46 protein-coding genes, 4 tRNA genes and 3 rRNA genes (2 of these 53 cut by a window edge) are annotated in these 57,671 nt (G+C 54.3%); 33 read left to right on the forward strand and 20 right to left on the reverse strand.

The features are described 5' to 3' along the window. From lpxB to tilS, 7 genes are all read left to right on the forward strand, one after another. A protein-coding gene (gene lpxB / locus HBM95_04220) for a lipid-A-disaccharide synthase (protein NIH42148.1) crosses the window boundary here: on the forward strand, positions 1 to 1,125 show its 3' portion. Its footprint begins 24 nt before the window's first position; the window shows 1,125 of its 1,149 coding nt (coding positions 25–1,149); the start codon falls outside the window, past its left edge; its stop codon occupies positions 1,123 to 1,125. After that, entirely contained in the window at positions 1,122 to 1,718 is a 597-nt protein-coding gene (rnhB, locus tag HBM95_04225) for a ribonuclease HII (protein NIH42149.1), read from the forward strand. Before lpxB ends, rnhB begins: the two co-directional genes overlap by 4 nt. A 38-nt stretch (positions 1,719 to 1,756) precedes the next feature. After that, positions 1,757 to 5,239: a DNA polymerase III subunit alpha gene (gene dnaE / locus HBM95_04230; GenBank protein NIH42150.1), complete on the forward strand. Its 3,483-nt coding sequence runs from the start codon at positions 1,757 to 1,759 to the stop codon at positions 5,237 to 5,239. Positions 5,240 to 5,251: 12 nt separating this feature from the next. Then, positions 5,252 to 6,211, forward strand: coding sequence for an acetyl-CoA carboxylase carboxyl transferase subunit alpha (gene accA / locus HBM95_04235; GenBank protein NIH42151.1), 960 nt, complete (start codon positions 5,252 to 5,254; stop codon positions 6,209 to 6,211). A gap of 100 nt (positions 6,212 to 6,311) precedes the next feature. Continuing rightward, positions 6,312 to 8,444 carry a lysine decarboxylase LdcC gene (locus HBM95_04240; protein ID NIH42152.1) on the forward strand — a complete coding sequence of 711 codons (2,133 nt, stop codon included), beginning with the start codon at positions 6,312 to 6,314 and terminating at the stop codon, positions 8,442 to 8,444. Between the two features lie 65 nt (positions 8,445 to 8,509). Next, entirely contained in the window at positions 8,510 to 8,899 is a 390-nt protein-coding gene (locus HBM95_04245; GenBank protein NIH42153.1) for a VOC family protein, read from the forward strand. Between the two features lie 58 nt (positions 8,900 to 8,957). Beyond that, a complete protein-coding gene (gene tilS, locus HBM95_04250) occupies positions 8,958 to 10,247 on the forward strand; it encodes a tRNA lysidine(34) synthetase TilS (GenBank protein ID NIH42154.1) in 1,290 nt (429 codons plus the stop codon). Between the two features lie 28 nt (positions 10,248 to 10,275). On the opposite strand, the gene rof is transcribed toward tilS, so the two are convergent. Together rof and HBM95_04260 are read right to left on the reverse strand one after the other, a co-directional pair. Next, complete coding sequence (gene rof / locus HBM95_04255; GenBank protein NIH42155.1) at positions 10,276 to 10,536, reverse strand: Rho-binding antiterminator; 261 nt, start codon at positions 10,534 to 10,536, stop codon at positions 10,276 to 10,278. Next, on the reverse strand, positions 10,523 to 10,723 hold the full coding sequence (locus HBM95_04260) for a YaeP family protein (GenBank protein ID NIH42156.1): 201 nt from the start codon (positions 10,721 to 10,723) through the stop codon (positions 10,523 to 10,525). Before HBM95_04260 ends, rof begins: the two co-directional genes overlap by 14 nt. A 196-nt stretch (positions 10,724 to 10,919) precedes the next feature. Here HBM95_04260 and HBM95_04265 point away from each other — a divergent pair, with 196 nt between their 5' ends. Genes HBM95_04265 through nlpE form a run of 3 tightly spaced genes read left to right on the forward strand, consistent with a single transcriptional unit; the run spans position 10,920 to position 12,617 of the window. Next, a complete protein-coding gene (locus tag HBM95_04265; GenBank protein NIH42157.1) occupies positions 10,920 to 11,465 on the forward strand; it encodes a YaeQ family protein in 546 nt (181 codons plus the stop codon). After that, positions 11,462 to 11,884 (forward strand): aminoacyl-tRNA hydrolase, encoded by a 423-nt coding sequence (arfB, locus tag HBM95_04270; GenBank protein NIH42158.1) that lies wholly within the window; start codon positions 11,462 to 11,464, stop codon positions 11,882 to 11,884. Before HBM95_04265 ends, arfB begins: the two co-directional genes overlap by 4 nt. Positions 11,885 to 11,918: 34 nt before the next feature. Beyond that, positions 11,919 to 12,617: an envelope stress response activation lipoprotein NlpE gene (gene nlpE, locus HBM95_04275; GenBank protein ID NIH42159.1), complete on the forward strand. Its 699-nt coding sequence runs from the start codon at positions 11,919 to 11,921 to the stop codon at positions 12,615 to 12,617. Between the two features lie 47 nt (positions 12,618 to 12,664). Here nlpE and proS read toward each other — a convergent pair whose 3' ends face one another. The 6 genes from proS to metN all read right to left on the reverse strand — a co-directional run bounded on the left by proS (position 12,665) and on the right by metN (position 18,244). After that, positions 12,665 to 14,383 (reverse strand): proline--tRNA ligase, encoded by a 1,719-nt coding sequence (gene proS / locus HBM95_04280; protein ID NIH42160.1) that lies wholly within the window; start codon positions 14,381 to 14,383, stop codon positions 12,665 to 12,667. A 112-nt stretch (positions 14,384 to 14,495) separates the two neighbouring features. Further along, entirely contained in the window at positions 14,496 to 15,203 is a 708-nt protein-coding gene (tsaA, locus tag HBM95_04285; GenBank protein NIH42161.1) for a tRNA (N6-threonylcarbamoyladenosine(37)-N6)-methyltransferase TrmO, read from the reverse strand. Next, positions 15,200 to 15,604 (reverse strand): Rcs stress response system protein RcsF, encoded by a 405-nt coding sequence (gene rcsF / locus HBM95_04290; protein ID NIH42162.1) that lies wholly within the window; start codon positions 15,602 to 15,604, stop codon positions 15,200 to 15,202. The genes tsaA and rcsF overlap by 4 nt, the downstream gene beginning before the upstream one ends. A gap of 106 nt (positions 15,605 to 15,710) precedes the next feature. After that, positions 15,711 to 16,526: a methionine ABC transporter substrate-binding lipoprotein MetQ gene (metQ, locus tag HBM95_04295; protein ID NIH42163.1), complete on the reverse strand. Its 816-nt coding sequence runs from the start codon at positions 16,524 to 16,526 to the stop codon at positions 15,711 to 15,713. 40 nt (positions 16,527 to 16,566) lie between these two features. Beyond that, on the reverse strand, positions 16,567 to 17,220 hold the full coding sequence (gene metI / locus HBM95_04300) for a methionine ABC transporter permease MetI (protein NIH42164.1): 654 nt from the start codon (positions 17,218 to 17,220) through the stop codon (positions 16,567 to 16,569). Further along, entirely contained in the window at positions 17,213 to 18,244 is a 1,032-nt protein-coding gene (gene metN / locus HBM95_04305; GenBank protein ID NIH42165.1) for a methionine ABC transporter ATP-binding protein MetN, read from the reverse strand. The genes metI and metN overlap by 8 nt, the downstream gene beginning before the upstream one ends. A gap of 188 nt (positions 18,245 to 18,432) precedes the next feature. Here metN and gmhB point away from each other — a divergent pair, with 188 nt between their 5' ends. From gmhB to dkgB, 8 genes are all read left to right on the forward strand, one after another. Then, positions 18,433 to 18,999 (forward strand): D-glycero-beta-D-manno-heptose 1,7-bisphosphate 7-phosphatase, encoded by a 567-nt coding sequence (gene gmhB, locus HBM95_04310; protein ID NIH42166.1) that lies wholly within the window; start codon positions 18,433 to 18,435, stop codon positions 18,997 to 18,999. Positions 19,000 to 19,368: 369 nt separating this feature from the next. Then, a 16S ribosomal RNA gene (locus tag HBM95_04315) occupies positions 19,369 to 20,918 on the forward strand. A gap of 59 nt (positions 20,919 to 20,977) precedes the next feature. After that, positions 20,978 to 21,054 (forward strand) — tRNA-Ile (locus tag HBM95_04320). 41 nt (positions 21,055 to 21,095) lie between these two features. Further along, positions 21,096 to 21,171, forward strand: a tRNA-Ala gene (locus HBM95_04325). A 161-nt stretch (positions 21,172 to 21,332) separates the two neighbouring features. Then, positions 21,333 to 24,263: ribosomal RNA gene (locus HBM95_04330) — 23S ribosomal RNA — on the forward strand. A gap of 51 nt (positions 24,264 to 24,314) precedes the next feature. After that, positions 24,315 to 24,430: ribosomal RNA gene (gene rrf / locus HBM95_04335) — 5S ribosomal RNA — on the forward strand. The 16S, 23S and 5S rRNA genes sit together here with 3 tRNA genes alongside, the layout of an rRNA operon. 56 nt (positions 24,431 to 24,486) lie before the next feature. After that, positions 24,487 to 24,563 (forward strand) — tRNA-Asp (locus HBM95_04340). 160 nt (positions 24,564 to 24,723) lie between these two features. After that, entirely contained in the window at positions 24,724 to 25,527 is an 804-nt protein-coding gene (gene dkgB / locus HBM95_04345) for a 2,5-didehydrogluconate reductase DkgB (protein ID NIH42167.1), read from the forward strand. Between the two features lie 29 nt (positions 25,528 to 25,556). On the opposite strand, the gene HBM95_04350 is transcribed toward dkgB, so the two are convergent. Further along, positions 25,557 to 26,462 carry a LysR family transcriptional regulator gene (locus HBM95_04350; GenBank protein ID NIH42168.1) on the reverse strand — a complete coding sequence of 302 codons (906 nt, stop codon included), beginning with the start codon at positions 26,460 to 26,462 and terminating at the stop codon, positions 25,557 to 25,559. A gap of 104 nt (positions 26,463 to 26,566) precedes the next feature. On the opposite strand from HBM95_04350, the gene HBM95_04355 reads away from it, so the two are divergent. The 3 genes from HBM95_04355 to HBM95_04365 all read left to right on the forward strand — a co-directional run bounded on the left by HBM95_04355 (position 26,567) and on the right by HBM95_04365 (position 29,529). Next, a complete protein-coding gene (locus HBM95_04355) occupies positions 26,567 to 27,742 on the forward strand; it encodes an MFS transporter (protein NIH42169.1) in 1,176 nt (391 codons plus the stop codon). Positions 27,743 to 27,878: 136 nt separating this feature from the next. Then, on the forward strand, positions 27,879 to 28,679 hold the full coding sequence (locus tag HBM95_04360; GenBank protein NIH42170.1) for an endonuclease/exonuclease/phosphatase family protein: 801 nt from the start codon (positions 27,879 to 27,881) through the stop codon (positions 28,677 to 28,679). Positions 28,680 to 28,755: 76 nt separating this feature from the next. Continuing rightward, positions 28,756 to 29,529: a methyltransferase domain-containing protein gene (locus HBM95_04365; GenBank protein ID NIH42171.1), complete on the forward strand. Its 774-nt coding sequence runs from the start codon at positions 28,756 to 28,758 to the stop codon at positions 29,527 to 29,529. A gap of 51 nt (positions 29,530 to 29,580) precedes the next feature. On the opposite strand, the gene mltD is transcribed toward HBM95_04365, so the two are convergent. Both mltD and gloB read right to left on the reverse strand, forming a co-directional pair. Next, positions 29,581 to 30,945 (reverse strand): murein transglycosylase D, encoded by a 1,365-nt coding sequence (gene mltD, locus HBM95_04370; GenBank protein NIH42172.1) that lies wholly within the window; start codon positions 30,943 to 30,945, stop codon positions 29,581 to 29,583. Positions 30,946 to 31,013: 68 nt separating this feature from the next. Beyond that, positions 31,014 to 31,772, reverse strand: coding sequence for a hydroxyacylglutathione hydrolase (gene gloB, locus HBM95_04375; GenBank protein NIH42173.1), 759 nt, complete (start codon positions 31,770 to 31,772; stop codon positions 31,014 to 31,016). 32 nt (positions 31,773 to 31,804) lie between these two features. Between gloB and HBM95_04380 the strand changes: the two genes are divergently transcribed. Further along, positions 31,805 to 32,521, forward strand: coding sequence for a class I SAM-dependent methyltransferase (locus tag HBM95_04380; GenBank protein NIH42174.1), 717 nt, complete (start codon positions 31,805 to 31,807; stop codon positions 32,519 to 32,521). Here the strand turns inward: HBM95_04380 and rnhA are convergent, their stop codons facing one another. After that, positions 32,522 to 32,989, reverse strand: coding sequence for a ribonuclease HI (gene rnhA / locus HBM95_04385; GenBank protein ID NIH42175.1), 468 nt, complete (start codon positions 32,987 to 32,989; stop codon positions 32,522 to 32,524). Positions 32,990 to 33,044: 55 nt separating this feature from the next. On the opposite strand from rnhA, the gene dnaQ reads away from it, so the two are divergent. Both dnaQ and HBM95_04395 read left to right on the forward strand, forming a co-directional pair. Beyond that, positions 33,045 to 33,785, forward strand: coding sequence for a DNA polymerase III subunit epsilon (gene dnaQ, locus HBM95_04390; GenBank protein NIH42176.1), 741 nt, complete (start codon positions 33,045 to 33,047; stop codon positions 33,783 to 33,785). 132 nt (positions 33,786 to 33,917) lie between these two features. Beyond that, a tRNA-Asp gene (locus HBM95_04395) sits at positions 33,918 to 33,994 on the forward strand. 37 nt (positions 33,995 to 34,031) lie between these two features. Here HBM95_04395 and HBM95_04400 read toward each other — a convergent pair. Further along, the gene (locus HBM95_04400; protein NIH42177.1) at positions 34,032 to 34,964 is read right to left on the reverse strand and encodes a DMT family transporter; all 933 of its coding nucleotides are present in this window, start codon (positions 34,962 to 34,964) and stop codon (positions 34,032 to 34,034) included. 102 nt (positions 34,965 to 35,066) lie between these two features. Between HBM95_04400 and HBM95_04405 the strand changes: the two genes are divergently transcribed. Beyond that, positions 35,067 to 35,981: a LysR family transcriptional regulator gene (locus HBM95_04405; GenBank protein ID NIH42178.1), complete on the forward strand. Its 915-nt coding sequence runs from the start codon at positions 35,067 to 35,069 to the stop codon at positions 35,979 to 35,981. A 144-nt stretch (positions 35,982 to 36,125) separates the two neighbouring features. Continuing rightward, positions 36,126 to 38,072: a TonB-dependent copper receptor gene (locus HBM95_04410; GenBank protein NIH42179.1), complete on the forward strand. Its 1,947-nt coding sequence runs from the start codon at positions 36,126 to 36,128 to the stop codon at positions 38,070 to 38,072. A 78-nt stretch (positions 38,073 to 38,150) separates the two neighbouring features. Here HBM95_04410 and HBM95_04415 read toward each other — a convergent pair whose 3' ends face one another. The 3 genes from HBM95_04415 to HBM95_04425 all read right to left on the reverse strand — a co-directional run bounded on the left by HBM95_04415 (position 38,151) and on the right by HBM95_04425 (position 42,853). Continuing rightward, a complete protein-coding gene (locus HBM95_04415; protein NIH42180.1) occupies positions 38,151 to 38,837 on the reverse strand; it encodes a response regulator transcription factor in 687 nt (228 codons plus the stop codon). A gap of 84 nt (positions 38,838 to 38,921) precedes the next feature. Further along, on the reverse strand, positions 38,922 to 42,254 hold the full coding sequence (locus HBM95_04420) for a response regulator (protein NIH42181.1): 3,333 nt from the start codon (positions 42,252 to 42,254) through the stop codon (positions 38,922 to 38,924). A 2-nt stretch (positions 42,255 to 42,256) separates the two neighbouring features. Then, entirely contained in the window at positions 42,257 to 42,853 is a 597-nt protein-coding gene (locus HBM95_04425; protein ID NIH42182.1) for a response regulator transcription factor, read from the reverse strand. Positions 42,854 to 43,389: 536 nt separating this feature from the next. Between HBM95_04425 and HBM95_04430 the strand changes: the two genes are divergently transcribed. The 4 genes from HBM95_04430 (at position 43,390) to HBM95_04445 (ending at position 46,916) form a co-directional block, all read left to right on the forward strand. Beyond that, a complete protein-coding gene (locus HBM95_04430) occupies positions 43,390 to 44,127 on the forward strand; it encodes a helix-turn-helix domain-containing protein (GenBank protein ID NIH42183.1) in 738 nt (245 codons plus the stop codon). After that, positions 44,097 to 44,576 (forward strand): hypothetical protein, encoded by a 480-nt coding sequence (locus tag HBM95_04435; protein ID NIH42184.1) that lies wholly within the window; start codon positions 44,097 to 44,099, stop codon positions 44,574 to 44,576. Before HBM95_04430 ends, HBM95_04435 begins: the two co-directional genes overlap by 31 nt. A gap of 208 nt (positions 44,577 to 44,784) precedes the next feature. Beyond that, a complete protein-coding gene (locus tag HBM95_04440; GenBank protein NIH42185.1) occupies positions 44,785 to 46,326 on the forward strand; it encodes a chitinase in 1,542 nt (513 codons plus the stop codon). A gap of 62 nt (positions 46,327 to 46,388) precedes the next feature. Then, positions 46,389 to 46,916 (forward strand): cytochrome B, encoded by a 528-nt coding sequence (locus HBM95_04445; protein NIH42186.1) that lies wholly within the window; start codon positions 46,389 to 46,391, stop codon positions 46,914 to 46,916. Here the strand turns inward: HBM95_04445 and HBM95_04450 are convergent. Beyond that, positions 46,879 to 48,012 (reverse strand): hypothetical protein, encoded by a 1,134-nt coding sequence (locus HBM95_04450; protein ID NIH42187.1) that lies wholly within the window; start codon positions 48,010 to 48,012, stop codon positions 46,879 to 46,881. The two genes, HBM95_04445 and HBM95_04450, sit on opposite strands and share 38 nt — an antisense overlap. Positions 48,013 to 48,242: 230 nt before the next feature. On the opposite strand from HBM95_04450, the gene HBM95_04455 reads away from it, so the two are divergent. After that, a complete protein-coding gene (locus HBM95_04455; protein ID NIH42188.1) occupies positions 48,243 to 48,461 on the forward strand; it encodes an ANR family transcriptional regulator in 219 nt (72 codons plus the stop codon). Positions 48,462 to 48,506: 45 nt separating this feature from the next. Then, the gene (locus HBM95_04460; protein NIH42189.1) at positions 48,507 to 49,256 is read left to right on the forward strand and encodes a prepilin peptidase; all 750 of its coding nucleotides are present in this window, start codon (positions 48,507 to 48,509) and stop codon (positions 49,254 to 49,256) included. 116 nt (positions 49,257 to 49,372) lie between these two features. Here the strand turns inward: HBM95_04460 and HBM95_04465 are convergent, their stop codons facing one another. The 3 genes from HBM95_04465 to HBM95_04475 all read right to left on the reverse strand — a co-directional run bounded on the left by HBM95_04465 (position 49,373) and on the right by HBM95_04475 (position 53,935). Further along, complete coding sequence (locus HBM95_04465; GenBank protein NIH42190.1) at positions 49,373 to 51,148, reverse strand: hypothetical protein; 1,776 nt, start codon at positions 51,146 to 51,148, stop codon at positions 49,373 to 49,375. Between the two features lie 16 nt (positions 51,149 to 51,164). Further along, complete coding sequence (locus HBM95_04470; protein NIH42191.1) at positions 51,165 to 51,602, reverse strand: hypothetical protein; 438 nt, start codon at positions 51,600 to 51,602, stop codon at positions 51,165 to 51,167. A 374-nt stretch (positions 51,603 to 51,976) separates the two neighbouring features. After that, positions 51,977 to 53,935: a S8 family serine peptidase gene (locus HBM95_04475; protein ID NIH42192.1), complete on the reverse strand. Its 1,959-nt coding sequence runs from the start codon at positions 53,933 to 53,935 to the stop codon at positions 51,977 to 51,979. Positions 53,936 to 54,437: 502 nt separating this feature from the next. Here HBM95_04475 and HBM95_04480 point away from each other — a divergent pair. Beyond that, positions 54,438 to 57,671, forward strand: the beginning of a protein-coding gene (locus HBM95_04480; protein NIH42193.1) for a hypothetical protein. 3,471 nt of this gene lie beyond the right edge of the window; the window shows 3,234 of its 6,705 coding nt (coding positions 1–3,234); the start codon lies at positions 54,438 to 54,440; the stop codon falls past the right edge of the window.

Below are 57,671 nucleotides of genomic sequence, written 5' to 3' on the forward strand. Positions count from 1 at the left end.
ATAGCCCTGGTCGCCGGAGAAACCTCCGGCGATATTCTTGGTGCAGGTCTCATCCGTGCGCTTAAGGCGCGTGTACCCAATGCTCGCTTTGTGGGCGTAGCGGGCCCGCTGATGCAGGCCGAAGGCTGTGAAGCCTGGTATGAAATGGAAGAGCTGGCCGTTATGGGCATCGTTGAGGTGCTGGGGCGCCTGCGACGCTTGCTGCATATTCGTGCCGATCTCACCCGCCGCTTTACCGAACTCAAACCCGATGTGTTCGTCGGTATCGATGCACCCGATTTCAACATTACCCTCGAAGGTAATCTGAAAAAGCAGGGCATCAAAACCATTCACTACGTCAGTCCGTCCGTGTGGGCGTGGCGACAGAAACGCGTTTTCAAAATCGGACGGTCCACCAACCTGGTGCTGGCTTTCCTGCCTTTCGAAAAAGCGTTTTACGACAGATTTAATGTTCCGTGCCGTTTTATCGGTCATACCATGGCGGATGCGATGCCGTTGGATCCGGATAAAAACGCGGCGCGCGACGCGCTGGGCATCCCGCACGATGTGCACTGTCTGGCGCTGCTGCCGGGCAGCCGTGGCGCAGAGGTAGAGATGCTGAGCGCTGATTTCCTGAAGACCGCGCAGATTCTTCGCCAGACCTATCCCGATCTTGAAGTGGTTGTGCCGCTGGTGAATGCCAAACGCCGCGAGCAGTTTGAGCGCATCAAAGCCGAAGTCGCCCCGGATCTTCACGTCCGTCTTCTCGACGGAAAAGGGCGGGAAGCCATGTACGCGAGCGATGCCGCTCTGCTGGCCTCTGGTACGGCGGCGCTGGAGTGTATGCTGGCGAAATGCCCGATGGTGGTCGGTTATCGTATGAAGCCGTTTACCTTCTGGCTGGCAAAACGTCTGGTGAAAACGGATTATGTCTCCCTGCCAAACCTGCTTGCCGGGCGCGAGCTGGTAAAAGAGCTGTTGCAGGATGAGTGCCAGCCGCAGGCGCTGGCGGATGCCCTGCTGCCGCTGCTGGCCAACGGCAAGACCAGCCACCAGATGCACGATACCTTCCGTGAACTGCACCAGCTGATCCGCTGTAATGCTGATGAGCAAGCGGCTGATGCAGTGCTGGAGTTAGCAAAATGATGGAATTTATTTATCCCCACACGCACCTCGTTGCCGGAGTGGATGAGGTCGGACGCGGCCCGCTGGTGGGGGCCGTGGTGACCGCGGCGGTGATCCTCGATCCAACGCGCCCGATTATTGGTCTGAATGACTCAAAAAAACTGAGTGAGAAGCGCCGACTGGCACTGTTCGATGAAATTAAAGAGAAGGCGCTGGCCTGGAGCGTTGGGCGCGCAGAGCCGAATGAGATTGACGATCTGAATATTCTCCACGCCACGATGCTGGCAATGCAGCGAGCTGTTGCTGGCCTGAAGGTTGTGCCTGAATATGTGCTGATCGACGGTAACCGTTGCCCGGCGCTGCCTATGCCTTCTATGGCCGTCGTTAAAGGCGACAGTCGCGTCGCAGAGATCAGTGCAGCTTCTATTATTGCCAAAGTGACGCGCGATGCCGAAATGGCCGCGCTGGACCTTACTTATCCTCAGTATGGTTTCGGCCAGCATAAGGGGTATCCAACGGCTTTCCACCTGGAAAAGCTGGCTGAACATGGCGCAACCGAACATCATCGGCGCAGTTTTGGCCCGGTGAAGCGCGCGCTGGGACTGGTGTCCTGAATCAATACGCAAGCAATTAAGTAACGCGGAATCTGAAGATGGCTGAACCACGTTTCGTACACCTGCGGGTGCATAGCGACTACTCCATGATCGATGGGCTGGCGAAGACCGGGCCGCTGGTAAAAAAGGCGGCCTCTCTGGGCATGCCCGCGCTGGCGATCACCGATTTTACCAACCTGTGTGGCCTGGTGAAGTTCTACGGAACGGCGCATGGCGCGGGAATGAAGCCTATCGTCGGTGCGGATTTTCATGTGCAGAGCGATCTCATCGGCGATGAGCTGACGCAAATCTCCGTGTTAGCCATGAACAATACGGGCTACCAAAACCTTACCCTGCTTATCTCAAAAGCCTATCAGCGCGGTTACGGCGCACTGGGCCCGTGGATTGACAGGGACTGGCTGGCTGAACTGAACGAAGGGCTGCTGTTGATCTCCGGTGGCCGCATGGGCGATGTCGGTAAATCACTGCTGCGCGGTAACAGCGCGCTGGTGGATCAATGCGTCTCGTTCTATGAAGAGTACTTCCCGAATCGTTACTATCTGGAACTGATTCGAACCGGTCGGCAGGATGAAGAGAACTATCTGCACGCTGCTGTCGCGCTGGCAGAAGAACGCGGCTTGCCCGTTGTGGCGACGAATGACGTGCGTTTCCTGGAGTCCGGTGATTTTGACGCGCACGAAATTCGCGTTGCTATCCACGATGGCTTCACCCTCGACGATCCGAAACGTCCGCGCAACTACTCATCGCAGCAGTACATGCGCAGCGAAGAGGAGATGTGCGAGCTCTTCTCCGACATTCCGGAAGCGCTGGAAAACAGCGTGGAGATTGCCAAGCGCTGTAACGTGACCGTGCGCCTGGGCGAATATTTCCTGCCGCAGTTCCCGACGGGGGACATGACCACGGAAGATTTCCTGGTCATGAAATCGAAAGAAGGTCTGGAAGAGCGTCTCGAATTCCTGTTCCCGGATGAAGAAGAGCGTAAAAAACGTCGTCCGGAGTATGACGAACGCCTGGATATTGAACTTCAGGTGATTAACCAGATGGGCTTCCCTGGCTACTTCCTGATCGTAATGGAGTTTATCCAGTGGTCGAAGGATAACGGCGTTCCGGTTGGTCCGGGCCGTGGCTCGGGGGCGGGCTCGCTGGTGGCGTATGCGCTGAAAATCACCGACCTCGATCCGCTGGAATTTGACCTGCTGTTCGAACGCTTCCTCAACCCGGAACGTGTTTCCATGCCCGACTTTGACGTCGACTTCTGCATGGAAAAACGCGACCAGGTTATCGAGCACGTAGCCGATATGTACGGCCGTGACGCGGTTTCGCAGATCATTACCTTCGGCACCATGGCGGCGAAAGCGGTTATCCGCGACGTGGGCCGCGTGCTGGGTCACCCGTACGGTTTTGTTGATCGTATTTCTAAGCTGGTACCGCCCGATCCGGGCATGACGCTGGCAAAAGCGTTTGAAGCCGAGCCGCAGCTGCCGGAAATCTACGAAGCTGACGAAGAAGTCAAAGCGCTGATCGACATGGCGCGTAAGCTTGAAGGCGTGACGCGTAACGCCGGTAAGCACGCGGGGGGCGTGGTTATCGCCCCGACCAAAATCACCGACTTTGCGCCGCTCTACTGCGACGAAGCGGGCCAGCACCCGGTCACCCAGTTCGATAAGAACGACGTGGAATACGCCGGGCTGGTGAAGTTCGACTTCCTCGGCCTGCGCACGCTGACCATCATTAACTGGGCGCTGGAGATGATCAACGCCCGCCGCGAGAAGAACGGCGAGCCGCCGCTGGATATCGCGGCCATCCCGCTGGATGACAAGAAAAGCTTCGACATGCTGCAGCGCTCGGAGACGACAGCCGTCTTCCAGCTTGAATCCCGCGGCATGAAAGACCTGATTAAACGCCTGCAGCCCGACTGCTTCGAAGATATGATCGCACTGGTGGCCCTGTTCCGTCCGGGCCCGCTGCAGTCAGGGATGGTAGATAACTTCATCGACCGTAAGCACGGACGCGAAGAGATTTCCTACCCGGACGTGCAGTGGCAGCACGAAAGCCTGAAGCCGGTACTGGAGCCAACCTACGGCATCATCCTGTATCAGGAACAGGTCATGCAGATTGCCCAGGTGCTTTCCGGCTATACCCTCGGCGGCGCGGACATGCTGCGTCGTGCTATGGGTAAGAAAAAACCGGAAGAGATGGCCAAGCAGCGCTCTATTTTTGAAGACGGTGCGAAGAAAAACGGCGTTGACGGCGAACTGGCGATGAAAATCTTCGACCTGGTGGAGAAATTCGCCGGGTACGGGTTTAACAAATCCCACTCCGCTGCCTATGCTTTGGTTTCGTACCAGACGTTGTGGCTGAAAGCGCATTATCCCGCTGAGTTTATGGCGGCGGTGATGACCGCCGATATGGACAACACCGAGAAGGTGGTAGGCCTCGTGGATGAGTGCTGGCGCATGGGTCTGAAGATCCTGCCGCCGGATATTAACTCCGGGCTTTACCATTTCCACGTCAACGATGACGGAGAGATCGTCTACGGGATCGGCGCGATCAAAGGCGTGGGTGAGGGGCCGATCGAGGCGATCATCGAAGCGCGTAACAACGGCGGCTACTTCCGCGAGCTGTTCGATCTCTGTGCCCGTACCGATACCAAAAAACTGAACCGCCGCGTGCTGGAAAAGCTGATCATGTCCGGCGCGTTCGACAGGCTGGGGCCGCACCGCGCCGCGCTGATGAACTCTCTCGGCGATGCGCTGAAAGCAGCCGATCAGCACGCGAAAGCGGAAGCCATTGGCCAGGCGGATATGTTTGGCGTACTGGCGGAAGAGCCAGAGCAGATTGAGCAGTCTTACTCCAACTGTCAGCCCTGGCCAGAACAGGTGGTGCTGGATGGTGAACGTGAAACGTTAGGTTTGTACCTGACGGGACACCCGATCAACCAGTACATCAAAGAAATTGAGCGCTATGTCGGAGGCAACAGGCTAAAAGACATGCATCCGACAGATCGTGGTAAAATCACCACGGCTGCGGGGCTCGTGATTGCTGCAAGGGTTATGGTCACCAAGCGCGGCAATCGTATCGGCATCTGTACGTTAGATGACCGTTCCGGGCGTCTGGAGGTGATGCTGTTCACCGACGCGCTGGATAAATACCAGCAATTGCTGGAAAAAGACCGCATACTTATCGTCAGCGGACAGGTCAGCTTTGATGACTTCAGTGGGGGGCTTAAAATGACCGCCCGCGAAGTGATGGACATTGACGAAGCCCGGGAAAAATATGCTCGCGGGCTTGCTATCTCGCTGACGGACAGGCAAATTGATGACCAGCTTTTAAACCGACTCCGTCAGTCTCTGGAACCCCACCGCTCGGGGACCATTCCAGTACATCTCTACTATCAGAGGGCGGATGCACGTGCGCGGTTGCGCTTTGGCGCAACGTGGCGTGTCTCTCCGAGCGATCGTTTACTGAACGATTTGCGTGGCCTCATTGGTTCGGAGCAGGTGGAACTGGAGTTTGACTAATACAGGAATACTATGAGTCTGAATTTCCTTGATTTCGAACAGCCGATTGCTGAGCTGGAAGCGAAAATCGATTCTCTGACAGCGGTAAGCCGTCAGGATGAAAAACTGGATATTAACATCGACGAAGAAGTGCATCGTCTGCGCGAAAAAAGCGTAGAACTGACGCGCAAAATCTTTGCCGATCTCGGCGCATGGCAGATCGCCCAGCTGGCGCGTCACCCACAGCGTCCGTACACCCTGGATTATGTCCGCCTGGCGTTTGACGAATTTGACGAACTGGCAGGCGATCGCGCATACGCTGACGACAAAGCTATTGTCGGCGGTATCGCGCGTCTGGACGGACGCCCGGTGATGATCATTGGTCATCAGAAAGGCCGTGAAACCAAAGAGAAAATCCGTCGTAACTTCGGTATGCCAGCACCAGAAGGCTACCGTAAAGCCCTGCGTCTGATGGAGATGGCCGAGCGTTTCAATATGCCTATCATCACCTTCATCGACACTCCGGGTGCATACCCTGGCGTGGGCGCGGAAGAGCGTGGCCAGTCTGAAGCCATCGCACGTAACCTGCGGGAGATGTCTCGCCTGAAGGTGCCGGTCATCTGTACCGTTATCGGCGAGGGTGGTTCCGGTGGTGCGCTGGCGATTGGCGTGGGCGATAAAGTGAATATGCTGCAGTACAGCACCTATTCCGTTATCTCTCCGGAAGGCTGCGCGTCCATTCTGTGGAAAAGCGCCGACAAAGCACCGCTGGCCGCTGAAGCGATGGGAATCATTGCGCCACGTCTGAAAGAGCTGAAGCTGATCGACACCGTTATCCCGGAACCTCTGGGCGGCGCGCATCGTAAGCCGGAAGTGATGGCTGCTTCCCTGAAAGCACAGCTGCTGGCCGACCTGGCCGATCTGGACGTCCTGAGCAAAGAAGATCTGCTCAACCGTCGTTACCAGCGTCTGATGACCTACGGTTACGCATAAGCTTCACAATTATCTGAAAAGCCGCACGATGTTGCGGCTTTTTTTATACCTGCCGTTTACCTTAACTATGCTTATCTGATGTTTTTCAAGGAGGTAAACCATGAACATCATTGCCATCATGGGGCCACACGGCGTCTTTTATAAAGACGAGCCCATCAAGGAGCTGGAGCAAGCCCTGAAAGCACGCGGATATCAGCTAATCTGGCCGCAGAACAGCGCCGATCTGTTAAAATTCATCGAACATAATCCGCGCATCTGTGGCGTGATATTCGACTGGGACGAATACGACATGGAGCTGTGCAGCGAGATCAACAGGCTGAATGAATATCTTCCGCTCTACGCCTTTATCAACACTCACTCCACCATGGATGTCAGCGCTCACGATATGCGCATGGCGCTGTGGTTCTTTGAATACTCACTCGGCGTGGCGGAAGATATTGCGACCCGCATTCAGCAATACACTGGCGAATATCTTGATAACATCACACCGCCGTTTACACGCGCGCTGTTCACCTATGTGAAAGAGGGGAAATACACCTTCTGTACGCCGGGACACATGGCCGGAACGGCCTATCAAAAAAGCCCGGTGGGGTGCCTGTTCTACGATTTCTTCGGCGGCAATACCCTGAAAGCAGACGTGTCGATTTCAGTGACCGAGTTAGGCTCTCTTCTGGATCACACCGGCCCGCATCTTGAAGCTGAAGAGTATATCGCCCGCACCTTTGGCGCCGAGCAGAGCTATATGGTGACCAACGGCACCTCGACCTCGAACAAAATCGTCGGAATGTACGCCGCGCCAACCGGAAGCACGTTGCTGATTGACCGTAACTGCCATAAATCGCTGGCGCACCTGCTGATGATGAGCGACGTCGTCCCGATCTGGCTGTCACCCACGCGTAACGCGCTCGGTATCCTCGGCGGCATTCCGCGCCGGGAGTTCACGCATCAAGCCATCGAAAGTAAGGTTGCGGCGATACCCGACGCAAGCTGGCCTGTCCATGCGGTGATTACCAACTCCACCTATGATGGTCTGCTCTACAATACGAACTGGATCAAGCAGACGCTGGACGTACCGTCGATCCACTTCGATTCCGCGTGGGTGCCGTACACCAATTTCCACCCGATTTATTCGGGTAAAAGTGGGATGAGCGGCGAGCGCGTGCCGGGCAAAGTGTTTTTCGAAACGCAGTCGACGCACAAAATGCTGGCCGCATTTTCGCAGGCGTCTCTTATTCACATCAAAGGCGAGTACGACGAGGATACGTTTAACGAAGCCTTTATGATGCACACCACCACCTCACCGAGCTATCCGCTGGTAGCCTCTATTGAAACGGCCGCGGCGATGCTGCGCGGTAATCCGGGTAAACGCCTGATTAACCGCTCGGTGGAACGGGCGCTGCATTTCCGTAAAGAGGTCCAGCGGCTGAAGGATGAGGCCGACGGCTGGTTCTTCGATATCTGGCAGCCGGAAGCGATCGACGAGGCGGAGTGCTGGCCCGTCGCGCCGGGAGAGAGCTGGCACGGCTTCCGCGATGCCGATGCGGACCACATGTTCCTCGATCCGGTTAAGGTGACGATCCTGACGCCGGGGATGGACGAGCAGGGCGTGATGGGCGATGAAGGGATCCCCGCCGCGCTGGTGGCGAAGTTCCTTGACGAGCGCGGCGTGGTGGTGGAGAAGACCGGCCCCTACAACTTGCTGTTCCTGTTCAGTATCGGGATCGATAAAACCCGGGCAATGGGGCTGCTGCGCGGGCTGATGGAGTTTAAGCGCGCCTACGATCTCAACCTGCGGGTGAAGAACATGCTGCCGGATCTCTACGCGGAAGATCCTGACTTCTACCGCACGATGCGCATTCAGGATCTGGCCCAGGGGATCCACAGGCTGATCCGCCAGCACGATCTGCCGCGCCTGATGCTCCAGGCGTTTGATGTCCTGCCTGATATGAAACTGACGCCTCACAAGGCCTGGCAACGGCAGGTGAAAGGTGAAGTCGAAACCGTTGAGCTGGAAAACCTGGTCGGGCGGATATCGGCCAACATGATCCTGCCGTATCCACCAGGTGTGCCGCTGCTGATGCCGGGTGAGATGATCACCGAGGAGAGCCGGGCGGTGCTCGATTTCCTGCTAATGCTCTGTTCGGTAGGACGCCACTATCCTGGCTTTGAAACGGATATCCACGGCGCGAAACGTGATGAAAACGGCGTGTACTGGGTGCGAGTCCTAAAATAGATGTGACCGCTTGCCAGGTGTGGGTTTTCGGTTGTAACGTTCAGGCATCATAAAAAGGAGAAGCTATGCTGGGTTTAAAAGCGGTTCACCATATTGCGATCATTGCCACCGATTATGCGAAAAGTAAGGCCTTCTACTGCGACATTCTTGGCTTTACGCTCATGAGCGAAGCTTACCGCGAGGAGCGTGACTCCTGGAAGGGCGATCTCGCGTTAAACGGGCAGTATGTGATTGAGCTGTTCTCTTTTCCTTTCCCGCCTTCGCGTCCGTCCCGCCCGGAAGCCTGCGGTCTGCGTCATCTGGCCTTCAGCGTTGATGACCTTGATAGCGCAGTAAAACATCTGGAAGCGCACGGCGTGACGTGCGAGGCGATTCGTGTCGATCCGTTTACCGACAAGCGCTTTACCTTTTTTAACGACCCGGACGGCCTGCCGCTGGAGCTTTACCAGCAGTAATGTTTGTCCTGTGTGATAATGCCCGCTCAGTTCGGGCATTTTTTATGTGTAATTTCCTATGACCTTACCCGCTATCGCACAAGCCGTTTCACCGTACCGCCAGCTGCTGGTGGGGTTTAGCGGTGGCCTGGATTCCACCGTGTTGCTGCATCGCCTTAAGCTCTGGCGCGACCGGGACCCTGACGTCCAGCTTCGGGCTATACACATCCATCACGGATTAAGCCCTCACGCGGAGGAGTGGGTGGCGCACTGTGAAGCCTTGTGTGAGGCGTGGGCTATCCCGCTCGTCGTTGAGCGCGTCACGCTTGCGGATGAAGGACTGGGTATTGAGGCGCAGGCGCGTAAAGTTCGCTACGCCGCGTTTGCCGGGGCATTACGTACTGGAGAAGTGCTGGTCACGGCGCAGCATCTGGACGATCAGTGCGAAACTTTTTTGCTGGCGCTTAAGCGGGGCAGCGGACCCGCGGGGCTTTCCGCCATGCCGGCGCGTTCTGAGTTTGCCGGGACGCAACTATTGCGTCCGCTGCTTGGCGAGACCCGCGCATCGCTGGAATCCTGGGCGCGGGAACATCAGCTGAGCTGGATCGAAGATGAGAGCAACCAGGACGACAGCTACGATCGTAACTTCCTGCGTCTGCGCGTCCTCCCGCTTTTAAGCGAGCGCTGGCCGCATTTTGCCGACGCGACAGCAAGAAGCGCCATGCTGTGCGCCGAACAGGAAAGGCTGCTGGATGAGTTACTCAGCGAAGAGCTGGCTGATCTGATCTCTGAAGACGGTGCGCTGGCGATCGCGCCGCTGGAGGCGGTAAGCCCGGTGCGCCGGGCCGCGCTGTTACGCCGCTGGCTCGCCTCTCATCATGCTGTGATGCCGTCGCGGGCAATGCTGAGCCGTATCTGGGACGAAGTCGCACAGGCGCGGGAAGATGCGTCCCCCTGCGTACACCTGAATGGCTTCGAGGTCAGACGCTATAAAGGAAAACTCTGGTGGGTAAAATCCTTCCCCCCGCTGACCAATGTGGTGCTCCACTGGCCGTCACCGGAGGCTCCGTTAATATTGCCCCAGGATGCGGGGAGTGTCTCTCTGATGCCGACGGGTCATGTACGTCTGCCAAACCCCGGTGAACCGGTCAGCGTGCGCTTTAAGGCTGGCGGCTTGCTGCATATCGTCGGACGCAACGGGGGACGGAAACTGAAAAAGATATGGCAGGAATGCAACGTGCCGCCGTGGCTGCGCGACACCACGCCGCTGCTGTTCTACGGTGAAACGCTGATTGCTGCTGCAGGGGTGTTCATCACGGAAGCGGGGTGGACAGAAGAAGGGGCATGCTTCGAGTGGCGGAAAGCGTAACGGGCAGCCCGGCTGCCCGTTAGTGTCATCAGGATTCGCTCACCACGACGGTGCCGATTTGCGGGTGGCTGAAGCTGGCTATTTTGTCCAGACGCAGCTCACGCGTCGCACCGGCGTCTTCCACGACCAGGTATTCCACATTCTTGCGTGAAACCAGATCGCTGGCCTTCGCCTTCAACACTTCGCCATCTTTTAGCTCCAGCGTCAGTAATAAATGATGCTGGCAGGCGAGTTCGAGGTTGTCATAGTCATCACAATTGATGGGTTGATAAGTATCATTCATCGACATAATCGCTCACCAGTAAATTCGCCGCAGCATACGCTGCTTTTTCCCTGACCGACTCTGAAAGGCTCTCATCAGAGGCCACTTCATTAAGCACTTTCAATACACAGCCCAACGCGTCCGGGACATACCCCAGATCTCCGCTGGCGATTTCCGCATACCGTTTGCGAATTAACTCACAATAATTATTCACATCCCCTCCCGCCAGCGCACTGACTTACTGTGAGATATCATTAAGCCTACGAAGATAAACTCGGTTTAGCAAGGTGACTATACCATACTCATTTAAGCAATATCAGCGCCTTGATAGTGGTGTATTTATTACTCCGTAACAGCCTTTTGCCTCTGTTTTCGCTACAATGTGCGGCTGATTCGAATGGAGTTCTCTCATGGCGCTGAAAGCGACAATTTATAAAGCAGTGGTCAACGTGGCCGATCTTGATCGCAACCAGTTTCTGGACGCGTCGCTTACTCTGGCACGCCACCCCTCCGAAACTCAGGAGCGCATGATGCTGCGCCTGCTGGCGTGGATTAAATACGCCAACGAGCGGCTGCAGTTTACCCGCGGCTTAAGCGCGGAAGACGAGCCTGAAGCCTGGCTGCGCAACGATCATCTTGGGATCGATTTATGGATTGAACTCGGTCTGCCGGACGAGCGCAGGATTAAAAAGGCGTGTACTCAGTCCGCGGAAGTGGCCTTATTCGCCTATAACCAGCGCGCGGCGGAAATCTGGTGGCAACAAAATAAGAATAAATGCGCGCAGTTTAAAAATCTCGCCGTCTGGTATCTGGATGATGAACAGCTGGCGCAGCTGAGCGAGTTCGCCGGCCGGACGATGGCGTTGCAGGCAACGATTCAGGACGGCGCCATCTGGCTTTCTGATTCTCAGAATAATCTGGAAATTCATCTGACGGCCTGGCAGTCTGCGCCATGATCGTTTTGTCCCGAAACGTCAGCATCCCTGATAACGAGCTGGAGATCACCGCCATCCGTGCTCAGGGAGCGGGTGGACAGCACGTCAATAAGGCTTCAACGGCTATCCATTTGCGTTTTGACATTCGGGCATCAAGCCTGCCAGAGTATTATAAGGAAAGTCTGCTTGCTGCCAGCCATCACCTGATCACCAGCGAAGGTGTGATCGTGATTAAAGCCCAGGAGTACCGCAGCCAGGAATTAAACCGGGAAGCGGCGGTAGCCAGGCTGGTGGCGGTCATCAAAGAGTTAACGGCAGTACAAAAAAGCCGCCGGGCAACGCGGCCAACCCGCGCATCGAAAGAGCGTCGGCTGTCCTCGAAAGCCCAAAAATCCACAGTGAAAGCACTACGCGGTAAAGTTCGTCGCCCGATGGAGTGACGAAAGGGAACACAATTTTCATAAGGAATTCATTGTGAAAAAAGCATTATTTTCAGCGCTGGCAGTGAGTACGCTGTTTGCGCTTTTCGGGTGTAACAACCGTTCTGAAACGCAGGTTTTGCAGCCAGCGCAGAATGAAGAGTTAAAGCCAATGCAGCAGAGCTGGCGGGGCGTATTGCCTTGCGCGGATTGCGAAGGCATTGAAACGTCACTGTTCCTGCAAAAAGACGGTACCTGGGTGATGAACCAGCGCTATCAGGGCGCGAAAGAACCCTCTTCATTTGCGACTTACGGGACATGGGCGCGTACGGCTGAGAAGCTGGTGCTGACGGATACCTCCGGTGACAAAACCTGGTTCCGCCCTAAAGGCGAGAACATGGAAATGCTCGACCGGGAAGGCAATCCGATTGAATCCCAGTTCAACTACACGCTGACACCGGTGAAAGCGGCGCTGCCTGCCACGCCGATGGCGATGCGGGGAATGTATTTCTATATGGCGGATGCGGCGATCTTTACCGACTGCGCTACCGGTAAGAAAGTCAGCGTGGCAAACAATGCACAACTTGAACGTGATTACGCCGTGGCGCGCGGCAATGACAGCAAGCCGATATTGTTGACGGTTGACGGCCACTTTACGCTGGAGCCAAACCCGGATAGCGGGGAGATGGTGAAAACGCTGGTGGCAGATAAAGACGTGAAATTTATTGCGGGCAAAGACTGTAGCAGCAAATAAGCTGACGTTGAGCCATTAAAAAACCCCGCCTGAGCGGGGTTTTTTGTTTAGCCTTTGATGGCTTTCACCAGGTAATCAAGAATATCGCCGGTCTTGATCATCTGTTTTTCGCCGCTGCGACGATATTTGTATTCAATCTCATCGCTGTCGAGGTTACGGTCGCCAATGACGACGGTGTGCGGGATACCGATCAGTTCCATATCGGCAAACATCACGCCCGGACGCTCTTTGCGGTCATCCATCAGCACTTCAATACCCTGAGCGCGCAGCTCGGCGTACAGCTTCTCGGCCAGCTCCTGCACGCGGTAAGATTTGTGCATGTTCATTGGCAGAATAGCCACCTGGAACGGCGCAATGTTGTCCGGCCAGACGATGCCGCGCTCGTCGTAGTTCTGCTCGATGGCCGCAGCCACCACGCGCGTCACCCCGATACCGTAGCAACCCATGGTCAGGATCTGGTTACGGCCATCTTCACCCTGAACGGCGGCGTTCAGCGCGCGAGAGTATTTATCGCCCAGTTGGAAGATGTGGCCAACTTCGATGCCGCGCTTAATCATCAGGGTACCCTGACCGTCCGGGCTTGGATCGCCTGCAACCACGTTACGGATGTCAGCCACTTCTGGCGTCGCCACGTCGCGATCCCAATTGATGCCGAAGTAATGTTTACCGTCGATGTTAGCGCCCGCGGAGAAGTCGCTCATTGCTGCAACCGTGCGGTCAATAACGACAGGAACCGGCATATTCACCGGACCGAGAGAGCCTGGGCCGGCATTCACTACGGCACGGATTTCCGCTTCCGTTGCGAACGTCAGCGGGCTGGCTACCTGGGGCAGCTTCTCGGCTTTTACTTCGTTCAGTTCATGATCGCCACGCACCAGCAGGGCAACCAGCGGGTAAGCGCTGCCTTCGGTGGATTTCACCAGCAGCGTTTTCACTGTTTTTTCGATCGGCAGACTGAACTGCTCAACCAGCTCGGCGATGGTTTTCGCGTTTGGCGTATCAACCAGCGTCATCTCTTGCGTGGCCGCGCCGCGTGGTTCTTTTGGTGCCAGCGCTTCTGCAAATTCGATGTTCGCCGCGTAGTCTGAAGAGTCAGAGAAGATCACATCGTCTTCACCGCTCTGTGCCAGTACCTGGAACTCATGGGACGCGCTGCCGCCGATGGAGCCGGTATCAGCCTGCACAGCACGGAAATCCAGACCCATGCGAGAGAAAATTTTGCTGTAAGCCTCGTACATTTTGTCGTAGGTCTCTTGCAGCGATTCCTGTGACGTATGGAAAGAGTAGGCATCTTTCATCAGGAATTCACGAGAGCGCATCACGCCGAAACGTGGGCGCACTTCGTCACGGAACTTGGTCTGGATCTGGAAGAAGTTCAGCGGCAGCTGTTTGTAAGAGCTCAGCTCATTACGAATCAGGTCGGTGATCACTTCTTCGTGTGTTGGGCCGAGAACGAACGGACGCTCGCCGCGATCGACGAAGCGCAGCAGTTCTGGGCCATATTGCTCCCAACGGCCGCTCTCCTGCCACAGGTCAGCGGGCTGAACCACAGGCATGGACACCTCGATAGCACCGGCGTTGTTCATCTCTTCACGCACGATGTTTTCGACTTTTTTCAGGACGCGCACGCCGGTCGGCAGCCAGGTGTATAACCCGGAGGCCAGCTTGCGGATCATCCCGGCGCGCAGCATCAGCTGATGGCTGATCACTTCGGCGTCGGCAGGCGTCTCCTTCAGAGTGGAGAGCAGATATTGGCTAGTACGCATGTTGTTACGGTTCCATTTCGACGATTGGAACAGGCTGAAACACCAGCCTGACACAAAAAAAGTGGTTTAGTTTACCAGTGTGGCAAAGATGCCAAAAGAGAGGAGAACAAAATTACCTGGGTTCAAGGGCAAACACTTCGAAACCTGCCCCGGTGACGCGCCAGCGCACGTTAAAATCCAGCAGCCAGACGGCGTACGTTTTTCCTGCTTCCTCTTCTTTACGGTAGGCCGGACGGGGGTCCTGTGCCAGAACTTCAGTGATGAAATCCCGTAAGCGAGGATAGCGTTTCTCCAGTTGACCAAGCTGCGCGGTTATCTCAGGCGTAAAATAAACAGGCATATCCGCCTGCGGTGCGTCCTGAGCATAGCTTGCACGCGCGTCCGGGAGGGCTTCGGCGAAGGGCAAATAGGGTTTGATGTCGATAACCGGCGTGCCGTCGACCAGGTCCAGACTGCCCAGCTCAAGTATGACCTGTTCCTTCTGGCAACGTATGCCCTTCAGTTCAACCAGCGACATCCCGATCGGATTTGGACGGAAGGTCGAGCGAGTCGCAAACACGCCCATTCTCGCATTTCCGCCCAGGCGCGGGGGACGCACGGTGGGACGCCAGCCGCCTTCCATTGTCTGGTGAAAGACAAATACCACCCATAAGTGGCTGAACGCCTCAAGCCCGCGTACTGCATCGGCCTGGTTATAAGGCGCCTGAAGATGAAGCTCGCCGCTGCCGCTGGTGACCAGACCTGGCTGGCGGGGTACGGCAAACTTCTCTTTATACGGAGAGTGGATAACGCCTATCTGCTCAAAATGAAATGCACTCATTTCGCCGTGATGTTCAGCGCAGAACCGATGCAAACCGCCTGACGGTAGCAGCCCGGCGTGCCGCTGGTGACTTCGCAGCTGTGCAGCAGCACCGCGTTAGCTTTCATTTTTGCGGCGTTAATCTGCATACGTTTGCGCGCTGTCGGGATATTCGGTGGAGAGTCCTGATTGGTTGCCTGACAGGATTCACCGCTCACTTCACCCAGTTCACGGAACGGTTTGCCGACCAGTTCGTCAGCTTTGGTGATAATGCGAACCGGCGCAGGGCGAACCACTTTCGGTTTCGCAGGCTCAGTTTTTGGCGGGGTTGCCGTGCTTTGAACAGGTTCAACAGGAGATCTGCTTAGCATAGAACAGCCGCTCAGCATGAGTGCTAAAAGACAGATCGGTAAAGCACGCATAATAATTCCTCAATGGATAATCAAAACGTCAGATATTGAATCAGGTGACTGCACAAATGACAAGACGGGCATAAGCCCGTCCTGATGATATTACACTGAGGTGAGATTACCAGCCTTTAACAGCGCCGCCGTTAAACACTTTGTTGGCTTCCTGGTAAACTTCATCAGACTGATAGGCCTGAACGAACTTCTTCACGTTTTCCGCGTCTTTGTTATCTTCGCGAGTCACGATCAGGTTAACGTACGGGGAGTCTTTATCTTCAACGAAGATACCGTCTTTTGCTGGCGTCAGGCCAATCTGGCTGGCGTAAGTGGTGTTGATAACGGCCAGGGCAATCTGTGCATCGTCCAAAGAACGCGGCAGCTGCGGTGCTTCCAGTTCAACAATTTTCAGATTTTTCGGGTTCTCAGTGACGTCCAGAACGGTTGGCAGCAGGCCAACACCGTCTTTCAGTTTGATCAGGCCCACTTTCTGCAGCAGCAGCAGGGAACGACCGAGGTTGGTTGGATCGTTAGGTACGGCAACCTGAGAGCCCGGCTGCAGTTCGTCCAGCGATTTAATTTTCTTAGAGTAACCGGCAATAGGGTAAACGAAGGTGTTACCCACACCCACCAGTTTATAACCGCGATCTTTGATCTGCTGATCCAGGTATGGCTTATGCTGGAAGGCGTTGGCGTCGATATCGCCCTTGCTCAGCGCTTCGTTCGGCAGAACGTAATCATTGAAGGTCACCAGCTCAACGTCCAGACCATATTTCTCTTTCGCCACTTTCTGAGCAACTTCAGCAACCTGCTGTTCGGCACCCACGATAACGCCCACCTTAATGTGGTTTGGATCTTTTTCGTCCTGACCGCAACCCACCAGTGCCAGAGAGCCAATCAGCGCGCCTACTGCTGCAAGGGTCTTTAATTTAAACGCCATGTTTTATCCTTAACTCGTCGAGTTTGTGTTGTGTGTAACGTTATTTGTGAGTAACGGTCCGGACGATGCGATCGCCGGAGAACTGGATTAAGTAAACCAGAACAACCAGCAATACCAGAACGGTATTCATCACGGTAGCGTTATATCCAATATAGCCGTACTGGTAACCAATCTGTCCTAAACCGCCAGCACCAACTGCACCGCCCATTGCGGAATAACCGACCAGCGTGATGAGCGTGATGGTTGCCGCGTTCACCAGGCCCGGCAGTGCTTCAGGCAGCAGAACCTTGCGGACGATCTGCATCGGCGTGGCACCCATCGCGCGGGAAGCTTCGATTAAACCGGTTGGGATCTCCAGCAGGGCGTTTTCCACCATACGGGCGATAAACGGCGCTGCGCCTACGGTCAGCGGAACGATAGCCGCCTGCAGACCGATAGAGGTTCCGACGATCACGCGGGTAAATGGAATCATCCACACCAGCAGAATAATGAACGGGATAGAACGGAAGATGTTCACCAGCGCAGAGAGCGTACGGTAGAGTTTTGCGTTCTCAATGATTTGACCCGGACGCGTCACGTAAAGCAGTACGCCCACCGGCAGGCCAATTACAAAACCAAAGAAACCCGATACGAAGGTCATTGCCAGCGTTTCCCAAACGCCGCGAACCAGCAGCCACATCATCGGCTCAGACATAACCCAGTACCTCTACTTTTACGTGGTGTTCTTGCAGCCAGGCGATTGCTGCCTGGGTTTCTTCTTGGGTGCCGTGCATTTCCGTCAGCATGATGCCGAACTTCACGCCACCGGCGTAATCCATCTGCGCGCTAATAATGTTGTTGTTCACGTTAAAGCGACGCGCAGTTTCGGAAAGAAGGGGAGCGTCAACGGACTGACCGGTAAACTCCATGCGCAGCATCGGGACGCTGTCTGCTGTGGATTCGGTTTTCAAACGCTCCAGATAATCTTCCGGAATATCCAGATGCAGCGTGGACTGAATGAACTGCTGCGCAAGCGGCGTCTTCGGATGGGAGAACACTTCGCTTACCGTATCCTGCTCGATCAGCTCGCCGTTGCTGATGACCGCCACGCAGTCGCAGATGCGTTTCACCACGTCCATCTCGTGCGTAATAAGAAGGATCGTCAGGCCCAGGCGACGGTTAATGTCTTTCAGCAGTTCCAGAATAGAACGTGTGGTGGCCGGATCCAGCGCGCTGGTGGCTTCGTCGCACAGCAGTACTTTTGGGTTGCTGGCCAGCGCGCGGGCAATGGCGACACGCTGCTTCTGCCCACCGGACAGATTTGCCGGGTAGCTATCATGCTTATCGCCCAGACCCACGAGGTCGAGCAGTTCGGTAACGCGACGCTTCACTTCTTCTTTCGGCGTGTTATCCAGCTCCAGCGGCAAGGCGACGTTGCCGAACACGGTGCGGGACGCCAGCAGGTTAAAGTGCTGGAAGATCATGCCGATCTGACGACGCGCTTTGGTGAGTTCTTTTTCTGAAAGGGCGGTAAGTTCCTGACCGCCAACTTCTACGCTGCCCTGGGTTGGGCGCTCAAGCAGGTTAACACAACGGATCAGCGTGCTTTTACCTGCACCCGATGCGCCAATGACGCCATAAATTTGACCAGCAGGAACATGCAGGCTGACGTTGTTCAGCGCCTGAATGGTTCGGTTCCCCTGCTGGAACACTTTGGTGATATTGGAAAGTTTAATCATTAGATTATTTTTATCGTATGTAAGTTAGCCGTGGCATTTTCTTCTGCCAGATACGGGTGATGACCGTAAACAAAACGGATGTTAAGGCATCCAGACGTCTAAATCAATCCAACTCTGTACGATGAGCACTTTATTGCGCTGCGATTCATGAGATACTAGCTCAACAGGCCTTTTTCAGGAGCAAACCGGTGGCAAAATCAGTACCCGCAATTTTTCTCGATCGTGATGGCACTATTAATGTGGATCACGGTTATGTGCATGAGATCGATGAGTTCGAATTTATCGACGGCGTTATAGAGGCAATGCGCCAGCTGAAAGAGATGGGCTATGCGCTGGTGGTGGTCACCAATCAGTCTGGTATTGCGCGCGGTAAATTCACTGAAGCACAGTTCGAGACGCTGACCGAATGGATGGACTGGTCGCTGGCCGATCGCGGCGTGGATCTCGACGGCATCTACTATTGTCCGCATCACCCGCAGGGTACGGTAGAAGAGTATCGCCAGACCTGTGACTGCCGTAAACCGCATCCGGGGATGTTCATCTCTGCGCAGGAGTTTCTGCACATTGATATGTCTGCTTCTTATATGGTGGGCGATAAACTGGAAGATATGCAGGCAGCAACAGCAGCGGGTGTAGGGACCAAAATATTAGTTCGCACCGGTAAGCCAGTGACGCCAGAAGCGGAAAATGCAGCGGATTGGGTGATTAATAGCCTGGCTGAGCTGCCGAATGAGATAAAAAAGCATCAAAAATAGCCTCTCTGGCGAAAAGGTGAGCGGTCGAAATAAAAATGTATATTTCCCCTTGTCATTCCTCGGCAGCTCCCTATAATGCGCCTCCATCGACACGGCGGATGTGAATCACTTCACAGACAACCCGGTCGGTTGAAGAGAAAAAATCCTGAAATAACGGGTTGACTCTGAAAGAGGAAAGCGTAATATACGCCACCTCGCAACGGTGAGCTGAAAGCCGCGTTGCACTGCTCTTTAACAATTTATCAGACAATCTGTGTGGGCACTCAAAGTGACATGGATTCTTAACGTCGCAAGACGAAAAATGAATACCAAGTCTCTGAGTGAACATGCGTAATTCATTACGAAGTTTAATTCACGAGCATCAAACTTAAATTGAAGAGTTTGATCATGGCTCAGATTGAACGCTGGCGGCAGGCCTAACACATGCAAGTCGAACGGTAGCACAGAGAGCTTGCTCTCGGGTGACGAGTGGCGGACGGGTGAGTAATGTCTGGGAAACTGCCTGATGGAGGGGGATAACTACTGGAAACGGTAGCTAATACCGCATAACGTCGCAAGACCAAAGAGGGGGACCTTCGGGCCTCTTGCCATCAGATGTGCCCAGATGGGATTAGCTAGTAGGTGGGGTAACGGCTCACCTAGGCGACGATCCCTAGCTGGTCTGAGAGGATGACCAGCCACACTGGAACTGAGACACGGTCCAGACTCCTACGGGAGGCAGCAGTGGGGAATATTGCACAATGGGCGCAAGCCTGATGCAGCCATGCCGCGTGTATGAAGAAGGCCTTCGGGTTGTAAAGTACTTTCAGCGGGGAGGAAGGCGATAAGGTTAATAACCTTGTCGATTGACGTTACCCGCAGAAGAAGCACCGGCTAACTCCGTGCCAGCAGCCGCGGTAATACGGAGGGTGCAAGCGTTAATCGGAATTACTGGGCGTAAAGCGCACGCAGGCGGTCTGTCAAGTCGGATGTGAAATCCCCGGGCTCAACCTGGGAACTGCATTCGAAACTGGCAGGCTAGAGTCTTGTAGAGGGGGGTAGAATTCCAGGTGTAGCGGTGAAATGCGTAGAGATCTGGAGGAATACCGGTGGCGAAGGCGGCCCCCTGGACAAAGACTGACGCTCAGGTGCGAAAGCGTGGGGAGCAAACAGGATTAGATACCCTGGTAGTCCACGCCGTAAACGATGTCGACTTGGAGGTTGTGCCCTTGAGGCGTGGCTTCCGGAGCTAACGCGTTAAGTCGACCGCCTGGGGAGTACGGCCGCAAGGTTAAAACTCAAATGAATTGACGGGGGCCCGCACAAGCGGTGGAGCATGTGGTTTAATTCGATGCAACGCGAAGAACCTTACCTACTCTTGACATCCAGAGAACTTAGCAGAGATGCTTTGGTGCCTTCGGGAACTCTGAGACAGGTGCTGCATGGCTGTCGTCAGCTCGTGTTGTGAAATGTTGGGTTAAGTCCCGCAACGAGCGCAACCCTTATCCTTTGTTGCCAGCGGTCCGGCCGGGAACTCAAAGGAGACTGCCAGTGATAAACTGGAGGAAGGTGGGGATGACGTCAAGTCATCATGGCCCTTACGAGTAGGGCTACACACGTGCTACAATGGCGCATACAAAGAGAAGCGACCTCGCGAGAGCAAGCGGACCTCATAAAGTGCGTCGTAGTCCGGATTGGAGTCTGCAACTCGACTCCATGAAGTCGGAATCGCTAGTAATCGTGGATCAGAATGCCACGGTGAATACGTTCCCGGGCCTTGTACACACCGCCCGTCACACCATGGGAGTGGGTTGCAAAAGAAGTAGGTAGCTTAACCTTCGGGAGGGCGCTTACCACTTTGTGATTCATGACTGGGGTGAAGTCGTAACAAGGTAACCGTAGGGGAACCTGCGGTTGGATCACCTCCTTACCTTAAAGAACCTGCCTTTGCAGTGTCCACACAGATTGTCTGATGAAAAACAGCAGTAAAAATCTCTGCAGGCTTGTAGCTCAGGTGGTTAGAGCGCACCCCTGATAAGGGTGAGGTCGGTGGTTCAAGTCCACTCAGGCCTACCAAACTCCTTTTAAAGGATGAGCGGTACAGAGATTAAAACGATGGGGCTATAGCTCAGCTGGGAGAGCGCCTGCTTTGCACGCAGGAGGTCTGCGGTTCGATCCCGCATAGCTCCACCATCTTTTACTGCGAACACAAGAAAACTTCAGAGTGAACCTGAAAAGGTGCACTGCGAAGTTTTGCTCTTTAAAAATCTGGATCAAGCTGAAAATTGAAACGACACACATGTTATGTGTGTTCGAGTCTCTCAAATTTTCGCAATCAGAAGTGAAACATCTTCGGGTTGTGAGGTTAAGCGACTAAGCGTACACGGTGGATGCCCTGGCAGTCAGAGGCGATGAAGGACGTGCTAATCTGCGAAAAGCGCCGGCGAGGTGATATGAACCTTTGACCCGGCGATGTCCGAATGGGGAAACCCAGTGTGATTCGTCACACTATCGTTAACTGAATACATAGGTTAACGAGGCGAACCGGGGGAACTGAAACATCTAAGTACCCCGAGGAAAAGAAATCAACCGAGATTCCCCCAGTAGCGGCGAGCGAACGGGGAGCAGCCCGGAGTCTGAATCAGCTTGTGTGTTAGTGGAAGCGTCTGGAAAGTCGCAGGGTACAGGGTGATACTCCCGTACACGAAAATGCACAGGCTGTGAACTCGAAGAGTAGGGCGGGACACGTGGTATCCTGTCTGAATATGGGGGGACCATCCTCCAAGGCTAAATACTCCTGACTGACCGATAGTGAACCAGTACCGTGAGGGAAAGGCGAAAAGAACCCCGGCGAGGGGAGTGAAAAAGAACCTGAAACCGTGTACGTACAAGCAGTGGGAGCACCTTCGTGGTGTGACTGCGTACCTTTTGTATAATGGGTCAGCGACTTATATTCTGTAGCAAGGTTAACCGTATAGGGGAGCCGAAGGGAAACCGAGTCTTAACTGGGCGTTAAGTTGCAGGGTATAGACCCGAAACCCGGTGATCTAGCCATGGGCAGGTTGAAGGTTGGGTAACACTAACTGGAGGACCGAACCGACTAATGTTGAAAAATTAGCGGATGACCTGTGGCTGGGGGTGAAAGGCCAATCAAACCGGGAGATAGCTGGTTCTCCCCGAAAGCTATTTAGGTAGCGCCTCGTGAACTCATCTTCGGGGGTAGAGCACTGTTTCGGCTAGGGGGCCATCCCGGCTTACCAACCCGATGCAAACTACGAATACCGAAGAATGTTATCACGGGAGACACACGGCGGGTGCTAACGTCCGTCGTGAAGAGGGAAACAACCCAGACCGCCAGCTAAGGTCCCAAAGTCATGGTTAAGTGGGAAACGATGTGGGAAGGCACAGACAGCCAGGATGTTGGCTTAGAAGCAGCCATCATTTAAAGAAAGCGTAATAGCTCACTGGTCGAGTCGGCCTGCGCGGAAGATGTAACGGGGCTAAACCATGCACCGAAGCTGCGGCAGCGACACTATGTGTTGTTGGGTAGGGGAGCGTTCTGTAAGCCGTCGAAGGTGGCCTGTGAGGGCTGCTGGAGGTATCAGAAGTGCGAATGCTGACATAAGTAACGATAAAGCGGGTGAAAAGCCCGCTCGCCGGAAGACCAAGGGTTCCTGTCCAACGTTAATCGGGGCAGGGTGAGTCGACCCCTAAGGCGAGGCCGAAAGGCGTAGTCGATGGGAAACAGGTTAATATTCCTGTACTTGGTGTTACTGCGAAGGGGGGACGGAGAAGGCTATGTCAGCCGGGCGACGGTTGTCCCGGTTTAAGCGTGTAGGTGTGTGTTCCAGGCAAATCCGGTTCACTTTAACACTGAGGCGTGATGACGAGGCACTACGGTGCTGAAGTGATAAATGCCCTGCTTCCAGGAAAAGCCTCTAAGCATCAGGTAACACGAAATCGTACCCCAAACCGACACAGGTGGTCAGGTAGAGAATACCAAGGCGCTTGAGAGAACTCGGGTGAAGGAACTAGGCAAAATGGTGCCGTAACTTCGGGAGAAGGCACGCTGATATGTAGGTGAAGCCCCTGCGGGTGGAGCTGAAATCAGTCGAAGATACCAGCTGGCTGCAACTGTTTATTAAAAACACAGCACTGTGCAAACACGAAAGTGGACGTATACGGTGTGACGCCTGCCCGGTGCCGGAAGGTTAATTGATGGGGTTAGCGGCAACGCGAAGCTCTTGATCGAAGCCCCGGTAAACGGCGGCCGTAACTATAACGGTCCTAAGGTAGCGAAATTCCTTGTCGGGTAAGTTCCGACCTGCACGAATGGCGTAATGATGGCCAGGCTGTCTCCACCCGAGACTCAGTGAAATTGAACTCGCTGTGAAGATGCAGTGTACCCGCGGCAAGACGGAAAGACCCCGTGAACCTTTACTATAGCTTGACACTGAACACTGGTCCTTGATGTGTAGGATAGGTGGGAGGCTTTGAAGCGTGGACGCCAGTCTGCGTGGAGCCGTCCTTGAAATACCACCCTTTAATGGCTGGTGTTCTAACGTGGACCCGTAATCCGGGTTGCGGACAGTGTCTGGTGGGTAGTTTGACTGGGGCGGTCTCCTCCCAAAGAGTAACGGAGGAGCACGAAGGTTAGCTAATCCTGGTCGGACATCAGGAGGTTAGTGCAATGGCATAAGCTAGCTTGACTGCGAGAGTGACGGCTCGAGCAGGTGCGAAAGCAGGTCATAGTGATCCGGTGGTTCTGAATGGAAGGGCCATCGCTCAACGGATAAAAGGTACTCCGGGGATAACAGGCTGATACCGCCCAAGAGTTCATATCGACGGCGGTGTTTGGCACCTCGATGTCGGCTCATCACATCCTGGGGCTGAAGTAGGTCCCAAGGGTATGGCTGTTCGCCATTTAAAGTGGTACGCGAGCTGGGTTTAGAACGTCGTGAGACAGTTCGGTCCCTATCTGCCGTGGGCGCTGGAGAATTGAGGGGGGCTGCTCCTAGTACGAGAGGACCGGAGTGGACGCATCACTGGTGTTCGGGTTGTCATGCCAATGGCACTGCCCGGTAGCTAAATGCGGAAGAGATAAGTGCTGAAAGCATCTAAGCACGAAACTTGCCCCGAGATGAGTTCTCCCTGAGACTTTAAGTCTCCTGAAGGAACGTTGAAGACGACGACGTTGATAGGTCGGGTGTGTAAGCGCAGCGATGCGTTGAGCTAACCGATACTAATGAACCGTGAGGCTTAACCTTACAACGCCGAAGGTGTTTTGGCGGAAGAGACAGAAGATTTTCAGCCTTGATACAGATTAACAGAATTTGCCTGGCGGCTTTAGCGCGGTGGTCCCACCTGACCCCATGCCGAACTCAGAAGTGAAACGCCGTAGCGCCGATGGTAGTGTGGGGTCTCCCCATGTGAGAGTAGGGAACTGCCAGGCATCAAATTTAGTAGTAAGCCGGTGCATTAATCCGGTGGTTACAAGCAGTCTTCGGTGGAGCGGTAGTTCAGTCGGTTAGAATACCTGCCTGTCACGCAGGGGGTCGCGGGTTCGAGTCCCGTCCGTTCCGCCACTTATTAAAAGCCCTGAGCTAACGCTCAGGGCTTTTTTCTTATCTATCGTTTAATTATTGCTAAATTAGCAAAAATCCTCTGCATTTTGCGATCTTTTTCTCCATAACAGCGCCAGCGATAATCTTCCTCACTTTACGAACATAATGATTGAGGAATAGTATGACTCTCCCTGCATTTGGTCTGGGCACCTTCCGCCTGAAAGACGACGTTGTTATCGCATCAGTTAAAACCGCTCTTGAACTTGGCTATCGCGCAATTGATACGGCACAGATCTATGAAAACGAAGCTGCTGTTGGACAGGCTCTCGAAGAGAGCGGTGTACCGCGCAATGAGCTGTTCATCACCACCAAAATCTGGATAGAAAATCTCAGCAAAGACAAGCTCATCCCAAGCCTGATAGAGAGCCTGAAGAAACTGCGCACCGATTATGTCGATCTGACGTTAATTCACTGGCCATCGCCGAACGATGCCGTTTCAGTGGAGGAGTTCATGCAGGCGCTGCTGGAAGCGAAAAAGCAGGGCTTAACCCGCGAAATTGGGTTCTCGAACTTCACCATTCCGCTGATGGAAAAGGCGATTGCCGCTGTTGGCGCTGAGAATATTGCGACCAATCAGATTGAGCTCTCCCCCTATCTGCAAAACCGCAAAGTCGTGGACTGGGCAAAACAGCACGGGATCCACATCACCTCATACATGACGCTGGCCTACGGTAAGGCGCTGAAAGATGAGGTGATTACACGTATCGCAGAGAAACATAACGCCACTGCTGCGCAGGTTATTCTGGCATGGGCAATGGGTGAAGGCTATGCCGTGATCCCATCATCAACTAAGCGTGAAAACCTGGCCAGCAACCTGCTAGCGCTCGATCTTCATCTGGATGACGATGACAAAAAAGCGATCGCAGCCCTGGAGTGCAACGATCGCCTGGTAAGCCCGGAAGGTTTAGCTCCTGACTGGGATTAAGTTTGACCCACCCTCTGTCACCTGAACCCTCACACAGCTCCTCCGGGAGCTGTTTTTATATGCTCGCTCAGAAAATCAATAAAGGCACGAATGCGCGTACTCACCGCTCTGTCGCTGTAATACACTGCGCTAAAAGGCATCTCTACCGGCAGACGTTTATCGGCCATCAGCTCTACCAATTCACCCCGCGCTATCTCCTTATCAATCATATAGTCTGACAGGCAGGCGATCCCATTTCCTTCCAGGCAAAGCTGCTTCAGCGTTTCTCCGCTGTTAGACGATAATCCGCAGGTAATTTCATGAAGCTGACCATCGTGACAGGCAACAGGCCAGGTGTTCAGCGACACCGGCTCCGTAAAGCCCAGGCACAGGTGCTGCTTCAGTTCTTCAACCGTCTCCGGTTTACCATGTTCAGCAATATACTGTGGCGACGCGATAATTTTGCGGTAGCTGGCAAATAGCGGACGGGCCCGCAGGCTGGAATCCGTTAGCGTCCCTGCGCGAATAGCTACATCCACTTTTCGCTCGATGAGGTTAATAAACGTCTCGGACGAGACCAGAGAAAGCGTCATCTCCGGATAGCGTTCACGGAAAGGTTTGATTAGCGGCATCAGGAAATGAAGCACAACCGGCGTGGCCGCATCAATACGCAGCAATCCACGCGGCGTGCTGCGGGTTTCCATAATCTCCGTCTCCGCTGCGGCCATCTCCTGCAGCACCGACTGCACGCGGCGGAAATAACGTTCTCCTTCTTCCGTCAGGCTCAGCTGCCGCGTCGTTCGGTTGAGCAGACTCACGCCAAGCTTCATCTCCAGCTTTTTCACTGAACGGCTAATGGCCGAGTTAGCCTGTCCCAACTGCTCGGCTGCGCGGCTAAAGCTGCCGCTTTCGACGACGGCGACAAAGATTGTCAGCTCTTCCGACGTTGCTTTCATTGTTGCACCATCCGCAAAATTCTATTGATATTTTGACCATTTTTGTTATTTAAACACTGGCGCATACTGCCTGTCATCTTAATCCTGATGATACGGAGTATTTTATGCCACTGGCGCTACTTGCCCTGACGATCAGTGCCTTTGCAATTGGCACGACCGAATTTGTTATCGTGGGACTGGTTCCCACCATCGCTAACCAGCTTGCGATCTCGCTACCCTCAGCCGGGTTACTGGTGTCTATCTACGCCCTTGGTGTTGCCGTCGGCGCGCCGGTGCTGACGGCCCTGACTGGACGTTTTCCGCGTAAGCAGCTGTTAGTTGCGCTGATGGTGCTGTTTACCGCCGGCAACATTCTGGCCTGGCAGGCGCCGGACTACACTACGCTGGTGATTGCCCGTCTGCTGACCGGCCTGGCACACGGTGTGTTCTTCTCGATTGGTTCCACCATTGCAACCAGCCTGGTTCCCAAAGAGAAAGCGGCCTCGGCTATCGCAATCATGTTCGGTGGGTTGACCGTCGCACTGGTCACGGGCGTACCGTTGGGAACGTTTATCGGACAGCATTTCGGCTGGCGTGAAACGTTCCTGGCCGTCTCCTTACTGGGTGTTATTGCCCTCGTGGCTAGCCTGCTGCTGGTACCGTCGAATATCCCGGGCCGGGCAAGCGCAAGCCTGAGCGATCAGCTGAAGGTGCTTACCCATCCGCGTTTGCTGATCATCTACGCGGTCACGGCTCTGGGCTATGGTGGCGTATTCACCGCCTTCACCTTCCTGGCACCGATGATGCAGGACCTGGCGGGGTTCTCCCCCAACGCCGTGAGCTGGATTTTGCTGGGATACGGCATTTCTGTGGCCATTGGCAATATCTGGGGCGGCAAGCTTGCGGATAAGCATGGTGCGGTACCGGCGCTGAAGTTTATCTTCGCCGCCCTGGTCGTTCTGCTGATGATTTTCCAGTTCACGGCTTCAATGCAATACGCCGCGCTGATCACCGTACTGGTCATGGGGATCTTCGCCTTCGGTAATGTGCCCGGGCTTCAGGTTTACGTTGTCCAGAAAGCCGAACTCTATACGCCAAATGCGGTGGATGTTGCATCGGGTCTGAATATTGCCGCTTTCAATATCGGTATCGCGCTGGGCTCCATTATCGGCGGACAAACCGTCGAACACTTCGGATTAACCCAGACCCCATGGATTGGCGCGGTGATTGTCCTGGTGGCCTTCCTGCTGATTGGCCTGAGTGGACGCCTCGATAAGCCAGCCCGCGTCGCGCTGGGATAACATCAGTAAGTGCTTGCTTACAAAACTGGAAAGCGGTTTCTCAGAAATTGCGTTGAAAGTGTGACCTAAAGTCCCTATAACATTAGAACCAGTCCGTTTTCAGGGCTGGTTCATGTTACAGGGGCTGTTTCCAAAAGTGCGAAAAAATACCTATGCCATGCGTTATGTTGCCGGAATGCCCGCGGAGAGGATCTTGCCTCCGGGGTCGTTTGCGAGCATAAGCCAGGCATTACCCGCCGGCACACCGTTAAGCAGCGATGATAAAATCCGGGTGCTGGTCTGGAATATCTTCAAGCAGCAGCGTGCTGAGTGGTTATCGGTACTCAAAAATTTTGGAAAAGATGCCCATCTGGTTTTGCTCCAGGAGGCGCAAACTACCCCTGAACTGGTACGGTTTGCCACCACTAACTACCTTGCCGCCGATCAGGTGCCGGCATTTGTCCTGCCGCAGCATCCCTCTGGCGTAATGACGCTTTCTGCTGCACATCCGGTCTACTGTTGCCCGCTCCGCGAGCGCGAACCTATCCTGCGTCTGGCAAAATCAGCCCTGGTGACGGTCTACCCGCTGCCGGATACCCGTATGCTGATGGTCGTGAATATCCACGCGGTAAACTTTAGCCTGGGCGTGGATGTCTACAGTAAGCAGTTACTTCCGATCGGCGATCAAATTGCCCATCACAGCGGCCCCATCATTATGGCAGGCGATTTTAACGCCTGGAGCCGTCCGCGCATGAATGCGCTGTATCGCTTTGCGCGCGAAATGTCGCTGCGTGAAGTTCGTTTTAGCGACGATCAGCGCAAAAAAGCGTTCGGTCGTCCTCTCGATTTTGTCTTCTATCGCGGTTTGAACGTGCACGACGCCTCTGTTCTGGTGACGCGCGCTTCGGATCATAACCCTCTACTAGTTGAATTCAGTCCCGGCAAACCTGATAAATAACGGTGTGTCAGGTCTGCCGTGGGGCAGGCCTGCGCGGGTGCTGCCCTTTTATTTTTAACCAACAAAGGACAGTACGATGACAACGACACACTCCCATCATGACAACGTAGAAAAACAGTTTGGTTCTCAGGCAAGTGCCTATCTGAGCAGCGCCGTGCATGCCTCAGGACGCGATCTGGTGCGTCTCGGTGAACGCCTGGCTGCGTTCCCTCAGGCCCACGTGCTGGATTTGGGCTGTGGGGCAGGGCACGCCAGCTTCACGGCTGCGCAGCAGGTGGCTCGCGTTACCGCGTATGATTTATCCAGCCAGATGCTGGACGTTGTTGCCGAGGCGGCGAAAGCGAAGGGGCTGGACAATATTGATACGCGCCAGGGCTACGCCGAATCCTTACCTTTTGATGATGCGTCGTTTGAGGTGGTTATCAGCCGTTACTCCGCGCACCACTGGCATGATGTCGGCCAGGCATTACGCGAAGTCAAACGTGTTCTTAAGCCGGGTGGCATCTTCATTATTATGGATGTGATGTCCCCTGGACATCCGGTGCGCAATATCTGGCTGCAGACGGTCGAAGCGCTGCGCGATACCTCCCACGTGCAAAACTACGCCAGCGGTGAGTGGTTATCGTTTATCACTGAAGCCGGGCTGATTGCGCGCTCGTTAATAACAGACCGTTTACCGCTGGAGTTCAGCTCGTGGATCGCGCGTATGCGTACCCCGGAAGCGTTAAGCCAGGCGATCAGGCTGTATCAGGAGAGTGCGTCCGCAGAGGTAAAGGCATACTTTGAACTGCAGGACGATGGCTCGTTTACCAGCGATACCATCATGGCTGAAGCGCAAAAAGCTGGATAAGCAAAAAGGCACCGAGGGGAATCGGTGCCTTTTTATCTTTCGAACGTGCTATCAGGAGTCTGGCGTGGCGCTGTTCTTCACAAACAGCGTCAGCTGGTCGCCCGGTTTCAGATTGTCAGTATCATTATTCCAGCGCATCACATCTTTGATGTTCACGCCGTGTCGTTTTGCGATACTGGACAGTGAATCGCCTTTGCGCACGCGATAGGTAATGCTATCGCTGTTGCTGGCGAGACGCTGTGCGCTGCTACCTGCACCCACGGTCAAAGTCTGACCCACTTTCAGCCCTGAACTACGCAGATTATTCCACTGCTGCAGATCTTTCGCCGTCACGCCAAGACGTGAAGCAATGCCTGAAAGCGTATCACCTGAACGCACCTTATAGCTGCGGCTGCTAACGGATGAGGCATCGGCGATCAGCGTTGACTGAACGGCGGCAATCTCACCCGATGCTAAAGACTCACGTAACTGCGCAGCATGTTTCTGCGGAACCATTACATACTGCGGGCCGCTTGCCCCCAGCGTCGAGCCTTTAACGCCTGCATTAAAGGTTTTCAATTTACTTACCGACATACCCGTCATATCAGCAACCTGTTGGATATCAACCGGATTGCTGAGGCGAACGCGCGCCAGTGCACGACTTTCGTCTGGTGTTGGCAGTTGTACACCGTAACGCTTGCTGTTCTTGAGAATATCGCTCAAGGCCAGCATCTTCGGTACGTAAATCTTCGTTTCCTGTGGCAGTGAGAGCGACCAAAAATCGGTGGATTTACCCCGTGCTTTATTCGCTTTCATTGCCTTCAGTACACGACCTTCGCCACTGTTATACGCTGCGACCGTTAACAGCCAGTCGCCGTCAAACATCTTGTTCAGACGTTGCATCATGTCGAGAGCGGCTGTCGTTGAAGCGACAACATCGCGACGCGCATCATAGTTGCGGGTCTGTTTCAGACCATAGTTTCGCCCGGTGCTCGGAATGATCTGCCAAATACCTGCGGCATTGGCGCCAGACGTCGCGTGTGGGTCAAAAGCGCTCTCCACTATGGGTAGGAGTACCAGCTCCATAGGCATGTTACGTTTTTTAACTTGCCCGGCTATCCAGTACATATACGGCTCTGCCCGTAACGTTACATCGTGGAGATAGCTCTTATTTCTTAAATACTTCTGTTTCTGTTCGCGAATCCGGCTGTTTTCCGGAATTCCCATCTTTAGCTCGTCGCCAATAGAGGTCCACAAGTCTTGCTCCTGCGCGAAAGATGTCCCATCGTCCATCCAGCGCGCCGAACTTGTAAACTTCCCTGCTTCCCCTTGACCAGCTGCAGAAAGGCTCTGTGCGTGCTGTTGTACGTTGCTGCCGTTCTGCGACTGGCAACCTACAAGCAGGACAGAGGCGAGTAATATCGCTTTTGCCTTCATGTGTGTGTCAATAGTTGCTTAAAAGACGAGCGATGATAACGGCGAAATTTTGAAAAGGCAACCCGCATTTATCTGAAGTTATCTTTCTTTGACCTTAACCATGCAAATCGTTGTTCTGGTTGTTGCAAATTTGTTTCTTGGTTAATTTTATTAATTAAATCAATATCATCTGTTCGTAAAAATAAATTAATCTGGCGCTCATTTTTCAGAATTACGGGCAGTGTATTTTGGTTTTTTGCACGTAACTCCTTCACTTTGTGATAATAATCCTGAATCGCTCGATCCTCGGGTAAGAGGCTCACAGCAAACTTCATATTCCCTAATGTATACTCATGGGCGCAACAAATAAGAGTATCGTCGGGTAATGCGCTAATTTTTTGTAAAGACTGGTACATTTGTTCTGGCGTGCCTTCAAACAGTCTTCCGCAGCCGCCAGAGAACAAGGTGTCGCCACAAAAAAGATAAGGTTTGCTGTAGAAACACAGATGTCCCAAAGTGTGACCCGGTGTAGCAAATACGGAAAACTCCCACTCGCGGATGAGGATATTTTCGCCCTCTTCGACTACTTGCGTCGTTCCTTTATTTTGTGTCTCAGCCGGTCCGTAAACCACAAGATGCGGGAAATGGGCGCAGAGTTCCTGCACGCCGCCGGTATGATCGTTATGGTGATGTGTCAACAGAATGGCTTCTGGCAGCCAGTCGTTCTCATTTATAGCGCGCAGTACAGGGGCGGATTCGCCGGGATCGACAATGACGCATCGGCGAGCGTCGTCGACTAAAACCCAGATGTAATTGTCCTCAAAAGCGGGAATACTGATAAGATTCATACATTACCTCTTATAGCGTGGCGGGTGTTTTGATGAAACCGGCAAGGATACCTCAGACTGTCGCAGCACCGGAACGTTGGGCCGAATTGCCCTGGGGTGAATACTATCGCGAGGCACTGGAGCAACAGCTGAAGCCCTGGCTCGCGAAAATGTATGGCTTTCACCTGCTTAAGATTGGCAATCTCAGCGCGGAAATCAATACCGAAAGCTGCGCTATCTCACATCAGGTTAATGTCTCGCTCGGCGGATCGCCGGTTCAGGTGAAGGCAGACCCGTTGCATCTGCCGTTTGCTGAGAAATCCGTGGATGCGTGCCTTCTTGCACATGCGTTGCCCTGGTGCAGCGATCCTCACCGTATGCTGCGTGAAGCCGATCGCGTGCTGATTGACGACGGCTGGCTGATCCTCAGCGGATTCAATCCGCTGAGCCTGATGGGGCTGCGCAAGCTGGTGCCGGTGCTGCGCCGAACGCCACCCTATAACAGCCGGATGTTCACCATGATGCGCCAGCTCGACTGGCTTTCGCTGCTGAACTTTGAAGTGCTCTGCTACGGCGGTTTTCAGGTACTGCCGTGGGCGCGGCAGGGGGGAGTCTTGTTGAGCACGCATTTGCCCGCCTTAGGCTGCATGCAGTTTATCGTCGCGCGTAAGCGAACCATCCCCCTTACGCTTAACCCGATGAAGCAGAGCAAGTCGAAAACGCCTATCCGGCAGACCGTTGGCGCAACGCGACAGTACAGAAAACCCTGATCAGGCTTCAGGCTGGTAGCCTGCATCCTCATGGGCCGGGTTCAAAGCCGCCGCGCGTGCCAGTTCGTCACAGCGTTCGTTTTCCGGGTGGCCTGCATGTCCTTTTACCCATTCCCATTTGATTTGGTGCTGACCTAATGCCGCATCCAGACGCTTCCAGAGGTCGACATTTTTAACCGGTTTTTTATCTGCTGTTTTCCAGCCGCGTTTTTTCCAGTTATGGATCCACTGGGTAATGCCCTGGCGAACGTACTGGCTGTCGGTACTGAGCACCACGTCGCAGTGTTCTTTCAGGGCTTCCAGCGCCACAATGGCCGCCATCAACTCCATACGGTTGTTGGTGGTCAGGAAATAGCCTTCGCTAAAAGTTTTTTCATGCTGGCGATAGCGCATAATCGCGCCGTAGCCGCCGGGCCCTGGGTTGCCGAGACAAGATCCATCGGTGAAAATTTCTACCTGTTTACGCATCTCTGGTAGACTTCCTGTATTTGAAACGTTCAGTTAAACGATAAGTCTGACATAAATGACCGCTATGAGCACTGCAATTACTCGCCAGATTGTCCTCGATACCGAAACCACCGGTATGAACCAGATCGGCGCGCACTACGAAGGGCACAAGATCATTGAGATCGGCGCCGTTGAAGTGGTGAACCGTCGTCTCACGGGGAACAACTTCCACGTGTTCCTCAAACCCGATCGGCTGGTGGATCCAGAAGCGTTCGGCGTTCACGGTATTGCCGATGAGTTCTTGCTGGATAAACCGACCTTCGGTGAGGTGGCAGACGAGTTTCTGGAATACATCAGAGGCGCCGAGCTCATCATCCATAACGCCTCGTTCGATATCGGCTTTATGGACTATGAGTTTAGTAAGCTCCATCGCGATATTCCGAAAACAAACACCTTTTGCAAAGTAACCGATAGCCTGGCGCTGGCGAGGAAGATGTTTCCCGGCAAGCGTAACAGTCTCGATGCACTCTGTTCACGTTACGAAATAGATAACACCAAGCGAACGCTGCACGGGGCATTGCTCGATGCCCAGATCCTGGCCGATGTCTATCTGGCGATGACCGGCGGTCAAACGTCGATGAAGTTCAGCATGGAAAATGAGTCACAGCAGACGCAGGGTGAAGCGGGCATTCAGCGCGTTGTCCGCCAGGCAAGCCGCTTGCGGGTGGTTTTAGCCAGTGATGAAGAACTGCTTAATCATGAATCCCGTCTCGACCTGGTGCAAAAGAAGGGCGGAAGCTGCATGTGGCGCGCCTGAAAAAACGCCACAATGCCTGTAAAATCATCGGTTGGGTGAATTTTGCAGCAAACGATTCAAAACGTGAGAAAAAGCGTTGACGAGATCGGAGGCACACCGTAATATGCGCCTCGTTCCCCAAGCGGGAACAGTGGAGCGGTAGTTCAGTCGGTTAGAATACCTGCCTGTCACGCAGGGGGTCGCGGGTTCGAGTCCCGTCCGTTCCGCCACTATTCAGGCCCACGTTATTTATAACGTGGGCCTTTTTCATATCTGTACGTTTTCGTCTGCGCGTTCAATCTTCACGACTTTCCATTGCGAGGCGCGAGAGCAGAGTGCTATACCACACAGAATCAGTACCGTGCTGACCAGATGATACGAATGCAACGTAACGTGCAGGAACATCACGCTGAACAGACCGCCGCTCAGTGGAATGAGGTGTGAATAAATTTCCCCGCGGGTTGCACCGATAGCCGCAATGCCTTTATTCCACAGCAGGTAAGAGAGCCAGGAAGGAAAGACCACCAGGTACAGCAGTCCGCTTAAAAAGCCCGGCGCGGTATAGGCCGTCCAGTATGGTAAGCCTGTCTTTATCAACGATATCGCCAGTACCGGTAACAACACCAGTGCACCGAAGATTGCGCTCACGGCCACAAAGGCATTCCCACCGACGTTATGTGGCTTCATCCGCAAGAAGGCACAATAAACGGCCCAGCTGGCGGCAGAACCCATGGTCCAGATATCGCCGCGATTAAGATTTTTAAGCGTATCCAGATGCAGCAGATCGCCCTGCATGACCAGCCAGACGACGCCCAATGAACTGAGAACAACGCCCGCAATATTCTGCACTGATATTTTCTCTTTATATACCAGCTTATTTATCAATAAAACCAGGGCTGGCGTTGTGGATAAATAAATAGCTGCATTAAGAGATGAAGTATATTGCAGGCCGATATACAGCGTGAGTGGGAACATAACCTGTCCGCACAGCGCAAGAAATATAATCGTACCTCTCGCCTTTTTCATCATTGGCCACTGGGCGCGAATCTGTCTGATATAAAGCATAGATAAGAGAAGAGCCGTCAGTATCCAGCGTGCGGCGGATAATATAATCGGGTCTGCATGCGCCACCAGTAAATGACCGACGACATAATTCCCCCCCCAAAAACAGGCCGCGAGACTGAGTAAAAAATAGGGCATAGAGGCTCCTGAAAATAAACATTTTTGTCTGCCTTAAGAGTACTGCCGGTGCAGAATTAAATGCTAATATAATATTTTCATCTTCCGGTATTGGCTGAAACTATGAAGTTTACTCTCAGGCAACTTGAGTTCTACATTGCGTTAGCGGAAACACTACAAATTTCCAAAGCGGCCAGCCGTTGTCATATATCGCAATCTTCCATGACGGTCTCCATGCGTAACCTGGAGGAGGCGGTAAATGCCCCCCTTTTTATCCGCCATGCAAAAGGGATCCAGTTGACGCCCGTGGGCGAGCGATTTCTCAACCATGCCCGCAAGATCCTCCACGATAGCCGCGCGGCGGTGGAGGATCTCCATCAGCAGCCTGAGGCGATCAACGGCGTCGTGCGCATTGGTATTGCCGAAACCCTTTCCGCTTATCTGCTGCCCAATCTCTGGGGCGATATCGCGCAGCGTTTTCCGCTGCTGGAGACGGCGTTCCATGAGGCGCCCGCATCACAGCTGCTCCAGGGCTTGCGTCAGGGAGAGCTCGATTTTTGTCTTTTGCTGACCTCTAATATCAGCCACGATAGTACGCTTGAGGTAGAAACGTGGATCCGTTCGCCGCGCCGTCTATGGACCGCCATCGGTCATCCTCTCCTCAGCGTGCCGGAGCTTCGGTTAAAAGAGGTGGAAAAGGTGCCATTCTTGTTGCTGGTGACGGACGACTATCCCGATGTGATATCCGACTACTGGCAAAGCCGGGGCTGCCATCCTGATATTCATTTTCGCACCAACTCCTTTGAGGCGATTCGAAGCCTGGTTGCACAGGGTAAGGGCGTTACGATTTTATCCGATCTGGTCTATCGCCCGTGGGCGCTCAGCGGCCAGCGCGTGATCCGGCGAACCATTGATGACTGTATTACCTATATGGATGTGGGGATCGTCAAAAACGCCGGGCAGCCGCTCTCTCCGGCCTGCTTGCGGTTAATGGATTTTTTACGACAGCAAACGGCCCGCCTGGGCGAAGAGCTCTGAACAGCGCCCCTGAGATTTCCGTTAGACGCCAGATATTTCCTGATTTCCCTGAGGGCCTTCTTGCCCACAGGTCGTGTATTCCGTTACAGGGGATGAAGACAATAAGCGCCTTGCTTATTTTCTTTACCGAAACGGAATTGTGTTATGTCTGGTATCACCGCGAGCGGTATTCGCTCCCTGATCGCCTCCCGTCCACTATTATTGGCCCTCAGCTGTGCGGCCGCTTTGCCGGTATATGCTGAAGAGTCGATGACCGTTGAGGGGCACTATCGCGATCCCGCGTCATTTATCGCTCCGGCTCATACTCCAGCACAACAATTGCCAGCCAGCGACGGTGCGGGCGCGCTAAAAAACATACCAGGTTTTTCCGTGCTGCGCAGCGGCGGCAGTAATGGCGATCCGGTGCTGCGCGGGATGTTCGGCTCCCGTCTGACGTTGCTTGCGGATGGCGTCAGCACTCAGGGGGGCTGCGGTTCGCGCATGGATACCCCAACCGCCTATATCACCCCGCAAAGCTACGACACGATAACCGTCATTAAAGGCCCCCAGAGCGTACTGTGGGGGCCAATGGGCTCCGCCGGAACGCTGCTCTTTGAACGTCAGCCGGACTATTTCAGCGCACCAGAGCTGGAAGGCAGCGCTGAGCTGCTGCAGGGCGCTAACGGACGCGCGGATCAAAACCTTAATCTTGCGTTTGGCGACCCGCGCGGCTATGTCCGCCTTGACGGTAATCATTCGGTGGCGGATGACTACCGGGATGGTCACGGCAACCGCGTGCCGGGCCTGTGGCGCAGATGGAACAGCGGCGTCACGGTAGGGCTCACGCCTGATGAGGACACGCTGGCGGAACTAAGCGTGGGGGCCAGCGACGGTAAAGCCCGCTATGCTGGTCGGATGATGGATGGTAGCCGCTTTACCCGCAAAAGTGCGGCGCTAAAACTGGAGAAGTATCACCTGAGCGAGCACGTCAGCAAACTTAGCTGGCAGCTCTATGCCAATGATACCGATCACATCATGGATAACTACAGCCTGCGTCAGCCCGTTGGACCGAAGCGTAAGTCTGAAGTGGGCGGCGTGGTAATGGGCAGTCGCCTTACCGGCGTGTGGGAAGATGAAGCCACCACGCTTACCGCTGGCGCAGACGTAATGCGCAAAAGCCACCGTAAAAAAAGCGCCGGAACGTGGCGTGACGATGCCCGTTTTACCCAGATGGGTTTATTTAGCGAATGGCGCCAGTCCGTCACGGCGGATGACACGGTCATCGTGGGCGCGAGGCTGGACAGCCTCCGCGCGGACGATCGGCGCAGCGCGCAAAATACCTCCCGGCGCGATCTTCTGCCTGGGGTGTTCACCCGTTATGAGTATCGCGTGCCGGACGCCCCCGTCATGCTTTATAGCGGTATCGGCTACACCGAACGTTTTCCTGATTACTGGGAGCTTTTTTCCGGTAAGGCCGGCGAACAAAGCTTTCGTCAGCTGAAAACAGAAAAGACCCTGCAATGGGACAGCGGCGTACAGTTTCACGGCGACAAGGTCAGCGCCTGGGCATCGGCCTATGTCGGGCGGACTGCCGATTACATTTTGTTTGATTATAGCCGCACGCCGTCGCAGGCCAGCAATATCAATGCCGCCGTAATGGGCGCGGAGACGGGCGCAAGCTGGAGCCTGACGCCCAACTGGGCAGTGACGGGAAGCCTGAGCTACGCCTGGGGCGAGAATCGTAGTGATAAACAGCCGCTGCCGCAGATGCCCCCGCTCGAAGGGCGGCTGGCGCTGGACTATACCGGGCAAAAATGGCGTACCGGATTACAGTGGCGTGTGGTGGCGCCGCAGCATCGCGTGGCGCAGAACAAAGGTAACGTCACCGGCCAGGATCTTGGCCCGAGTGCGGGGTTTGGCGTGCTTTCGTGGAGCGCGGGCTACACATTTAACGACCATTTCGAGTCCCGCGTGGGTATTGAGAATCTGTTCAATAAATACTACAGCGAGCACCTCAATCTGGCGGGGGCCAGCCAGTTTGGATACGCCTCAGATCAGCAAATCCCTGAGCCGGGGCGCGTCTGGTGGCTGGCTGCGACATACCATTTCTGACCCTGAGTGTCATTGCTGAGAGCGACCGTTGAGGCGTTTGTTTGCCTCTACCGCCTGTTTACAGGCGGTTTTTTTATTTCAGATAGCAATATCGAACATCTGCGTTTTAGCAAGCAGGCAATAGAGCTGACAGTCGCTGTTTACCCCCAGTTTTTCCATCGCGCGCAGCTTATGGGCGCTGACGGTTTTATTACTCAAATGCAGCTGTCTGGCGATCTCTGTCAGACTCATCCCTTTGCAGAGCATCCGCAACACATCAATTTCACGGGGCGAGAGCTCTTGCTCCGTTTGCGCGCCGGTCTGGAACAGGGAATGCATCAGCTCGCGCTCAATATAGACTTCTCCATTGATCACTGACGTCAGCGTTCTGCTCAGGGTTTTCTCACAGGTATCCCGGCTAATATAGGCTTTGGCGCCTGCCTCCAGCGACATGCGGATAAGCTGCGTGTTTTTGTAGGGCGAAAGCACAATGATCTTAAGCTGCGAATATTTACGGCTGAGCCATTTTATCAGTAATACGCCGTCCATTCCGTTGAGCGGGTTAACGGTTTGGCTGGTGGCCAGAGAAAAACCTAGAAACAGAATGTCGACAGGATGTTGGGACAGCAGTGAAAGCAGCTCAGATGGCGACGCCGTATCGCCCTGAATGCAAAACTCCGGGCGGGGGGAACCGTCGCTGAAAAGAGACGGCATATTGGTAATCATGGATAAGACGCCACGACGAATAATGGTGTGCTCATCGGCAATAGCGATACGAACTTTCATGGTTTCTCCTTCGAAAATGTGGGCGACGCCAGGGATAACGCCGCCGGATGACCAGAAAGATACAGATCCTATGCAGAGCATTCTTTAGTACTTGTCAGATAATTCCTTCAGTGCGGTATCGAGTTGCTGCAGATTGGCTTCCATGCGCGCGCAGAATCGCGATGTCAGCGCAGGCAGGGCTTCAGGCTCTATCATCCCTGCCGCCAGCATCTCCGGCAACACTTCCATCGCCTGACAGGTGCGGGTAGCGTCATGCATGGCAAAGAGGCTCCACGAGGCCTTCAGACGATGCGCGAGCTGGCTGAGCGTTTGCGGTGATGGGGTGTTTTCCTCTAAATGACGAATATCAAGAGTAATGGCATCGCGCATTTGCTGGCGCATCAGGGTCATGATCTCCGGTTGACCATTGGCCAGACGCCGGAGTTCGCTGAGGTCAGGCACCTGATTGCGCAGGCTGTGATGCTGCGCCAGCGCCTGGTGCAGGGCGTGGAGCGAGAGCGGTTTTCGCAATAACGCGTCCATCCCGGCATGTTTTGCCCGATCGTCCTCACTCTGCAGTGCGCTGGCGGTGTAGCCGAGGATAGCGGGCGGTGCGGTGATACTGCCGGCAATATCGCGCAAAAGTATCAACGAGGTGAGCTGATAGCCGTCCATGAGGGCCATCTGGCAGTCGGTTATCAGAATATTAACCGGCTCGTTTTCAAGGCGTGTAAGCGCTTCGCTTGCGCTAGCGCAAGGAATAACCTCCTGGCCCAACTCCTGCAGCTGAAGTGCTAACACCGTCAGGTTAGCCGGAAAATCGTCAACAATCATAATGCGATGCTGTGGCAGCGGGGTAATAACGGGTGTCTCATCGACCGTTGTCGCAGCGCTGGTAGCATGAAGCGGTATGCTGACCGTCACCTGCGTACCGCTTCCCGCTTCGCTGGCTATCGTTAGCTTCCCTCCCATCAGCTCGACTAGCTGATAACAGATCGCCAGGCCGAGTCCGCTGCTTTGCGGCGTGCTGCTGTCAGTCTGAAACCATGGCTGGCCGAGGTGTGGAAGGGCATCGGCCGGGATACCAATGCCTGTGTCGCGAATCAACAACTGCAAATGTTCACCGTGGAGCCGGGCGTGGAAGTCAATTTCTCCCTGCGGCGTATATTTAATGGCGTTGCCCAACAGATTGGCGATGACCTGATTCAGCCGGGCTTTATCGAACAGGAACCAGCCGTCGCGCGGCACGTTCAACTCGCTGCGCCAGTGGAGCCCTTTAGCGTTTGCGCTGCTGGCAAAAATCTCCGCGCTGGCGTTGAGCGTCTGCCACAGGGGCCAGGCCTGTGGCTCCAGCCTTAACTCGCCTGCTTCAATGCGCGACAAATCCAGTACGCCGCCAATCACGTCGCGCAATGACCCTGCTGCCTGCCAGGCGATGTTGAGAGATTCGCTTTTGTCGCGCTCCATCTCCAGCAGGCCCAGCATGGCGTTGAGCGGGGTACGAATGTCATGGCTCATGCGGGCGAGGAAGTTCGATTTTTCAGTGCTGGCCTGCTCCGCCTGTGCCAGTGCCCGATTGAGCGCAGCGGTCAGCGCGGCTTTTTCAGTGATGTCGATCCAGCCCCCGACCACGCCCTGAGGCCGCCCTCGCGTATCGGTATAGCGGCAAAGCCACCAGTAGAGGGTGGTATTGTTCTGAGTGGTTTCACCCGTTAACGGCGTCGCGGCATGGAGCAGCGAGAGGCGATGCGGCAACGTAAACTGTTGGGCAAGCTCGCCCAGAGGCAGGCTGGAAAAGGGGGAGCCCTCTTCGGGCAATGCCGTGAGTAACGGTGAGTGAATAAAGGAGTCGTTATAGCGCGTCAGCCGCCCGGCCGGATCGCAGACGAACAGCGGCACCGGGACGTTGTTCATCAGGGTTTGCCAGAGGGAGAGCGCGTTGTGCAATTCAGCCGTGTCCCGCTCGCGCTGGCGCCGCTGGCTCTGCGCAGCGCTAAAGGTCAGCAGGGCGACTAATGCCGCACAAATCGCCACTACGGCGAGCATGACCAGCCATAACGATTGCGCCGGGGCAGCGGCTGTCGTCTGTGCGGGCTGCGACAGGTTAAGGCTCGCGTAGATATCAGCCTGCGTTACGGACGCCATGACCGCATTCACCCTTTTGGCATCCGCCGGGTCAGACATATTCGGTACAAACCATAGCGGTACTTCCGGCAGCGCCAGCGGCGTCAGCGACAGGTTACTGGCGTTATGCTGGCGCAGCAGGTGATGGAGTATAAATGCGTCGCCCGCAAGCCCGTCCGCGCCTCCGGCTTTGAGCAACTCAAACCCCTGATCGAGTGAGTTAACCAGCACCAGGTTATCTGCCGGTAACACCTGACGCAGTAACGTGACGAGAGGTGAGATGCGCATGACGGCAATCCGCTTATGCCGTAATGCGGACAAGGCGCCGGAAAGCGGGTTGCTGTCCTCACTGAGCAGGGCCCAGCTCAGTGAGTCAAACGTGATGGCACTCTTTGACGGTGGCGACGCGCTGGCGACAATGCGCAACGTGTTCTCCGCATACTGAAGCGGAGGCGCATCAAGGTTGAAGGTCAGGCTATACAGGTTGGACGGAAACAGGTTGAGCAGCAGATCGCGCCATACGCCCTGGATATGCCCGTCAGACGTGATCGTGACCATTGGCGGTGAAATGGCGGGAAGCAACACGTGTAGCGTGATTTTGGGCGCATTTTCCTTCACGGGGGAATGGCGAGCGTCAAAGACGCTACCGTCCGGCAGAAGCCACTTTTGTTCCAGCCATTCAGCGTCTTCCGGGTTAACAGTGTGAATACGCTCGTTGAATATTTCCAGCGTGTTTGCCTGCTCAGGCAAAGCCCATGCGCGAAAATGCAGCGGCGGAGCGTCGCCCAGCGGCGTCAGGGTCAGCGTGGTGGCGGGAGAGTGGGTCAGCCAGTTACGCAAAACAAATTCCGGGGCAATGAATTCCCGCGCTTTTCCTGCTGCCAGCTGCCTGACGCTTTCACCCGGTGAAGCTGAACCTGTCGCAGAGCAGCGGGTCGCAACCTCTGGCGGTAATTCTGGAAAGCACAGCGTTCCGCCTCGACCCTCTTTTATGCTCAGAGAGGCCAGCGGGAAAGCGAGCATTGGCTCGCTGGCGACCAGATCGGCAGCAGGACGTTGGGCGGCAATTAATACATCGATGCGCTTTCGCTTCAACGCATCCAGCGCCGATGCCGGGTCGCTAAAGCGCTGAACGTCCGGCAGCGGCGTATTGCTAAACAATATGCTGAGCTCATCATCCAGAATCCCCGGCGGCCGGTCGATGACGAGAAAAGGCGGCGCGGCGCTCAGCAGGCCTACACGCAGCACGCTACCCGCCGCGTGCCCGCTTATCAGCAAGAGGATAAATAATGTTGCCAGCCAGCCTCTGCGCATGCTCAGCTAACCAGCCCCAGACTTTGCGCGCACTGGAGCAGCTCGAAATCATTTCTTGCGTTGAGTTTGCTCATGGCACTCTTTTTTTGCGTACTGATGGTCTGCTTTGTCCGGTTAAGCTGGGCACTGATCTCGTTCACGGTGAAACCACGGACCAGCAGGCGCAGCACTTCAGTTTCCCGTTCGGTCAATTGTGCATGGGGTTTCACCGGTTCAACATGCCCCTGTAGAGTGCTGCGCAGTGTCTGTAGCAGATTGTTGGACAAGCTGGCTTTGTTGAGAACGGCATGCACCCCGCTGCGACGCAGCGAGTCCAGAAGCTCAGGATTGGTGATCATGGTGACCACCACAATCATGCTCTGAGGATAATGGCGAATCAGCGAGCGGATCATGATGAGCCCGTCCGGGCTTCGCGTGCCGGGCATACTCAGGTCGGTGATGATGATATCGACAGGCTCGCGCGCCAGTTTACTCATAAGTTCATCAGCACTGAGCGCTTCATGAACGACCCGATAAAGGTCCGGGCGCGTCTGCAGCAATGTGCGCAAGCCTAATAAATAGACAGGGTGGTCGTCGGCAATCAGAACGGTTTTTTGCATGACATCCGATCCGGTTAGGAAAAGACAGGTGTTCACCGCACATCTTAGCGAATGGCGCTTTAGCATCACTCTTACAGTGTAGAGCAGAGTAAGGTGAAAAAGAGTAGCTAAAAAGTGGGGGGCTGTATAGCTGCAGGTGGGCATCAGCCGATCCTGATGGAAAACCGAAAGGTAAAGTAACGAAGCTTTCACATTCTACGAAATAGATTTTTTTCTGAGCAGCTGAATGGTTTGTTATTTATCACGAAATAGCGGCATGGAGGGCGATATTTCTCAGGTACGGAAAGGAATTCCTTATTGTTCAGGCTGAATATCAGGTATTGCTCAGGCGTTACTCAGAATAAACTTTCTGAAATCATGAATGGGCCGCGAAAAAATCAGGACGGGAAATAGCGCAAATGGCGAAGGTACTATCATTTATAGGGATATGTTGTTAATTTGTGCCTGAATTAGATAACAGACATGTAACTGTTAATACCTGCGCTTTTTCGTCATAACAATGTAAACGCTGTAATTTTATTATCCAGGACCTACCCGTGAATAACGAAGAAATATCTCTTTCAGCGTCAGTAACGTTCGTACCGGAAAAATCATCTCTGGCAACCGTGGAGCATGGTGATATACACCTGACGCCCAACGAGCGTCGTTTGCTGGAGTTGATACTCAGCGGCAAATGTAAAAAAGAGACCATATTTGAAGAGATCTGGCTCAACCAGGGCATGATTGTTAGCGAATCCAGTTATCACCAGCTTATAAAAATGCTGCGCCGCAAGCTGCAAAATGCCGGCTTGCCGGGCTCGATCATTAAAACCATTCCCCGTTATGGTGTGGTACTGGCACCCTGCGAAACGCAGGGCAGTGAGGCAGCTTGCCCGCCAGAAGTGCCTGATAACGCGCCTTCTCCCACTCCCGTTGATTGCCCGTCGCTGCCTGCTATCACGGCGGAGCCAATGAAAACGCCGTCACGTCAATACGGGGCTTTGCTGACGGTGTTGTGCAGCTTGTTGATTATCCTTCCCACGCTGGTGGTGGTCTGCACGGCGGACACGCCGCAGGCCTTTCAGGAAAATATTTACGTGGATGGCGTCATGTTTCATCTCTCTTCGCTGCGCAGTGTCGATCGGCAGGCGCTGGCGCGAAAGCGGCATGACCTGCCGGCGGGTATCAATAATGTTTACATCGCGTCGAACGGTCCGAAAGTGTTTGTTGCGCAATGTGAAGGCGAACTATCTAAGGAGGGAAAATGCGGTTACGAATACTATTCGTCATATTGAGCGTTTGCATCAGCGTTTCACTGGGGGGCGTGCTGGCTTACCTGACCAGCGGCTACCTGGAGAGCAGAATGGTGCCTGTCGAGCCCTGCAGCAGCGTCATTCGTAACGGCAAGTTTATCGATGAAAGCCTGGAACATTACCAGTTTAATGGTGTGATCACCTGGTGGCCTAAACTGCACAGGCTAACGTTATTTGGTGTAAAAACCGATGAGGCCGGAAATCGGGTATTCAACCGAACCCTGCAGTTAAAATCGGTGACACAGAAAGGAAACGTCATCAATGGTCGGGTGGCAGAATTAAAAATTGCCGTTGGCGATCAACTTCCGCAGAAGACTTTTCTGATAAGTGAAGATGATCAGTATATTAATCTGTTATTCAAGCCGATTAATAAAAATAGCTGGCTAATGAAAATTAACGATAACTGGGTAGCAATGTGTGAGTATAAGTAATCTCACGTGAATCTTATTATAAGACATATCCAGGCTGGCGAGTTTTAAATCTGCTGCTGCGGTTAGCTGTTCTCCTGTTTTCAGGGAGATGAATATCCTATCTTGCGGGACAGTATTTCATTATTAAACCTGGAGCAGGATATCTCCCATGTTAAAGAAAAATAAAATATCTCTGAGCGCTATTGCCGCAGGCCTGGCGTTAAGCGGAATGCTGGTCAGCACGTTTAGCCATGCGGCCGCAACCGACGCCGCCTCACAGATGCCGGATATCAGTCAGAAAAAAATTCTCGTCGGTTATTGGCACAACTGGGGAATTAACCCGGAAGAGATAGACAAAGCGCGCGGCTATCAGGGAGGCTTACCTTCTGATATGTCGCTGCGTGAAGTGCCGAGAGGCTACAACGTCGTCAACGTCTCCTTCATGAAAGTCATGGATGGGCAGAGCGGGAATATCCCCACCTTCAAACCCTACAACGCGAGCGATGAGGAGTTCCGCGCTCAGGTTGCAGAGCTGAACGAGCAGGGGCGCGCGGTGTTGATTTCACTGGGCGGCGCTGACGCGCACATTGCACTGAACAAAGACCAGACTGAAGCGCTTGCGGCGGAGATTATTCGCCTGACCGATCGCTATGGTTTTGATGGTCTTGATATCGACCTGGAGCAGACGGCCATTACTGCGGCTGACAACAGTAAGGTGATCCCGGCGGCGCTGAAAATGGTGCGCGACCATTATCAGCAGCAGGGCAAACACTTCATCATCAGCATGGCACCAGAGTTCCCTTATCTTCAGTCCGATCGCGGGGTGAACTACAAAGCCTACCTGCAAAATCTTGAGGGCGTGTATGACTTTATCGCTCCACAGTATTACAACCAGGCGGGCGACGGCGTGAATATGATGACGCAGGAGGAGAAGGACGAAGTCGGTGAATGGTGGCTGCCGCAGGAATGGGGGAAGGGCTATAGCGATCGTCAAAAAGAGCTTTTCCTTTACTATCTCACCGACAGCCTGGCAAACGGGACGCGCGGGTATGTGAAGATCCCGGCGAACAAGCTGGTGATTGGTCTTCCGGCCAACCCGGATGCGGCAGGAACCGGCTATGTGCGAGACGCGCAGAGTGTCTTTAACGCACTTTCGCGACTGGAAGCGAAAAATGAAGCGGTAAAAGGGCTCATGACCTGGTCAGTGAACTGGGACAATGGCAACACTATAAATGGTCAACATTACGGCTATGAATTCCTGAACCGCTACCAGAGCATCCTTGACGGCAGTCTGCCGGATGGGGGCGACGAAACAGATACTCAGGCGCCAACACAGGTGCAGGGCGTGCAGGCCACGCTGAAGGGGCAGGATGTTTCGCTCAGCTGGCTGCCGGCTAAGGATAATACTGGCGTGGCGGGGTATGCCATCTGGCGCGGTCTGGAAAAGATCGGTGATACCCGTGAACTCAACTTTACCGACAGCCAAACCACGCCGGGTGTGACCTACCGCTACACGGTTATCGCCTATGACGCCGCCGATAACTACGCCGCCCCGAGCCAGGCGGTGACCGTTACCGTGCCTGAAGGTGACGAAGGCACTGGCGAAGAGGGCGGTCAGGGTGGCAACGCCACAGCGTTCACACCGGGAACCGTCTATGCGGTGGGGGATAAAGTGCTCTATGAGGGCAAGGTTTACCGCTGTCAGATTGGCCATACAGGTGCCAGCCATTGGTCGCCGGATCGGGCCCGCAACTTGTGGGTAGCTGAATAACCTTTTTTAAACAGCATGGCTTCTCAGGGAGCCGTGCTGTTATGTTTTACAGGACAACGACTATGCAAACTTCTCTGGTTATTGCCAAACGTTACGATCGGTTTTCTCGCCTTCTGCACTGGGTGGTCGCAGCCGTCATTATCTACGCGATGTGCATGGGCTATATTCTGCACGCGCTGGAAGGAACCCGCTGGTTTACCTTCTTTTCCGTGCTGAATATGTCGCTTGGTACCATCGCCACGCCCATCATGATGGTGCGTTTCGTCTGGCGCTTCTTCCGCCCTTCGGTGCCCTATCCGGCCACGGTGGCCGGACGTAAAAAACAGCTGGTCGTATTTATTCATGAGCTGTTTTATCTGACCATAATGGTGGTGCTGGTTAGCGGTTTTCTGATGCTGCAAAAAGATTACAACCTGTTTGGTCTGGTGCCGGTTTCCCGCCCGATTGCCATCGCCGAAGTGAATGCGTTTTTCTTCCAGGTGCATCGCTATAGCTGCATTCTGCTGGGCGTAATTCTGCTTGGGCATGTCGCGGCGGTGTTGAAATACACCTTTAGCGGGCAGCGGGAGATCCTGCAGCGGATGTTGTGAGAAAGAGGCTCACTCCCCCCATCAGATGCGCGGTGTTATCGATCCTTTGAAACATCACCATCCCGCGCATCTGCCTTCCCTGCAGCGTTTGCAGAAAAACTTCCCGGGCAAAGCTGTTTTCACCCTGTCGTGAGTACCAGGCGCGAAAATCGGGCAGGAACGACGTATCGCAGTGTGCGTCCAGAAGCGTCAGGGTGCTTAGCGTCTTTTCCTCATCCGGGAAGAGCGCTTCCGTGCTGCCTTGCCAGTGGATCTCCTCCTCCGGCATCGAAAGGCGAAACACGACGCATGAACCCGTTTGCGACAGGCGGATCATGATGGCACTGGCGCTGGTCGCGAGCGCCTGCTGCTGTTGGATCCAGCGGCGATACTGATATAAGCAGTTGGCAAAAATCGCCGAAAATACCAGATACCACTGCGCCTGCCAGATTGCCGGTATGAGATCGGGCGTTAGCGTGTAAAAAATCCCTTCTCGCTGCTGGGTCGCCAGCACCACAATCAGGTACTGGATAAGCAGCAGAGCGCCGACACCGCGTCCGGAGAGCGCAAACACGCTCAGTAAAACCACCGTTGTTTGCACCAGCAGCAGGTTTAGCCCTTGCCAGAGCGGGGGCAGGAGAAAGTAGCCCGTAATCAGCGCAAGCGTATTCGCGGCAAGGATCAGAGCTTCCCGCCCGTTAACGTGCTGGCGCGACGGCATCTTGTTCTCCCGCAACAGCGGCAGAATGGCGAGAATGCCGGTTAACGCCGCCAGCACCCAGGAAAAAAAATGCAGTGGCGCAATTGGATACCCTGACAGCAGCAGTGCCAGATTAAGCAGCAGGCTGCCGCAAAAAATGCTGAGTATTAACTGCAGGGGATAGACCAGCTCACCAATAATCGGCCTGCGCGCAAAACGCAGCGCAGGCAGTTGCGCATTCAGACGAAAGACGGCGACGCAAAGCGGAAAAATCGCAACGTCGAAAAGGGCGAACAGGCACGCCAGTGCGAGCGGACGGCCTATCCAGACCCCAACAAACACATGCAGCAGGCCAGCGGTAGCCAGCCACAGCGGCCACTCGCGCGGGGCTGTTAGCCATAACGCGGCAAAAAGCAACGGCGCCGGGAACCAGAGCGTGGTGGAGAGGCTCCAGCTATCCCGCGTGTGAAAGCTCAGGAATGCCAGCAGGATATAGAGACCCGAAAAGGCCAGCCAGCGGATGATATTGGTAACCAGCGTTGTTCTCCCACTGAGGCGTTCAGCGTTAATCAGGTATTTATCATTTTAATCTCAATTATTTTATCGTCGCTATTGATACGCTGGGATTTTTTCAAAAGGAATTAACAATGGACTGGCAAAGCGACAAACACGATCCTGCTACCGTTTGGTTTTCACTTTCTTCCCGTGCGGCAGAGCATGAGCAGGGAAAGCAGTGGCATATCGCGGCATTATTGTGGAAAGAGGCGGCGCAATATGCAAAAGTGCATCTGAATATCGAGTGGGCAAACCTGCGCGGTGAATTTTGTGCTTTACGTGCAAACAGGATGCCTAAATACAACGAGTAGGCTCTGCTATTATCGGATATTGCATGTTCCTCAGAGTGTTGAACCATGATAGAGAGTGTAATACTCGTTTTTAGTGTTTTACTGGGTGCCGTTATCGGCAGCTTTTGCAACGTCATTATTTATCGGCTCCCCTTGATTCTCCACGGTGAAGCACTTTCTTTATCGTGGCCTGCTTCCCATTGCCCCCGCTGTAAAAAACCCATTAAATTTCGTCACAATGTACCTCTGATTGGCTGGCTACTGCTGCGCGGACGCTGCGCCAGCTGTGGTCAGGCAATATCGTGGCGCTATCCGCTGGTTGAAGCGCTTATGGCGCTGCTGTACGGGGTGATTATCTGGCAGCAGGGCGTCACGCCGCAAAGCCTGTTCGACGTGCTTGCGGTGACGTTTTTGCTGCCGCTGCTGTTTATCGACCTGCGCACCATGCTCCTGCCCGATCGTCTGACGCTCCCGCTGCTGGCGTTGTCGTTGGCGTTTGCCGCCAGCGGCTATAGCCATGTCGAGCCAATGCAGGCATTAATCGCCGCTCTGCTGGGCTTTGGTGTGCCCTGGACGCTCTCTTTACTGTTCCGTTTGTTGCGCGGTCATGAAGGTATGGGGATGGGGGATATGAAACTGCTGGCGGCGCTCGGGGCGTGGCTTGGCCCGCTGGCGCTGCTGGATGTTTTTGTTGCCTCTACGCTGCTGGCGCTGGTCACGGCGCTGATTCTGTTGCGGATCAAGCCCGGTCAACCGTTTCCCTTCGGCCCGTATCCGATTATCGCCGCGATAGGGTGGGTGGTGTTATACCGATAAAAAAGCGCCGGAAGGAAGGGGCGATTTCCGGCGCAAAATGATAACGAAAGTGTAGGCAGGGAATGATAATGTGAGGCACGGGTCAATGAAGACCCGGCCAGAGTTAACTTACAGTATTATTTGCACTCTTTAGGCATGTTGGCAGCACCTTCTTTCTTCCAGACGCCCCATTCGCCATCGGAGCCAGGCTTAACGCCTCGGGTTTCCCAGCTGTTCAGCCAGATGTTGCCTTCATAGCTCACTTTTTCACAAGGTGTCTTGTAAGTCTTGCTGTGGTCCCAGGCTTTTACATCGGTTTGCGCCGGGCGCAGTTTAATCACCTTCGTTGCCGTGGAGACTTTACCGGTATCAGGCGTCGTCACTTTCACCTGCAGCGTCACGTCCACATTGTCGGTATACGGATGTTTACCCATGAGGTTGGTGCTGAAGTTATTCGGTGACGAGATCTGAATCTTATCGGCGTGATTCAGTGCGGACCATTCAATTTTTGCCCCCTTTAACGAGTCATTATTTTTGGACACGACGGCGGCAGCAATAACGTCACTGCCAACGATGGTGTCCTGGTTGTTGCCCGTATTGATCTGCACATCAGAAGCCTGCTGCGCTTCCTTCACGGTCACCGTGATATCGTCGGAGTGGGCTTTGCCATTTTTGGCCGTAACCGTCAGGCGATAGGTCACTTTACCGATTTTGCCGGGCTTAATCAGCGCACGGGCTTTTGCCGCGTGGACGGTTGAAACCCATTCGCCACCGTTAGCGACCTGCAACGCACCAATGTCCTGACCAGAGACGATAGTCCATTGATATTTTTCAGCATTGACGCTTGCGGAACCGTTGAGGTCATAACCACGAGAATCACTGTTGCTGGTCACGGTGAAGTCACTGCCTGCCTTCGCCTCCGGTGCCGTGTTACCCGCGTCTGCTTTGGCATTCAGGGTCACGGTTTTTGAATCACTCTCGTTTTTGGCGTTGGTGACGGTCAGCTTAACGTTGACGCTAAAATCGTTCTCAGGTTTAGCCTTCAGGCGAATGCTGGCCTTAGCACTGGTGCTGTTCTCCAGAATGACCTTGTCGGCATTGCTGGTGACGGCCCAGCTGTACTTCAGCTCTTTCCCCGTAGAGGCGCTACCGTCCAGCGACAGCGCGCTGGTTGACAGGTTATGGCTGGATGGCGTGACGTTGGCCACCGGTTTGCTAATGACTTCACCGCCGAAATCGACGTCGATCATCTGATAAAATGCGTTATCGGTATCACGCACGCGCCAGACGGCATAAATTTTCTGTTTACCTTCACGCTCCGGTACATCGCAGGTGTGGGTTTCGAAGCCTGTCGGGATCGAAATATCGGCAGAAGGGTTGCCTGGTGCGTAAGTATAAACCTTGTGGCAGAAAGGTTTATCTTCAAACATCGCTCTGGTCAGGCGCGAATCCGCTCCCGGCATAGAGTGCCAGTCCGGCTTCGTAATGTAATAGGTAAAATAGGTGGTACGGTGCTTAGCCGGTAAATGCCATTTAAACTGGTGCGGGCCCGCAGACATCGGGTTGTTATAGGTATTCTGCTTTTCGTCATCCAGCTTGCTGAAGGCAGGAGTAGCCGTTGAGCCACCGCTTGCCAGCTTGCCGTCCGGCGGGAACTGGAACAGCTGTTCGTTAGCGATCGGGGTTGGGCTCATATCGTTGCCAGCCGGGAGCTTCGGCGCTTCCACGGCGTCAGCAGGCCAGACTTGCTGATGATCTTTATTCGGATCCGCACTTATCACCGGCGGGAAATGAATCACCGAGCGGGATTTTGGTTCAAAAACATAGCCATGCGCCAGCGCGCTCGTGGAATACATGCCAATCAATGCCACGGCTAACGCCGACGTAATATTATTCATCTTGAGTAGTTTCAAAATAATCTTCCCTGAATTAATTGAAGGACACTTCTACGTGACTGAGGGGGTTGTTCTCTTTGGCATACACCTTATTCGGCTGAGACTCATCGGGCGTAATCTCGCCGTTGCTGTGCTGGAAACCGGCACGCAGTTCGGGGTGCTGCTGGTTGATGGCCTGGGCAAGAGCGTAGGACCAGTGGGCCTCTTCGCCAGCAAGAATGGTGACGCGGGTCTCCAGGTCAGGCAGTTCGGTTCCGTCGTTAAAGAAGCGCGCACGAATCGTTTGCCCTTCAACGACCTTCACTTTCTCACCGTTGACGGCACGTTCCAGTGAGCCAAGTTCTTTCATGCAGTTCTGGTGACCTTGTTCGCAGTTTGCCGCTGGCGAGGTCGTGGCGGCGTTGGCTGAAACGCTGACGCCCGCCCCTGCCAGTAATGAGGCAAGGACAAAAGCAGATCCTGTTAATTTCATAAGTTCCCTTATTAATGACTGAACAATAACGAAAGGTAAATCTCACCTGCAGAGCAGGTAAAAAATGGCGTTATTACCGTGTGATAACAGGGACAAATAGTACCGGGAGGAGACAACTGGCTTGAATAAGAGACTTCTCTGGGCCATTAAGAGTCGGGGAGTTTCGGCAGAGAAGAGCGGCCGGTCATGCTGTTAAGAGGCTGGAGAGCGATATGGGGTGAAATGGCCAATATCAATCCTTTACTCTTTATATTCAAATATGAGCGTATATCGTTTTTTTAAATGTCTTTTTTACGAATTTCCTGGATGTTTAGTTAATAAAATAAAGCCTGGCTTACATCCAGGCTTTACAATTATGTTAACCAAACAGGTATTTAAGGGCAGCTATTATTGGCTGCATCCGACGCTCGCCATGCCCCCCACTCACCGCCGCGTCCCGGCTCCTCTTGTCCGGCATTGACATACCACTGATTCAGCCAGATTTTGCCGTTATGCGATACGCGGGTACATTTCACCGGGTAGGCTATGCGTGGGTTATACGCTTCTGCGTTGTCGTCAGGAATATCAGGTAATTGCGGTTTTTTCACCGTTACGGTGATCTTCTCTGCGCTCACGCTTCCGTCTTTGCCCGTGACGGTTAACCAGTAGGTTGCTTCTCCGTCAGTATTAGCGGGAATGAGTGCCCGGACGGCAGGGCCTGAAAATTCACGTACCCAGCCTCCGGCCTGTTTCTCCTGTAGCCAGAATTTGCCTGTACTGTTTTTGTCGATGGTCCATTTCCAGGAGACGGCATTCTTGCTGGCGCTGCCGTCTAACTGATACGCCCGTGAGGAATCGGTCGTGCCGGTAACGGTAAAGCTTTCTCCTGGCACAGCCTTTACTTCCTCCTTATCTTCCTCTTTGAGTTCCATAATCCTGGCCACCGCTTTCGCCATATTTGGGTGAGTACCCACTTTCGCTGAATCGCCTGCCGCTAAAGATGTACCGGTTTCCTGCAGGATGGTACGCATCTGTTGAGGCGTGACGGTGATATTGTGAGCTTTTGCAATGGCCGACAGGCTGGCGACCACCCCTGCGATAATCGGGTTCGCGGAGGAGGTGCCGGAGAAACTTGAGGTATATTCCGCGTTTTTGATGCTATGCAAACCGCCATAACCCGTAGTAACCACATCCCAGCAGCCCCAGCTGGCGCTGGTCACGCGTGAACCATAGGTACTGAAAGAGGCTTTTTTGCCATTGTCAGCGCAGAATGCACCTGCGATGATCGCACCGGAATCCCGTTTTTTAACGTCAAATTTTCCGTTAAATCCAGCGTGATCGAGGTTGATATTGCCATTGCCTGCCGCCTCGATAACGTGCACACCTTTGTCCGTCAGCGCTTTAATCACGTCATAATAGGCAGGGGCGTTTTCCTGGGGGACATAGCAAGAGGAGGTACAGCCTGTCACATCCCCTCCGCCGGTCTGCATGCCAATTTGCACCACATCTCCTGCCTGGAGTCTGGGAATCATATTGTAGAGGTGATTGGCCTGCCATTTGACGTATCCCATACGAGCGTTCCACGTCAGGCCTTTGATGCCCGCATTGATATCTTTCGCCGCCATAATCCCGACGGAGCTGGTGTCGTGATCTTCGCCCGGCGTATAGCGCGTATCACCTTCATGGAAATCGATCGGCGGCAAATTCACATGGCTGGTATTCCACGCATTGTTTTCCATTGAGACCAGCGAAATGCCGCTTCCATCGTGTCCTGAATACTGGCTCACGCTGTCGCGATTTACGCCACCCATGTAATAGCCGGGCCGTTTTTCATCTGGTGATTTGGTGTAATCCTGCAGTCCACGAAAATCCGGGACGGTGGTCCGGTTGGGACTATTCAGGGCATAGCTCAGTCCGGAATAGGACGGCACGTCGGGAATGTTGACACCCTTCTCCAGCGACACCGGCATGGATTCCGGGTAAGCCAGCTCAATATCTTGTCGCGTCGCCAGTTCATTAATTACGTTATTGATATATGCCGTGTCATATTGCTTATTGGCTGGCAGCGCTATACGTAAGTAACGATTAAAGCCATAGCGTTCATTAAGCGCATCCATCTCGCTTAATTCACTGCTGCGCAAATTATTTGCCGTAAATAACGGACTCACAGACAGGGTACTGTCGCGTAATGAAAAGGGCGATGACTTATTGAGCGTCGTCCCGGGTTTTAATTTCACGATAATGGAGAGATACGAAGTGCCTTCCCAGGCTTGCTCGTGCGTGACGGAGTTCTGCGCAAAAGAGGGGGCACTCAGTAGTGCACAAATTAGCAGGGCCAGTCCAGTTTTATTCATGTCAACGATCGTCCTTATAAAATGCCATCCAGAGTATTGCGGGAACCATCCTGCCATGCGGGGAAATTCCCCTTAAGAAGAAGGTCAGCGATGAAATTGCGAGATGTCTGGCCCGTGTAGAGAATTTCCTGCTCCGGAAAATATAAGGCTGAAATTTGGCTGATGGATTTATGAGGTGGGCTGAAAAAATTGTTAATCATCAATGCATAAGTATTGAATTTAATAAGGAACGGAAAATCTCATGAACATCTCCTGAGTGCTGTATGGAGTTTAAGAATTATCTGGAACTTAATATCACTAACCAGGGAGTTTAATTAATAAGGGATGCGTCACAATGCCCGGTGTTTCATATTGTTCTTTACGTCAAAAATTATCCGTGTGGGTAATCCTCTTACATTATTTATTTTCCATCTTTTTGCTTACGGTCCCTCCCGTCGCGCGGGCGCAAACTGAAACCCGTGCGACCGTTGAAAGCGAAAGCAATCAACCCCTGCGGGATAAAATGGCCGGCATATGGGGAAGCGCCCAACAAAACGGCGCGGGTGATGCCCTGCGCGGCGCGGCAAACAGCGAGGTAAATGCCGCATTAACGCAGGAGGTGGAAGCGTGGTTAAACCATACCGGCGGGAAAGCCCGCGTTACGGCAGATGTCGGTATTGGCGGGAGCGATAGTCGCGATTTTGGGCTGGACTATCTGTGGCCGGTTAAAATCTGGCAACACGACATTCTGTTCACTCAGATGAGCGCACACCGCTGGAACGAGCGCGATATCCTTAACGTTGGCCTGGGCTGGCGACATACCTTTAACCCGCATTTGATGGCGGGTGGAAACCTCTTTTTCGATCAGGATGTCACGCGCCACCATAACCGAATGGGGGCGGGCGCCGAGCTGTGGAGCGATGGGATTCGTGCGTCCGCGAACTACTACCTGCCCCTGAGCGGCTGGCGTCATTCTGACGACAGCATGTTTAATGACGATCCCGACCGCTATGAACTGTATGAACGTGCCGCCCGCGGCTGGGATCTCAATCTGGAGACGGCGCTTTCACAGCACGTCGCGCTCAAAATGGGCTGGTTCCAGTGGTATGGCGACAAAGTGGACGTTAACGGCAGCCGCAGTGAGGCCAGCCGTAATCCTCACGGGCTTAACCTCGGGCTTAAGTGGCAACCTGTGCCGCTGGTGGGGGTGAGCGCGGAGCAGAGCATGATCAGCGGCCAGCGGGATAACTTCTCTGTGGGACTCAATTTCCACTGGGAGTTTGGCCGCAAACTCTCCGAAATGCTGGCAAGTGAAAATGCGGCGGCTTTGCCATCGCTGATGCAGTCCCGCACAGAGTTCGTTACCCGTAATAACAACATCGTTCTTGCCTATAAGCAGGAAGAAAAAGACAGACGCCTCTATTTCAGCCCTACGGAAAAAACCACGCAGGCTGGCGTGCCGCTGCTTCATGCGGTGAAAGGTGGGCAGGGGGGCGTCATTCGCTACATCTCCTCTAACACGACGATCGCGACCGTGGAGCCGGGCAGCGGTCTGGTGAACCCAACGCATCGGGGCGATGTCACCATCACCGCGACGGAAACGTCACCTGTCGATCCGGAGCACGTGTTGAGTTCCGCCAGCTATCACCTGACCGTAACGCCGGGGGATTTTGCCCCTTCCGTTGAAGGCGTTGCCATTAAAGGGGACATGTCACCCGGCAAGATCCTGGAGGGAAGTTACCTCTATAAATCCAATGAAGGGGAAGATGAAGATCCCGAGCAAACCCTGCTGCGCTGGTATGACGCAGATTCAGGCGTAGTGCTCAAGGAAGGGAGTACCACCTATGAGGTGCAAACGCGTGATATGGCCCGCACAGTGATCTTCGAAGTCACGCCGGTCAACAAAAAAGGGATCGCGGGTGAGAGTGGGGCGGCGAAAGTTACCGGTAGCGCAACGATAACCGCCCTGCGTATCGATCATCTGCTTTCACCGGGCGAGATCCGTCGTGACGGCAGCGTGAAGTTCTTCGAAGAAAGTCACGGTGCGTTGCTGCTATTAGCCGAGGTAAAAGACAGTCAGGGCTCTCCGCTGACCGATCAGATGGTGTACTGGCAGAGCAGGAACTCGCTTGGCTCGTTGTCACAAAACAGTGTACGCACCGATGAGCACGGCCAGGCGCTGGTAAAAATAGAAAACATCATGGCGGATGGCGAGGATGAAATCACGGCCTCGTTGATCCCGCCTGCCGGGATCCAGAGCAAAGCCAGCGATAACAGTGTTCAGCAGGAGAAGATGGCGCTGGTTGTCGATTTTGCCCACCCGCTTGCCATCCGCTTCGTGGCGTCTCCCGAGCGTGCAGAGGTTGCCACGGAAAATACGTTCACTATTGAAGTTACCGATCAGGATGGTAAGCCTCTGACGGTTGAAAAAAACGTTACGTGGAGCAGCAACGGTGAAACCCTGAGCGGCAAAACGGATAGCGAGGGAAGAGCATCCATCGCGCTCACCGCGCCGCAAAAAACAGCAGATAAGTGGGTGGTGAATGCCACGGTGGATACCGTGAGTAGCCCGTCCGATCCCGTAAGCCTTGAACCGGGGCCGGTGGCAAAAGTGGTGCTGGAAGTCCCGGAAAACGCGGTTGCTGGCAGCGTGGATCAAACCGTCAGCGCGCAACTGTATGACCGGTTTGATAACACGGTTATCAGCCGTAAACAGGCTATCGCCTGGCGGATTGAAGGGAGCCAGTTCCGGGAAGCGCCCACCGGAGACAGCGATGAGCGCGGTATTGTCAGTGCAACCGTCGTGGTGCCTGAAAAAGCGCCATCGCAGGTGAAAGTCTACGCCGGTGATGAGCATAAGACTATCAATGTGAATGTCGGGAAGGTGGATCATGTCGAGCTGAAAGGCACGCCAGATACGCTGAATGCCAATGGCAGCAGTACCTCTACTCTAACCGCCATCGCGCTGGATGAGCACAACAATAGCGTGTCGGAGGTTCCCGTGAAGTGGACCCTCATCACGCAGCAGTATGGCGCGCTGAGTAAAACGATTGAAAAAACGGATGCGGACGGCAAAGCGACGGCCACGTTTACGACCGCATCAGCGGGGGGCAATGCGCTAATTGAGGTCGACATCGACGGCAAAAAACAAACGACGCAGCTGACGCTAAACGGTTACCCGATTATCCGCAGCATCACGCTGAATAAAACCGCCGGGCTGAAGGTCGGCGACACGGTAAGCGTGGAAAAGGTGGACGTGGAGCAGAACGGCGGTGGCGAGGCGACGCTGAGCTACCAGTGGCATCGTGACGGTGGCGCGATCGATGCCGCCACGTCGGACAGTTATCGCCTGACGGAGCAGGACACGGGGGCGACCCTCTTTGTGGCGGTAACTGCCACCAACGCGGCCAAAAATGAAGGGTATAAGGCGTCGTCGAAAACGGAGCCGGTGGTCGGGAAGGCATCGACCGTGACGGTGAGCGCCAGCGCGGACAGCGTGGACGCGAACGGGCTTAACACCATCACCTACACCGCCACGGCGAAGGACACCTTCGGCCGTGCGGTCGTGGGCGAGGCGATTACCTGGGATATCGACAAGCCGGAGCTGGTGAGCCGGGGAGAGGCCAGCGCTGTTACCGATCCGGAAGGCACGGGAACGATGACCGTCACCACGAAAAAGACCGGCGGAACCGTCACGGTGAGCGCCACGGTCAATGGTAAAAAAGGCGAGTCCGGCGCGGTGCTGAAAGGGATTCCA

Origin of the sequence: Enterobacter asburiae (genome assembly GCA_011754535.1) — a bacterium.
Taxonomy (GTDB): domain Bacteria; phylum Pseudomonadota; class Gammaproteobacteria; order Enterobacterales; family Enterobacteriaceae; genus Enterobacter; species Enterobacter cloacae_N.

What these genes read in the sequence shown, in the direction of transcription:
- rnhB (NIH42149.1), top strand. Translation starts at nt 1,122, where the DNA reads ATGATGGAATTTATTTATCCCCACACGCACCTCGTTGCCGGAGTGGAT.
- dnaE (NIH42150.1), top strand. Translation starts at nt 1,757, where the DNA reads ATGGCTGAACCACGTTTCGTACACCTGCGGGTGCATAGCGACTACTCC.
- accA (NIH42151.1), top strand. Translation starts at nt 5,252, where the DNA reads ATGAGTCTGAATTTCCTTGATTTCGAACAGCCGATTGCTGAGCTGGAA.
- HBM95_04240 (NIH42152.1), top strand. Translation starts at nt 6,312, where the DNA reads ATGAACATCATTGCCATCATGGGGCCACACGGCGTCTTTTATAAAGAC.
- HBM95_04245 (NIH42153.1), top strand. Translation starts at nt 8,510, where the DNA reads ATGCTGGGTTTAAAAGCGGTTCACCATATTGCGATCATTGCCACCGAT.
- tilS (NIH42154.1), top strand. Translation starts at nt 8,958, where the DNA reads ATGACCTTACCCGCTATCGCACAAGCCGTTTCACCGTACCGCCAGCTG.
- rof (NIH42155.1), bottom strand. Translation starts at nt 10,536, where the DNA reads ATGTCGATGAATGATACTTATCAACCCATCAATTGTGATGACTATGAC.
- HBM95_04265 (NIH42157.1), top strand. Translation starts at nt 10,920, where the DNA reads ATGGCGCTGAAAGCGACAATTTATAAAGCAGTGGTCAACGTGGCCGAT.
- arfB (NIH42158.1), top strand. Translation starts at nt 11,462, where the DNA reads ATGATCGTTTTGTCCCGAAACGTCAGCATCCCTGATAACGAGCTGGAG.
- proS (NIH42160.1), bottom strand. Translation starts at nt 14,383, where the DNA reads ATGCGTACTAGCCAATATCTGCTCTCCACTCTGAAGGAGACGCCTGCC.
- tsaA (NIH42161.1), bottom strand. Translation starts at nt 15,203, where the DNA reads ATGAGTGCATTTCATTTTGAGCAGATAGGCGTTATCCACTCTCCGTAT.
- rcsF (NIH42162.1), bottom strand. Translation starts at nt 15,604, where the DNA reads ATGCGTGCTTTACCGATCTGTCTTTTAGCACTCATGCTGAGCGGCTGT.
- metQ (NIH42163.1), bottom strand. Translation starts at nt 16,526, where the DNA reads ATGGCGTTTAAATTAAAGACCCTTGCAGCAGTAGGCGCGCTGATTGGC.
- metI (NIH42164.1), bottom strand. Translation starts at nt 17,220, where the DNA reads ATGTCTGAGCCGATGATGTGGCTGCTGGTTCGCGGCGTTTGGGAAACG.
- metN (NIH42165.1), bottom strand. Translation starts at nt 18,244, where the DNA reads ATGATTAAACTTTCCAATATCACCAAAGTGTTCCAGCAGGGGAACCGA.
- dkgB (NIH42167.1), top strand. Translation starts at nt 24,724, where the DNA reads ATGACTCTCCCTGCATTTGGTCTGGGCACCTTCCGCCTGAAAGACGAC.
- HBM95_04350 (NIH42168.1), bottom strand. Translation starts at nt 26,462, where the DNA reads ATGAAAGCAACGTCGGAAGAGCTGACAATCTTTGTCGCCGTCGTCGAA.
- HBM95_04355 (NIH42169.1), top strand. Translation starts at nt 26,567, where the DNA reads ATGCCACTGGCGCTACTTGCCCTGACGATCAGTGCCTTTGCAATTGGC.
- HBM95_04365 (NIH42171.1), top strand. Translation starts at nt 28,756, where the DNA reads ATGACAACGACACACTCCCATCATGACAACGTAGAAAAACAGTTTGGT.
- mltD (NIH42172.1), bottom strand. Translation starts at nt 30,945, where the DNA reads ATGAAGGCAAAAGCGATATTACTCGCCTCTGTCCTGCTTGTAGGTTGC.
- gloB (NIH42173.1), bottom strand. Translation starts at nt 31,772, where the DNA reads ATGAATCTTATCAGTATTCCCGCTTTTGAGGACAATTACATCTGGGTT.
- HBM95_04380 (NIH42174.1), top strand. Translation starts at nt 31,805, where the DNA reads ATGAAACCGGCAAGGATACCTCAGACTGTCGCAGCACCGGAACGTTGG.
- rnhA (NIH42175.1), bottom strand. Translation starts at nt 32,989, where the DNA reads ATGCGTAAACAGGTAGAAATTTTCACCGATGGATCTTGTCTCGGCAAC.
- dnaQ (NIH42176.1), top strand. Translation starts at nt 33,045, where the DNA reads ATGACCGCTATGAGCACTGCAATTACTCGCCAGATTGTCCTCGATACC.
- HBM95_04400 (NIH42177.1), bottom strand. Translation starts at nt 34,964, where the DNA reads ATGCCCTATTTTTTACTCAGTCTCGCGGCCTGTTTTTGGGGGGGGAAT.
- HBM95_04405 (NIH42178.1), top strand. Translation starts at nt 35,067, where the DNA reads ATGAAGTTTACTCTCAGGCAACTTGAGTTCTACATTGCGTTAGCGGAA.
- HBM95_04410 (NIH42179.1), top strand. Translation starts at nt 36,126, where the DNA reads ATGTCTGGTATCACCGCGAGCGGTATTCGCTCCCTGATCGCCTCCCGT.
- HBM95_04415 (NIH42180.1), bottom strand. Translation starts at nt 38,837, where the DNA reads ATGAAAGTTCGTATCGCTATTGCCGATGAGCACACCATTATTCGTCGT.
- HBM95_04420 (NIH42181.1), bottom strand. Translation starts at nt 42,254, where the DNA reads ATGCGCAGAGGCTGGCTGGCAACATTATTTATCCTCTTGCTGATAAGC.
- HBM95_04425 (NIH42182.1), bottom strand. Translation starts at nt 42,853, where the DNA reads ATGCAAAAAACCGTTCTGATTGCCGACGACCACCCTGTCTATTTATTA.
- HBM95_04435 (NIH42184.1), top strand. Translation starts at nt 44,097, where the DNA reads ATGCGGTTACGAATACTATTCGTCATATTGAGCGTTTGCATCAGCGTT.
- HBM95_04440 (NIH42185.1), top strand. Translation starts at nt 44,785, where the DNA reads ATGCTGGTCAGCACGTTTAGCCATGCGGCCGCAACCGACGCCGCCTCA.
- HBM95_04445 (NIH42186.1), top strand. Translation starts at nt 46,389, where the DNA reads ATGCAAACTTCTCTGGTTATTGCCAAACGTTACGATCGGTTTTCTCGC.
- HBM95_04455 (NIH42188.1), top strand. Translation starts at nt 48,243, where the DNA reads ATGGACTGGCAAAGCGACAAACACGATCCTGCTACCGTTTGGTTTTCA.
- HBM95_04460 (NIH42189.1), top strand. Translation starts at nt 48,507, where the DNA reads ATGATAGAGAGTGTAATACTCGTTTTTAGTGTTTTACTGGGTGCCGTT.
- HBM95_04470 (NIH42191.1), bottom strand. Translation starts at nt 51,602, where the DNA reads ATGAAATTAACAGGATCTGCTTTTGTCCTTGCCTCATTACTGGCAGGG.
- HBM95_04475 (NIH42192.1), bottom strand. Translation starts at nt 53,935, where the DNA reads ATGAATAAAACTGGACTGGCCCTGCTAATTTGTGCACTACTGAGTGCC.